Below are 57,671 nucleotides of genomic sequence, written 5' to 3'. Positions count from 1 at the left end.
CCGTGCCGGTCTCTTGGCTTCGGACCATATAATTTGTAAGGGTTGACCTGTATTATTGTGGCCGGTGCAACCAATAACTGAATTTTTTAAAAAACAATGAGCTATGGCAACTACAGAAGTATTTGATGAACACGTATCGCAATACGAACAATGGTACGAGGACCATCCCGAAGTGTACCAATCCGAAATATTGGCATTGCAGGAGCAGTTTTTGGAGCTGCCCCAGAACATAAGGGGCATTGAGGTAGGTCTGGGCACAGGAAGGTTCTCCGAACCTTTGGGTATCAAGGAAGGAATTGAGCCTTCGGTGGAAATGGCAAAAAAAGCGTTTGACAGGGGCGTTGAGGTTATGAAGGGAAAAGCAGAGCACCTGCCCTATGCCGCCATGCAGTTTGATTTTGTGCTCTTCGTTACCATTTGTTACTTCAAAAACCTTAAGAAAGCCCTTTCCGAAGCGTATAGGGTGTTAAAGTCCGATGGAGCTATAATTATAGGTTTTTTGGATAGAGATCAAAGTGTTGCAAAAGCGTACATGAACAAAAGAGATCGAAGCAATTTTTACAAAACGGCCACTTTCCATTCGGTTGACCAAGTGGAACAATTGCTCAAAAATGTAGGCTTTAGGAACTTGAAGTATAACCAAACCCTTTTTGGAGATCTTGAGGACATAGAGGAAATACAAATACCCAAAAACGGCTACGGAACGGGGTCTTTTGTCACCGTTAAAGCGGTTAAGCCATGAATGGGTCGGTAAAATATAAGACAGAAATTGAGATAAAGATCTTGGCACCTTCGCTAGAAGTACTTTTAAGGGATAATCTTGGAATCATGAACGATATCTTGAAAAAGGGAGGATGTGACAAAGCGGGTCATTTTGACTGTCAAATGTGTACGGAGATTTCCACCGATAATGCCACCGACCTCTTGATCGATTTCCTCTCAGATACTCTTTCCCTTACCTATATGCAAAAAATCCTTTTCTGTAATGTTTATTTTGCCGAGCTTTCGGAGAATAGCATCTCGGCCGAGTTATATGGCAAATGGTTGGGTGGTTTTGATGAAAGGATAAGAGGGGTTTCTTATCTCGGCACCCATGTAAAAAGGAATGAAGAAAATGTTTGGGAAAGCCATGTTACTTTTGATATGTAGATGAGTGGCCAAATGTATCATTTAATTGAATGTCACATTTCCAAAAATTAACTCGTATGCCTCAACAATTCTGAGGCCTCTTCTTCTGAGACCTGTTCAAATTCCGAATAGAACTGCCCAACGGCATGAAAGTTATGGGGAGTGGTCAGGCAGATTACCTCATCAATGTATTTATAATCCTGAAGGTTTTGGATGGCACCCAGAGGGGCTACAGGAACGGCCACTATGGTTTTTTGTGGATGCTGGTTTTGGACCAACTGGGCTGTTATTTTTATGGTATTGCCGGTGGCGATACCATCATCCACAATAATAATGGTCTTGCCCTTCAAAGATATGGGCTCTCTGTTCCGGTGGTACGTTTCAAATCTACTTTGTAGTTTTTTACGGATTCGTTCCGTTTCTTCAGTGATGTAACTTTTGGCCACTCCATGGTCATTGGTGAGAACCACATTTTCCAAGCTTACCGCCCCAATGGCGTATTCCTTGTTGTAGGGGTGTCCAATTTTTTTGGAAAGGGCTACATCCAGCGAGGCATTTAGGGCTTTGGCAATGATGACACCCAAGGGAAGCCCACCTTTGGGTATGGCAAGTACCACTACATTCTGATTTTTGTATTTTTCAAGCCTTTCTGCCAATTGCAGAGCGGCATCTTCCCTGTCTCTAAACATGATTTTCTCTTTGCTTGAAATTTATAGATTCTTACAACATTGGAATTTTAAGCATTACCCCCATAAATGGGGAGCAAAAAATGTCTTACACCGCGTCTTGCCCAATTTAAACTGAAAGTTAGGGCAAAGACCTGCCCACATCAATGACATTGGTCACTCACGGTAGTTATTCTGGGGTGATTAAGGTCATTTTCAAAGTGCATCCCAGCCATTATTTTTATTGAATCATCATCCTAAAAAGTGAACAAAGTGTACATACATTGTAGTTAACAGTTGCCCAAAAACCATGAAAGAGTTGAATTCCCTATTGAACAGTATTACCATGTTGACCCATACCATGGAATCGCAATACCCTGAACTGTACCACTTTTTGGACGAAGACCCCGTTACCCCTCCTGTGTTGACCCATCCCAATGTTGGTAAAGAGGCCTTGGAGGACTATCTACAAAGTTTACAAGAACTGTTGGAGCATCATGTAAAAACCCATAATTATGGTATCCGTCCAACACAAAAAAAAGAACATCAAAAAAGGAAAACATGAAAGTGAAATGGTACAAAATAGTGGTTTGGATATTGATCGGTGCCTTGGTTCTTTTCTTTTTACTTGCAGTTTGGTACAAGAATATGTATGCGATGGACGCTGCGGAACCATACGCGATGTATTCATAAACTTTTGACAAGAAACTGCTTATTGCAACACAGAGTAGTACTTTCAAGGATTCTCTGGTTCGCAAAAAACAGATAATGTGCGGTAAGGTTTTGGAAATGACCTAAGTCATGGTTTGGTCGCTTCTTATATTCTAATTTTGGTGGACATTTCCAAATAGATGTAATATGAAAAAGGTATTGCTTCCAACTGATTTTTCCCAAAATGCAAAAAATGCCATTAGCTATGCTTTAAAGCTATATAAGGATACACCATGTACCTTTTACTTATTGCACGCTTATGGCATTCCCGTGTACAGTATTGAAAATTGGACGATGGATTCCCACGAAACAAACCCGATAGCCCATTACCAAAAGGAAACAATGGATCAACTAAATGCATTGAAACAAGAACTGGAAGCTGACCATGCAAACCCCAAGCACCAATTTGTATTGCAAGGAGCCTTCAATCAACTCGTGGATGAAATAGGGGAAGTGGTAAAAAAAGAAGGAATAAACTTGATTGTGATGGGAACAAAGGGGGTCACGGGAGCCAAGGAATTGCTGTTTGGCAGTAATACCGTCCATGCTATTAAAAAAGCAAAATGCCCACTTATAGCAGTCCCTGGGGAATTTAAATACGAGAGCCCGAAGCAAATCCTATTTCCTGTGGATTTTGAGGTTGATTATGATAAAAAAATAATTGAGGAACTTCTTTATTTGGCAAGTGAAAATAAGGGGAACATCAATATCCTGCATATTTCAACCGGTAATAGTATGACAGAATTCCAGATGAAGAACAAGAAAAAGCTCGAACAACTTTTAAAACCACATACCTATATATTTCATGAAACACCTGTCAATGGGGTTATAGAGGGTATCAATGACTTTCAAAAAAAGAACAAAATCAACCTTTTGGCCATGATCATGAACAAGCATACTTTTTTGGAAAGCTTGTTCATCCGGCCGGTTATCAGAAAAATAGGTATGCATCTCAATATCCCTTTTATGGTTTTGCCCCATCTCGAAGGAAAGTAACCACAAGGCATGTTTTTCCATCATAATTGAGTGGGAATATTTCAACATACCATGAAACGAACAACCAATGCACAGCAGTTGCTCCAGGCAAGGTACTTGCTCAGGAACCCTTCGGGAAAAATTATTGAAACGCCCCATGGGCTTTTTAAGAGAGTAGCCAAACATGTTGCAAGTGTAGAGGAGAAGAATAAAGCCGACTGGGAGGGTACATTTTACGATTTGATGGTCAATCTCCACTTTTTGCCCAATTCACCGACCTTGATGAACGCAGGATTGCCCAAAGGACAGTTGAGTGCATGTTTTGTGCTTCCGGTAGAGGATAGCTTGGACGGTATTTTTAGCACCCTGAAGAGCACTGCCCTGATTCATCAAAATGGAGGGGGTACAGGGTATAATTTTTCAAAGCTTCGGCCCCACGGAGACAGAATTGTATCTTCCGGAGGGACCTCTTCGGGTCCCATTGCCTTTATCAAAATATACAACACGGCCACGGAGCATGTAAAACAAGGCGGTAAAAGGAGAGGAGCCAATATGGGAATCCTAAATGTGGACCATCCGGATATTGAAGCATTCATTTTGGCAAAATCCGAAGGCAATACACTTCAAAACTTCAATCTTTCCGTGGGTATCACCGATAATTTTATGAAAGCGGTAAGCGCTAATGCGGATTGGAACCTGATCAACCCAAGAACGGGAGAAGTAACAAAAGCCATCAGGGCGAAATCCTTATGGGGACTGATTGTTTCCCAAGCATGGAAAACTGGGGATCCTGGGCTTATTTTTTTGGATACGATCAATAAACATAACCCAATCCCCGACCAAGGTATTATCCAAAGCACCAATCCCTGTGGGGAAGTGCCCCTTCTTGAATATGAAAGCTGTAATCTGGGTTCTTTGAACCTTTCCAAGATGCTCAAATCAGAAAAGGGTAAAAGAAGGGTTGATTGGGATATGCTCAAAAAGACCATTGAGGGCTCCATGAGGTTTCTGGACAACGTAATTTCAGTAAACCACTATTTACTGCCCGAGATTGAGACCCAGACCACAAATACCCGGAAGGTGGGACTGGGCGTGATGGGCTGGGCGGAAATGTTGGCCCGATTGGAAATTCCCTATGCCTCTGAGGAAGCTGTCAAACTGGGAGAAAAAATCATGTGTTTCATTCAATCAAAAAGTTATGCTGTATCCGAATCCCTTGCAGGGGAACGAGGAGTATTTCCCAAATGGTCAAATAGCGTTTTCCATCCAAACAGACCCATGAGAAATGGAACCTGTAACAGTATTGCTCCTACGGGAAGCATCTCGATCATCGCAGATACTTCATATTCCATAGAGCCCTTGTACGCCATTGCATATCGTCGTGTTGGGATTATGGGGAACAAAACCCAAACAGAAATCAATTCCGTTTTTGTAGAAAGTATGGAGGCACTTGGGCTATGGACGGAAAAGTTGAAAGCAGAGGTATTGGAAACGGGAAGTGTTCAGCACTCGAAAATGGTTCCAAAAGAGCTCAAAAAGTTGTTCGAGACCAGTTTGGAGATACCCTGGCAATATCATTTGCGCCACCAACGTGCCTTTCAAAAATATACGGACAATGCCGTGTCAAAGACCATAAACCTGTTCAAAGAAACCACAGAGGAAACTGTTTCGGAGATATATTGGACCGCTTGGGAATATGGTTTGAAGGGAATCACCATATACAGGGATGGCAGCAAAGCGGACCAAGTTTTGCAAGCCTGTAGGCTGAACAGGAGTCCCAATTGCTGAAGAAGCTGTAGGTGATTTATTTGTTCCTTCTCCCAACACTTCTATTGCTTCGTCCCCTGTCCGCATTATTCTGATCGTGATACCGCCTAATATCATCCTCGTAGTAATTCCTGATGCGTTCATACCTAGATCGGTTCAAGTCTTGTGTTCGGTACCGGGGCGGCAATACTTTTCTCCTTAACCATACCCCACCATCCAAATAAATGTAAGTTCTGGCAGATAAATCGTAATAAATGCTCAATTCCGGGAAATAAACATATCGTACCGTCTCCACCCTATTTGGGTAAAACCAGGGTGGGGGAGGGTCTGCCAAATTGTGCGAAACCAACACTGGACTACAGCCCTGCACTGCCATAAACAATAGGACAATTGCTGTGTATGACCAAATTCTCTTCATGATATTTTCATTTAATAAGACAAAGTAATGTAAAGGATAGTCCCAGAAAAATGACCCAGATCATTCCATGAAAGCATGGGATAGGATAGTTTTGGGATAGAACATTAAGTGGTTAATTATCATGGAAAAAGTAATCATAGACAACAGTGACCTGCATTTTGAACACAAACAGTGGGATTCCGAACTTGCCTTTTGGAAAGATGAGTTGAAATCGTTCAACCTTCGTTTGGATGAATTGGTAAACCGATGGACCAAAAAGGAGGTGCTCCAAAAATTGGAACACTACCAAAACGAGTTCATGCTCCACAATGGCGTCATCGAAAAGCTTCAGGAAGAAATACAAATCCATGAAACAAGCATAGCGGCCCAAGAAAATACAGGCAGGCCCGCACTGGATACCATTCTGGTCAAAAATCATTCTGATTTCCGAAAGAAAATGGAAGAACAGCGACAGATCTATGCAGATTTGAAGAAGGAATTCTTTAGATTCTTGTCACAGTACATGTAAAAAGTAACGGCTTGTCATGGCCGCAGTTCCATGTATGGACAAAATTTGGGTTGTATTTGCTGATGGATGGAAGTTCCAATGCTTCATAAAAGTAGTTGACCTTCAACCTAGATGACAGATTTTATGATAACCGTCATTTCAGCACCCGTTTTGCCAAGCTATTTTTGAGTATGGAAGACTTGGCAATTCCCATGAAAATTATGGAAAGGACCAAACTTTTTTTTAAAGAGGTGGGTAGCCTTTCACATTTTGCAGGCCGTTTTTTTAAACAGGCCCTGAACCCTCCATTCGAATTCAAGGAATTGTTGAGGCAATGTTACCAAGTGGGGAACAGGTCCCTGCTCTTGGTGATGGCCACAGGTTTTATCATCGGTCTGGTACTTACCTTACAATCTAGGCCTACACTCATAGAATTTGGGGCTGTTTCCTGGATGCCCAACATGGTAGGGATTTCCATAGTCCGTGAAATTGGCCCCGTGATCACCGCCCTGATCTGCTCGGGCCGGATTGCTTCAGGTTTTGGTGCAGAACTCGGTTCCATGCGGGTCACGGAGCAGATAGATGCCATGGAGGTTTCGGGCACCAATCCTTTCAAATATTTGGTGGTAACCCGTATTTGGGCCGCTACGCTCATGCTTCCCTTGCTGGTCATTTTTGGGGATTTGGTAGCCCTTTATGGTTCCTCGCTTGTGGAAAACATGAAAGGGGATGTTTCCTTCAGATTGTATTTCAACACGGTTTTTGATGCACTCTCCTTCGGAGACCTGGTACCAGCGACCATCAAGTCCTTTTTCTTTGGATTTGTCATTGGGCTAACGGGTTGTTACAAAGGATATAACTCGGATAAGGGAACCGCAGGGGTGGGCATTGCGGCAAATTCGGCCGTGGTCATGGCATCCCTGCTGTTGTTCGTTGTAGATTTCATTGCTGTTTTTGTTTCTGATATTTTTTATGAGCTATGATGGAAAGACAAGAGCAAATTGAAACAAGGACCGATTTTGGAACCAATGGGAACCAAGTCATCAAGATCAAAGACCTCCACATCAGTTTTGGGGACAACCATGTGCTAAAAGGGTTCAATATGGTTTTGAAGAAGGGGGAAAACTTGGTGGTTATGGGAAAATCCGGTTCGGGCAAGTCCGTGCTGATCAAGTGCATGGTAGGGCTTATCACTCCAGATCAGGGCTATGTGGAAGTGCTGGGAAAGGACATCAGTACCCTGGACCAGCATGCTTTGGATGAACTCCGCTCCAATATCGGGTTCCTTTTTCAAGGGAGTGCCCTTTATGACTCCATGACGGTGCGGGAAAACTTGGAATTTCCCATGCGAAGGCACAGGAATAAATTTGGTGCAGAACAAGATACGCTTCCGTATGTTATGGAAGCCTTGGAAAATGTGGGTTTGGCCCACACCTTGGATTTGATGCCCGCTGAATTATCGGGAGGAATGAAAAGACGGGTTGCTTTGGCCCGAGCGATTATTTTAAGGCCAAAATTGATCATGTACGATGAGCCCACCAGTGGATTGGACCCCATAACAGCAAAGGAAATCATCGAGTTGATGCGGAACATCCAAAAAAAATATGGCACCTCGGCTTTGATCATTACCCACGATGTGGATTGTGCAAGGGTCGTTTCGGAACGGATGGTCTTGCTGGTGGATGGAACAAATTATGCCGAAGGCACCTACCGGGAACTGTCGGCATCGTCGGACCCTATGGTAAACGCATTTTTTAAAAAGTGATATGGCTTCAAAAACTTCTTCTGAAAATATAAGGCTCGGCATCTTTGTGGTGGCCGGAACTTTACTGCTGCTCATCGCGGCCTATCTTATTGGAAACCGACAGAACATGTTTGTGAAAACCTTCACCCTCAGTGCTGTTTTCAAAAATGTGAACGGATTACAAAATGGCAACAATGTGCGCTTTTCGGGCATTAACATTGGTACGGTAAACCGAATGGAAATGGTGAACGATACCACCATTTATGTTTACATGACCATTGAGGATGAAATGCGCGATCACATCAGAAAAAATGCTATTGCCACAATAGGCTCCGATGGTTTGGTGGGCAGCATGTTGGTGAACATTGTTCCAAGTGTGGGAAAGGCCGATTTGGTGCAAAATGGAGATGAACTCCAATCGTATAGCAGGATTTCATCCCAAGATATGCTCAGTACGCTCAACGTTACGAACGAAAATGCAGCTTTGCTGACATCGAATCTTTTGAAGGTGACCCAATCCTTGATGGAAGGAAAGGGGGTTTTGGGCCGTTTGCTCAATGATACGGTGATGGTAAAGGACTTGCAGGGGATTATAAAAAATCTTGAACGGAGCAGCCATCATGCCAATACCACACTCATGGAACTGGAGACCATTGTGGGAAAAATTGATATGGAAGAAAGTGTTGCCGGGGTAATACTGACAGATACCGTGGCAGCTGAAAATATCAGAAGCAGCATTGAAAATTTGGAGACCTCAAGCGCAGAAATTAGGCAAATGACCCGCGACCTGACCAATCTGGTACAAGGTATGGACACGGAGGAAGGGATGCTCCATTTGGTATCCCAAGATACGACTATGGCGAAGCTTCTTATGAAGACAATGCACAACATAGAAGAGGGAACGGATAAGTTCAACCAGAATATGGAGGCCCTAAAACACAACTTTTTAACGAGGAGGTATTTTCGGAAACTGGAAAAAGAAAAGGCCAAGGCCCAAAAAGATTGAAATATTGTTTAATAGTAGGCTTCCTGACCCCCGCTTGATGAAATCACACCATATCGTCAAAATCGGCGATACGCTTCAACCTATCCTTGTCCAATAGCGTGAGTTTTCTCCGCTTGTCGGTACCTACCAGACCAATTTCCCTGAACTTGGTGAGGGTCCGAATGGCTGTTTCCTTGGCCACCCCGATCATGGAGGCAAAATCTTCCCGAAGCATATCAACGCCCTTGTGATGGTCATCTTTCAAGATTCCTTTTTCGTGAAGTTCCAACAATGCTTTTGCCGCGCGTCTATCCACGGAGGAATAGGCAATATCCAGCAATCTTTCCTGTAAATGGGCCATGTTGTTGGAAATGATCTCAAGAAATTTATTGGCGACTTCCTTGTCCTGATAGACCAAGTGGATGAAATCCTCTTTCGGAATACCTAGAACCGTGGCATGTTCCATGACAATGGCCGTTTCGAGATAGGTGCCCCCATTACCCAAAAGAGAGAGCTGCCCCACGAAGTCCCCGGGACCATAAAGTCCAGTGATCATTTCTTTGCCTTCCTCGGTACCCCTGTAAGTTTTGATATTTCCTTCCTCTATAAAATAGAGGAAATGTGCGGCATTCCCTTCTCTGTAAATTACCTCCCTGTCACGGAAAGATTGGGATTCCCTATCTTGTGAGGTGAGCTCTTTGCCCAGATATTCCGATGCTTCCTTAAAAAAATGGTTGATTCCAACAGGTGTTTTGGAGAAATGTTGGTGAATAAAACTACTTTTTTTCAACCGCATTGCTATGGCATCCAAGAGTTCTTGGGTTTCAAAGGGTTTATAGATGTAATCATCCGCCCCTAAGTTCATTCCCATTCTCATATCCTCTTTTCTGTCCTTGGCGGTCAAAAAGATAAAGGGAATCTTGGAAGTCCTCGGATCTTTGCCCAAGACTTCCAGTACGGTATATCCATTGGCCTCGGGCATCATAATGTCGCTTATGATGAGGTCAGGAAGATGTTCCAACGCTATTTGGATGCCAGATCTGCCATTGGCAGCACCCAAAACGTCATAATTGGCCATTTCAAGGATTTCCATAGTGTTCTCTCGGAACTCCTCATGATCTTCGATTACCAGTATTTTTTTCATTTGTGTAGTGTTTTTTGGGAAACTCCAGTTTAAAGGTGCTTCCATGGTTTTCCTTGCTTTCAAATCCTATCTTTCCGCCCATGAGTTCCACATACATTTTAACAATGTGCAGACCCAGGCCGGTCCCGGCAATGTTTACACTGTTCTTGGCCCTGAAGAACCGCTGAAAAAGATGTTTTTGGTCATCTTCCGGAATTCCTATCCCATGATCGATCACCCAAAGCTTAACATAGTGCTCATTGTCCTCAATTTTTAAAAGGATGGGTTGGTCTTCATCGGAGTATTTGATGGCATTGTTGAGCAGGTTGGAGAGCACAAGGTGCATAAGCTTGGGATCTAAAAAGGTTTCCAATTCAGCTTTTTCACATTCCAGAATGATGGATTGCTCTTTTTTCTTTCCTATTTTCAATTTTTCAATCAAAGACCTTGAAAAATGGAGCAGGTCAAAATATTCGGGCGAGGCCTTGGTCTCTCCCTCGTCCAATTTGGTCACCGAAAGAAAATCGTTGAGTATGTTGACCAATTGACGAACATTCGACTTTATCTTTTCCAAGTGGACCAAACGTCTCTCGCCCTTGTCGGGGTTGTTCAGCTTTTCGATGAGTGAAGCAGAGGATAGGATTACACTCAGCGGTGCCCTGAACTCATGCGAGGCTGTGCTGATAAACTGGGTCTTTAGCTCGCTCAGTTCCCTTTCCTTGATGAGGTTTTGGAGCATTTTTCCCTCATTTCGTTTTCGGTCGGATATGTTGAACAGGACAAGAAGCGCAAGGGACGCCTTTCCATTTTCTATGAACAAGGGCGTGGTATTCACAATATAGTTCCTTTTTTGGTACTCTATCTCAAAACTTAAGTGTTTCCCTCTTAATGTTTGTTTAATGCAGGTCAACAAGAGTGACTTGCTCTTGACCGAAAAACCATCGAGGTTGTTTATGGACAGTTCTTGGTTTGAACGGATTTGTTTTTGAAGGAATTTTAGTTCGGCTCCTTCCACAAAGCTTATCTGCATTTGTTCATTCACCAAAATGATGGCACCCCTTGGAAACTTCTGTGCAATGGCCAAAAGCATGGCTTCTTGTATTTCAGCCCTTTTTCTAGCATTTTGGGCATCTGCTATCTGAACGTTCAGCTCAAAGTTTGTTGCTCTCAACTCCTTAAGGATTTGTTCCAAGTCTTTATTACGCAGCTCCACCTGTTTTTCCAAACCTTTGGATCGTGCTTCCAAACGTTCTTGGTTCATTTGGAGCCTTTTTCTGATCTTGTCCTGTTCAATGGCCAAACCTACAAGTCCCGCCATCTCATCCACTAAATCTTCCTTCTGAGGGGAACTCAGGAATCCATCCGGATAAAAAATGGTCAAAACGCCCAGAACATTGTCGTCTACATCCAATATGGGGGTGGAACTGATGGATTTGATGCCTGTTTCGACAAGTAAAGCCTGATGTTTGGACCACGAAGGCTCCTCCAAGATATCGGTAATACTTTCTTTCTTTTTGTACCGAATGGCCCGAACGCACGGACAGGAGTCGGAAGCCTTCAAAATTTGATCCAAGGCCTTGGCGATGGCAGGGTGTATTTTGTTACCAGAAACCCTTTTGATGACCTGTTCGCTGTCATCATATAAACAAATGGCGACAGTGCCGATTCGCATTTGTTGTTCCAGCACGTCTTGAATCCGGTCAAAAATATCTGGCAACGGCTTTTTTTTGATGATCATTTCCAGGACATCGTTCTTCGCCTTTCTCAGTAATTCAAGGTTTTTTCGTTCCGTTATGTCATTTTGGATCACTATAAAATGAGTGGTTTCACTATGGAGATCCCGAATCGGGGTAATGGACAGCTCGTTCCAGAACAGGGTACCATCTTTCTTGTAATTATGGGTTTCCACATGGCATGAGGACTGGGTTGATAGTGCTTCGCGGATGATTTGAATTTCTTGCTGTTGGCATTCGTCACTCTGTAGGAAATTGTAATTTTTACCGATGACCTCCTCGCTGGTATAGCCCGTAATTTTTTCAAAAGCCTTGTTGACATAAATGATGGGAAACTGTTTAGGTTTGGCATTTGCTATGACGATACCGTTCCGTACCTCATCCAAGGCCCTCTCCTTGATAACATTGATGTTGCCACCCATGATTTGGGCAGTAATATCTTGCATATATCCTTCCAGAAATACCGTGCCTTCTTTTTTTTCAACTGCAACTCCAGTTTCGCTGATCCAGTGAATCTTTCCTTCCTTATCGATTATTCGATATTTTAACTGGAACTTTTCGTTTTTTGCCAAGGCTATTTGTACAGTGTTCCAGACATCATCCTTGTCCATGGGATGAATCAGGGATGCCCATCTAATGCCACCCGTCCTACAAAACTCTTCTGGCCAATATCCTGTAATCCATCTACACTCATTACTGATGAACTGCATAGTTCTATCAGAATCGTTCTCACAGCGAAATACGATGCCCGGAAGGTTTTCCACCAACGTCCTCAGTTTTCGGTCACCCTCAAACATAGGATACGATCGTTTTTCTTCTTTGGAATTTCGCCGTTTCATTTAAATGGGTGGTTTTTTAGGTCATAACAGTGAATTATAGCAAATGGATTCCTTGATTTCCCTTCAGTTTTTAAAAACATGGATCATTTTTATGGACTGATGGGTGTTTAAAACTTTCAAGAATCAATAAAAAGGATATTACCAAATATAGTATACGCTTTCCTGTGTTGCTATGATAATAATCATGTTCAAAAGCGTTCATTTATTGATATAAATATTTGGAAACCAGTTTGTTTTAGGTATTCAAATGAATGGCTTTAAGGTTGTTGGGCCACAAGCCAAGATGCATTGTTTTGGAAACTGGAAGAAGCGACATGAACCTATTTGAAAAGGCATGACCAAGGGGTAGGGCAAAGGCATTGTTTTGCATGGTATGGATAGGAGCAAATACAAAACCCCCATTACAGAAATTTAGGAATGAAAGGTCGGGATAACTGCAATGGGGATTGGTAACAAGGTGTATCTATGAGACTTGGATCACCTTGGGCTTCTGTTTTTTGGCTTCCTCTTTTTTGGACAGCTTAAAACGGAGTATACCATCATTGTATTTTGCATTTACAGTATCGTCCACGATGGTATCTGGCAATTGGACGGAACGTTCAAAGGAATTGTGGCTGAACTCCCTTCGGGTATAATTTGCCTTTTTCTCTTCCTCTGAAGTCGATTTTTCTGCGGAAATGTTCAAACATCCGTTCTCAATGGTTACTTTGAAATCCTTCTTGTCAAAACCCGGTGCTGCAAGTTCAATTTCATAATCATTGTCGGTCTCTTTGATGTTCATGGCCGGAATCATGCTTTTTCCGTTCCAAAATCTATCTTTTAAGAGGTCGGAATCCCATACTTCGTCTTCAAAGAAATCATCAAGATCGAAAAAATTGGATTTGATCAGGTTTCCAAAGGGTCTGCTTCTAAATTTAACTAATGACATGACACATTTTTTTTAGGTTATATAAAATATTTTACAACTAAGTGGAACTAAATTAGATACAACCTCCCTCTGGTGGAATGATGTGCGTCACCCAAGAAGGAGAAAGGTAATGGTTTGATAGTTTTTATTGCACGATGATTTCGCCGTCTTCCAACTGAACGATACGGTCGGTGCGTTTGGCAAAATCCTCATCATGGGTCACCACCAAGAGCGATAGTCCTTGTTCTTCCTTGAGTTTTTTGAAGATGTTGAACACGTTTTCAGAGTTTTGGCTGTCCAAATTTCCAGTGGGTTCATCTCCCATCAAAATGGTGGGATCGTTGATCAATGCCCGTGCGATGGCCACGCGTTGTTTTTCCCCTCCAGAAATCCGAGAAGCACGCTGGTGCGCCAAATGGCCTATATGGAGCATTTCAAGTTTTTGCTGGGCATTGCGTTCAATCTCGGCAAGAGGTTTTTCGCCGAGTTTTTTGGCAGGCAACATCACATTTTCCAAAACACTGAATTCGGACAGCAAATAGTGGAACTGGAACACAAAACCGATATTCTTGTTGCGGATGCGGGACAGTTCCCTTTGGGATTTGCCCGTTACTAGGTCATTATTGAGGTGCAATTGCCCTGTATAATCCGTGTCCATGGTGGAAAGAATATACAACAAGGTGGATTTTCCAGATCCTGACTTTCCCATGATGGAGGCGAACTCACCTTTTTTTATCCCAAAGGAGATGTTCTTGAGCACGTGAAATTCCTTAGGCTTGTGAAAATATTTGTTGATATCCTTGGTTTCCAATACAAATTCCATAAACGCGGGTTCAGGTTCCTCTGATGATTTTTACAGGATCGATATTTTTGGCCCTGTTGGAGGGCAAATAGCCCGCAACAAAGGTTGACAAAAGGGCAAAAATGATCCCAATGACATAATAGGTCGGATCGTAATTTACAGGATAAGTGGTGATGGTGGGCAGCGCCTCCGTCTCAAAAGGGGTCTGGTCGATAAGTTTTGAGAGAACAAACCCGATCAACAGTCCCAAAATGCCACCTGCGATACCAATGATCATGGCCTGCCCCATAAAGATAAGCTGCACGTCCGTTCCAGAAAAGCCGGTCGCCTTGAGTATGGCAATGTCCTTCATTTTTTCATAAATGAGCATGTTCAAGATGTTGTAAATGCCAAATCCGGCCACAATGAGCAGGGTAATTGAAACCGCATAGGTGATCAGGTTCCTGATGTTCGATCCCGTTTCAAACTGTGCGTTGGCCTCGTTGATTCCCATGGCCTTGACATTGAACTGTTTTTCCAATTGTTCTGCCATGGATTGGGCCTCTATAATGTCCAGCAGTTTGATGTTGATATCCGTTACATAATTCTCTGCTTCCCCCAAAATGCGCTGCACGGTCTTCAGATTGGTGAAACTCTGGATATTGTCCACTTCTGCAATGCCACTTTGGTAAATGCCCACGATTTTCAAGGGAAATATATTTCCGGACACCGTACTTATCTGCACCCTGTCACCAAGGGATAAAGACATTTTTTCGGCAAGCCCGGATCCCAATAGAATACCATTCTCATTATTTTTCAAGGCTTCGGGGGAGCCTTCCACAATATTGTCCCGTAGGTTGGACAACCGGACTTCTTCCATGATATCTACCCCGATCAGATTGCCACCCAGCTCCATGGAACCGGATATATAAAAGATCTGTGCCCTAAGCTGTGGAGTTGCCCCATCCACGTTTGGCTGTTTTTTCAGATAATTAAGAATGGGAAGGGCATTGTGGATCTTTTTTTGGCTCAATTTGGGTTTTATGGAGTGCACCACGTTAAATGTATTCTTGAAATCGTCATAAAGGGCGATGGGTTGTTCAGGGGAGGGACGGATCTCGTTATAGATGTGAATGTGGGGAGTTTGGTTCAGTACCAGATCATCCAACATGGTGTTCAGTCCTGTCATAAAACTTACTAGGGTGATGTAGGAGCCTATCCCGAAGGTGACTCCCAGGGTGGCAGTCACGGTGGATTTCATCTTGGTGAGAAGATGGGTCTTGGCTATGCCCAATATCACGTTCCAATTGATCATGGTTCAGGTTTGTATATGACCGTGTTTTCGTTGATTCCGTCCAGAATCTCCACTAGAACCATGTTTTCAAGTCCGATGGTTACAGATGTTTCGCCCTCATCAGTAAGCACTTTGGACCCATTGATCAGATATGTTTTTGGAATGACAAGGGCTTCTTTCTTTTCGGCAATGACAATATTTCCCTCTCCGGAAAGGCCGGGATACAAGGTTTCCGGAGGGTCATTGAACAAGGCTTCTACCTTGAAAGTTTGTGAACGTTCATCTTTTCTGGGATAGATTTTGTCCAAGGTACCTTCAAAAACGGTTTCACCATAGGAGTCTAGCGTGATGAATACCTTCTGCCCGATGTGGAGTTTCACGATATCCACCTCGTCCACCAACAACTCCACAACAAACATATCGCTTTTGCCTATGGTTGCCACAGGTTCCACGGTATTCACAATTTCCCCCGGATTTTTGTAGAGCGCATACACCGTTCCGTTTATTTTGCTCTTGATGGTGAAATCGTTGGTGGTCGTGAGTGAGGTTTTATAATTGTTCTCGGCCTGTCTAAGTTGGGTTTCCAGTTCGTTTTTGGCCTGATCGAATTTCTTTTTTAGGAGTTCCAGCCGGTTTTGGGATAGTTCATAGGCCAGTTTTTTGTTGTCAAACTCCACTTTGGAGCCAATGTTTTGGTTCCAGAGTTTTTTTTGACGGTTATAGTTTATGGAATCGTTTTTGAGCTGGAGTTTTGCCGCTTGGATTTCATCCTCGATACTGCTCAGTACTGCCGCAGTGCCACTGTAATTTTTTTTGGCCAATTCGAGGGCCAATCGGGCATTTTTCTGGTTCAGTTCCGGGGAGGTGTTGGTGATTTGTAGTATCAGGTCTCCCTTGGCCACTTTATCCCCTTCTTCCACCCAGATTTTGTCCAGAATGCCCATGGCCACAGAATACGCCTGATACATACTGTCGGGCTGCACGGTTGCGGAAGCATAAACGGATTCGGTCATCGGGAGCTTTTCTGGATATATTTGCTCCTTTTTTTGGGCACAAGAGCATAGGAGGAAAGAGAAGATGGTAAACAGCAAAAAGTATTTCATTGCAATAGGCATGGGATATTGTTCAAATTACCAATAAAATACCGATTTGAAATATGAGCAAGATCAGTAAACATATCATAATTCAACTCGATACTGATTCAAATGATTGCGAAAGAGCCATCATTCCCTAATAGTGAATCCTTCGAAATAGAATACAGATGTGCTTGCTGTCCATCAAAAAGAACATTATAAAAAAATGCTTTTGGGTGCTACCTGATTTTGGTGGGCATTGTTAAAGAGGGAGAGGTGTAGGATACTCAAAAACTGGGAATTGTTCCTGTGTATTTAGTACTTTTTTAAATAATTTATGGTTTCAATAATCGATTAAAATTCTTTTTTTCCAAATTCACTGTCGATGAACCTTGATTTGTTTATCCAATGTTTTGTCCAAAAAACCATCTTTAATTATAACAACATACCCTTCGGGTACGGTATTTATCTGCCAATGGTGCACTTCACCTTTTTTGATGATAAAGGCAATGGGAGGTTTGATTTCATACGAATCTTGATCCATATGGTGAAAACCTGATCCCTTGCTAAAATAAACCAGTTCCAGATACTTATTGTGCCGGTGTGGTCTGGTATAGCGTTTGTTCATATCAAAGGGCTCGATTTTTATATCCAGTGCATGTGAAATCTTGTTGTTCACTTTAATTGCTGTACCCATAGGTCACTAAAATTATGGCATATTCGCTGAGCGAACGGTTCTAAATCCCAAATGTTCCATACCCGAATCCGGACTAGTGGCCATGCGCGCCGAAATTCTATAGCTAGCACAGTAAGAAGCACTACAGAGGAACGAACCTCCTTTGATGACGCGTTCTTTGGCATAAGGGTTATTTGAATTGAACGCAGTTGCTGCCCCTGTTGGGTTCTGTGCGACCTCTCCGCTCGAAGCCAGCTTTTGATAGTAGTTGGTGTTGTACCAATCGCTGGTCCATTCCCAAACGTTGCCGGCCATATCGTAAAGACCAAAATCGTTTTTGGGATAGCTCATGATCGGCGCTCTGCGTTCAAAACCGTCTTCCATCGTATTTTCCACAGGAAATTCGCCTTCCCAAGAATTGGCATGAGAACTGAGTTGATCGATGTCGTTGCCCCAAAAAAACTTGCTGTCCGTTTTTCCGGCACGGGCCGCAAACTCCCATTCAGCTTCCGTGGGCAATCTACGCCCTGCCCATTTACAATAGGCCTGTGCATCCTCGTAGGCTATGTGAACCACGGGATGGTCTTCTTTGCCATCGATATTGCTGTCGGGACCATTGGGATGCTTCCAACTGGCACCGATCTTCCATTCCCACCATTGGGAGTAATCATACAGGTTGGGGACACTGGATTTTGTTTTTTTAAAAACCAAAGAACCCGGTTGTAGAATGGAATCATGGGGTTTTTGGGTGCCTTCGGGCAACTGCTTTTTCATTTCTTCCCAATCAATCTCACGTTCGGCCATGGTAACATAGCCAGTTTCCTCAACAAATTTGGCAAACTGGGCATTGGTTACCTCATGAATATCCATAAAAAAACCATCTATTGCAACTGGGTGCCTGGGCTTCTCGTGTGCCATGGCCATCTTATCCGATTCTACAGCACCTTGGTAAAATGTCCCTCCAGGTATCCACACCATGCCTCCGGGAGCTTCACCGGGAGCTTTGCTTGGCTTTACATGCTCTGTTGTTTTAGAAGTGGCAACACTTTCTTTTGATTGGTCCGTTTTGGATTTACAGCTTGTAAGCAGGGCAAATAATATAAAGTAAAAAGAAAAGGTATGCTGAGGTGTCATTTTGTTTAGTTGATGTTTCATTGGATTCCTAAAATAGTCTGAAATTGAATTATACAAAAAAATAATATATGGTGATCAGGATATACAAAAGCCTAAGAGTTTTTTTTAAACCAGCTTTATTGATTGTAAAAAAGACTAAACATTTATTTGAATTTGAAGACTGTTTCAGTGGGTCTATATCCAATATGAAGTGAATTTACCTGTATGGTTTGCTCCTTTTTAAGGTGAATTGTTCCATCAGTGCAAAATGCCCAAAATGGGTTAGGCTACATTCATTTGGAGCATGCCTAAGTGAAGCTTCTTGCTCTTTAAATAAAATATCATGGCAACAGTCATTTAGGATAGGAATTTTTATTCTAACTTCCTTTCAATCAAGTAGCACTCCTTGATGTTAACTTGTAGATTAGGGTGTGGCTGGATTGATTGTATCCATTGGTAATTGCCAATTTATAATTTAATCTTCTATACTTTTCAATACCCCCTCTAAAATCTCATCTTTCTCATCCAACAAGTGGTCTTTGATTAGAATATCGGGGATAATACCTGTGCCTTTGTCCACCCCATTTATGCGTTCAATTTTACCTTTAGAAACATCAACAGTGACTCCTGTTTTTGGTAGCGGATAATTGTAAATGGAGGCATAAAGATTAGGATATTCTCCTGTTTCTTCTCCAACAATGGTTCCCCAGCCGTAATCCTGGATTTGAGCGGCGGTGACGGTAGATTGTGAATAGGATTGCCGATTCACCATCACATATACCTTACCCGTAAAGCGCTTTTCTTTAGGTTGAGGTTTTTGATATCCAAAATCATAATTATATATTTCACCATCTTTATGTTCTAAAATCGATTGCCAATAGGCTTGGGTGGTGTCTCTCGTCCTTCTTGTGTTTTCTTTGAGTTGTTTGCTGGTTTTTAATTGAAACCGTGATGCCCATTTAAAAGGTTTATCGGCGATATAAGACACTAAATAATCACCAAAGGCGTCATCGCCACCGGAATGGTTTCTTAAATCTATAATCAGGTTTTTGGAGTTGTTATGCTTTATTTCAACAAAAACGGAGTCTATGAAGTGTTTGTATTGTTCTAAATCGCCTCCAAAATCACCTGGCCTTATGTAGGCAGAAGCTTTTTCAAGAAACTGTAAATTTCTGTTATGTTTTAAAATATCACCTCTTTTCATTTCAAAATCTTCAATGGCCCTTACGGACTTTAGATGATATTTTCGGCGTTTGCCATTTGCTAAAATTTCAACGTCAAAGCTATTCTTCTTTCCGAAAACCAGCCAGTAAAACCTGGGAAGCGTCATGTTTTCCAATTGAGCATGTTTAAAGTACAAACGTTCGGCAGAAATTTGAGGATAAATATCTTCAAACACCTTTTTAATTGGTCGTCCGTTAATATTTAATAATTCAGCTCCAACTGCAATATCAGTATGTTCAGACCAGTTTTTTCTTACCATTGCTTTGCCATTTTCAATGGCCACTTCTAGCGGGAACAATGTTCCACCATTTTGGGCATAGGCGATATATTCAGGGATTGGAAAAGGGATTCGGGTATGCCCGTTGTTTACCTGAGAAACGATTCGTTGAAATAGTTTTTTCGCTTCCAGACTGCTAAAACTGTCTTTTTGAATGCTTTGTTTTACCTCGATATAGTTCCTTTCAAAAGTCTCTTTTGTGATGAAAGCGTATAAATTGATATGGGTTTCTTCCAAAGACATTTTTAAATAAGCTAAGTCTGATAAAATATCTGCTTTTGAATATTGCTGTGCTATCGTAGATTGACTTATAATCAAAACACACCAAAACAAGATTTTTCTATAACATTTCAGTTTCAAAAAACATCTATTCATTTTCATTAATTTTCGGCAAACATATTGATTAAAAAGCGTCTTGTAGACCGACTGCGTCTATCCGGACGTTTTTTTGAGGGTTTTAAGGTATTGACTAGGTGTGATTTGTGTAAACTTCTTAAAAACATGGTTAAATGTGGACTTGGAATTAAACCCGCATTCATAGGCGTGACCTAAAAGCGACAATTGATTTCGTTCAGGAGATTTCAATCGGTGTTTAAACGCTTCAACCCGATATGAATTGATTAAATCATAAAAATTTTGATGGCAGTTCTGATTAATTTTTGTGGAAAGTTCTTTTGGTTTTATGTTTAACAATTTAGCCAACATGGAAAGATTCAGTTCTGGATTGAGGTAAGGTTTTTTTGTGTTCATCAAGATTTTCAACTCGGCAAGAAACTCGTCATCCTTTTTAAGATGTGTATCAATTGATGTCTTTTTATCAGGTTTCAAAAGCACCACTTCCCTTTCTTTTTGAATATACCCTCTAAACCCTAGCCAACACGTTATGGTAGAGAGTAGTACAAAATTTGGCAGGAAGTAATATCCTCTGTATGCTCTGTCAAAAATAAACCGGTCTATCTCAGTTAAAATTTGCCAGAAAATAAAGTACCCAGCAAAAACAATAATTGGCGTTTGTAACCATTTATGCGAAAGGTGTTCAATTTTGGAGTAGTACTCTTTAAGCCGGTCTTTGTATTTAATCAGCATCATTAATGACACAACACTATACGTTAAAATTGAAATTACGCCTAACCATTGCTCTGCTAAATAGATATAAGAATAAGTGGGCATTTCCTCTAGATACAAACCGTTAGAACCTATCCTGTAGATGGCCGTCCTGTAAAAGATGAACTCCAAGGCTAATGGAATATAATGGATGAAATGTTTTGTTTGGAATTTGAATTTTGGTTGGGTAATGCATTTGGTGTAGAAATACAAACACGGCCCAATTCCATAAAGCATTTCCATCTGAATATACCTGAAGATATAAAGCAGGTTGTAGTCTTTCAACACATTTACCATTACTATGTTCAAAGGAACCAACGCATAAAAAAACACCAATAAGGCTAAAAAGATGTTGGCCAAGCGTCTTGGTTTTTTTACTAGAATCAGTCCACTTAAGAATATGGCCTGTAGGTTTAAAACACAAATAATAGTAAATAAAATTGGATTGGATTCAATCATTTTTTTAATTCCCTTATTTAAGATATCAAAAGGACATAAGCTTCGAGCTTTAGTATTTATGAGTATAGTTTACCTGATGTATAATTTCAGCAATAGGCGCTCTGTTTAGCTTGCAATTCTCAAAAGGTTTTTCTTTAGGGATATTAACATTAGTATGCTTTATTTCCATCAATGAAAACTTTAAACAATTTAGTTGTGTTGGAAAAAATGAATTCCAATATAGGGGGTGCTTTAAAGATAGAAAAACCTGTCAGAAAAGATTAATCTTAGGAAGAAACGATTCGTGCTAGTGGGTAGTTAGTGGGACAAAACCAGTTTTTTTAAAATATAATTTATTGATAATCAATAATTTAAAAATCAACTTCAACTTGAGTGCGACCCCAGTAATATTCAAAATAAAAGCCTAAACATCAAGTGCTTAGGCTTAAAAAAGGGTTTAAAATTGTGACCGCGGCAGGATTCAAACCTCATTCCGCAAGCCCTATATTTAAAGGATTTTAAGACCTTACAAAAACTGTTGACCGAATTACTGTCTTTTAATTTGGTCGTAATTCTTGATGATTCAACTTTCGATATAAAGATAATAATTTTAAATGTTTGAAATTAATTCAAATAAGAATTAGTCCATTTTGAAATAATTAGAATCCCGATAAGTCATTGGTCCGTGTTGAAGCCCAAGTCCTGGACTTTCCTTGCGCCTAATCCTCCTTTATCGGTCGGTGGCCACTTACGGTCACCGAGGGTATTCCCGAGTTAAAGACGACCGTCATTTGAACAACGATCATCTTAAAGGAAAAGCTCTATGTAAATGGTCGACGCTAAACTAAGGGAATAGCAAGAGGGTGATGCGCAAATTGCGCCATCACGGTTGTTTTAGGGTCTTCAATAAGTTGAAAACCAGTTAATTAAAATGATTTTGGAATACTTTGCAAAATCAGGGCCTACAGTAGACTTTTCCGAAATCTACAGTAAACCCTTCGGGAAGCCCTATAAACACGGGGAATTTTTGACGAAAAAAATGACGCAATTTGACGAAAAAACAAAATTGGGCCTATGGAAAAGCAATCTAAAGCTCAAATTAATGGAATGGAGATTGGAACGATATAAAATTGAGGTCAACAGACCATTGGATTACCTCAAATGATGAGAAGAGTATATCGGATTAATGGATAAAATTGCCTCGCTCAGTAAGGTTAGTTTGGCAAGATTTGGGGCTTGCAGCACTCCACTGCGTTTAGTTCGCTCTTTAATTCGTTTCCTGATTCAAGACCAGGTTTTTTAGGCACCGTTTTATTGAACTTTTATGATAATACGAGTCTACTGACTCTAAAGAGTTTACTTTTTCCGTACACTTATATAGTTTACCTTATATACCCTTTATTACCCCTAAGATGAAGTTCAGATATGCAAGAGTGAGCACAAAATCACAGAAACACGATTTGCAGGTGGATGCCTTTCTCAAGGAAGGAATCAAACCCAAGAACATCTATGCCGATATTTCATCGGGGGCAAAAGCAGAACGGAAGGGACTTGATGAACTTTTATCCATACTAAGGGAAGGTGACACACTAGTGGTTTGGAAACTTGACCGAATAGCCAGAAGCCTTTCACACCTGACCAAACTTATCGAGAACTTCGAACAAAAGGGAATCCACTTCAAGAGCATTCAGGAGAACTTCATTGATACTACATCACCACACGGAAGGTTTATATTCAACCTTTTTGCCTCAGTTGCCCAATTGGAACGAGATATTATCATTGAACGTACACGGGCGGGATTGGAAAGCTCTAGAAGGCGTGGTTTGAAAATTGGTCGAAAACCTGGTTTGAGCGATCAGGCTTTGCACAAAGCAATGTTGGCGGAGCGGTATTACAGGGATAACAAACTGAGCATTGAAGAAATAATGAAGCTCATTGATGTTGGATCTAAAAAGACCCTCTATAAATATCTTGCATACCAAGGAAGAAGAAAATGCCTTGAGTGCGGCAGACTTTTCTGGGACAAGAAACAAGTTTTGGAAAGGGCTAATTGCAAAAAGCACAAAAGGAAAACTAAAACCGTTTGACTACTTTCCTTTTCACCGGAAAGCAAATTCTTAATCATTGGAAATTTCCTACATTTAAACGATGTTCGGATTATTTAGAAGGAAGACATACCAAATAGATTTTTCAGAAGATAACAAAAATGAATTTACAACTTTGTTAACTGAGATTCATGAAATACTTCGTGATTCAGCTTATTCTTACAAGGCTAATTGGATAATACAGATTCTATCAACCGTTTATAAGGAGGATAAGGAAGGTTTTATAAATAAAGTAATTTCGGCAGAGCTACTTGGCGGAGCTGGGTCAGTAGTAGATGTTTGTTTAGAGGATGATACAAAACGGAGACGTTTGGAAACTTTAATGAATGACTTTTTGGAATTGACAATAAAATCAGGATTGAGGCATAAGGCAGTTAAATCAAGAATGACAAGAAGATTAAATGACTAGGTTCAAATAAACTATGACATAGTAAATGGTGATATTTGAATTTATATTGTATCAAATAGCCCTAATATTTGTAATCCGATATTACTACAGAAAATATAAAGGAAAGAAGGATTGGGCTTCTGTTTATCAGGAAGGAATGTTCGTTATAGGATTCGGACTAATCAACTTTTTTCTGATTTTTTGCTTAATAGAAAAGTGTTCCATTACAATGGTGATTAGGAATCTTATGGTTCATAGGTTCTCAGAGTTTAATTTACAGACCCCAAACACCTCATTTTTATCAAAAAAAAACAACAATTTGTTTGCCAACTTTTGATTCGATTTATATCAATGTTATCTGTTTTTGGTATGGCCCATTTTTCTATTCTAGAAATCCTCAGATTTTAATTTTATCTAGTTCATAATAAGAGATACCAAAATCTTGGGAGAATTAAGCATATCCCACTAGTCCTCTTGTTATAGAAGGATAGATGGACGTGCCTTAAGTAGAATACCCATTGCTGCAGGATTCATATTGAAAGTACATTTTCGATTATCTATTATCCATTTAGATATTCTTTTATATGAAATCACCCACTATCTACGTACCCCTACGTAAATTTTGTACATGGGTGCGTATTTTAATTGATTTTATACGGGTATAACTTGCGGCGCGAAAGCATAAAGACATTTTTACATGCCCAAATCATCTTTTCAATCAATCTCGATTGCACTAGTCTTATTGGTTTTATGTTCTAGGAGCCTGTTCGGACAAACCGTAAATCGACCCCATACCTCTATAGGAGACTTGACCAATAGCGAATGGACTCCTTTGCCCTACGAGGGAGGTGGACATCCACGTACCCGGGCCACCATGGACGGTTATTTGCCAACATTGGAAGACGGGGCGGTAGCTGTGGAGTTCATCCTTAAAGGGGGTGACGGCGGACGTGCCACTTGGCAAGGTTTGGTAGCCCAGAAAATAGGACAGGGCGGGGAAGGGGGCACCGTACGGTTTACCTTGCCCATTACCAGTGAAAATGCAGGGGACCGGCTCCAATTTTATATAGGATCTCGTGGAGAATCCGACGCTCATGATGTTGCTGCCAGTGGTGGGGGTGGAGGGGCTACGGCAATAACTCCATATGGACAACCTACTAATCCCATAGCGGTTGCAGCAGGTGGTGGTGGGGGAGCAGCAATCGAAGCTCTGGTTTCCCATGGATATGGTGGCGGCATAGCAAGAAATGGAAAAAATAGTTGTAATTCGCATGGATTAAGAGTGGATGATGCTATTTCGTATGGAAGTGGCGGGGTAGCTCATAGAGGCTTAATTAATGGTGTAGAGACTACTTTTCATCCATTTTCAGGGGGCGGGGGCAGTTTATATAGCCCACCTGAATCAGCAGTGTTATTTGAATTGGAAGTTATGGGAAGTTCACCCAATGGAGGTGGTGCCGGAGGTTATCATCCACCAACTATTGTATATGAGGGAGATTGTTCGGGAGGGTTATTTAACCCTAATTGTACAAAAATAGTGGTTAATGATATCAATCGTGGAGGTACGGGCTGGGCCGGTGGCGGGGCTGGCGGAATATTTTATGGCCATCCGATTGGACCTTCACCCAAATGCTCAAATCAATATATTGGGAAAGGGGCCTCTGGCGGCGGTGGCGCTGGTTATTATGGCGGCGGCGGCGGTGATTTGGAACGTGGCGGCGGTGGCGGACAATCGTATGGCAACCTTAGTATGGTACAAGATTTAGTGGAGACAGAAGGAGGAACGACTATTGCTCCAGTTACTGGTTATATACAATACAGGGTCATTTATGATGAACAGCCCCCTGTGGCAGTATGTAGTGATATTACAGTGTCCCTTGATCTGGAAAATCCCTTATTGGCCGATGGTACTGTTACCATAACGGCTGCCGATATTGATGCAGGGTCTTATGATGATGTTTATATGGCATCCATGTCCCTATCACAAACCACCTTTACCTGTGATGACGTTGGTACCGTCCCGGTTACCTTAACTGTTCTTGATGGAAAGGGCAATGGGGCTACTTGTACGGCCAATGTAACCGTAGTGGACAATACCCCTCCCTTTATGCTTGCGATGACCAATTTTATTGAAATGGGGCAGAGTACTTCTGTGGAACTAACACCACAAGGCCCTTTTGATATCTCGGATAATTGTGACAGCTATACCGCTGTGGCCAGTACCCGTACGGCAACCTGTGCCGATATTGGGACCAATATTTTGGTGCCTATTGAAGTGACCGACCAATATGGGAATACGGCTACCTATAATTACGTGTACCAGATTAACAAGAATACGCCACCTATAGTAAATACAAAATCGGCGACCATTTATCTGGGTGCCAATGGGCGCGCAACCCTAACACCTGAAGATATAGACGATAACAGTATAGATGCCAATGGCTGTTACACCACCTTTACCAGAACATTGAGCAAAACCAATTTTACCTGTGCCGATGCGGGAACGCATACGGTTACCTTAACGGTAAATGACGGTTATAATTCGGCTTCGGCCACAGCCACGGTTACAGTGGTAGATCCCTATGATCGCAGTTCAGGTATTGTTTATGTGGATGAGAACGCGACGGGATCAAACAATGGAACCTCTTGGAACGATGCATATACCGATTTACAGGATGCACTTGTCCAGTCTGCGAATTGTGGGTTAACGGAAATATGGGTGGCCCAGGGCACCTACAAACCGGGAACATCCGAATATGATTCTTTTGTCATTCCCGAAGGGGTGACCCTTTTGGGAGGCTTTATCGGAAATGAAACTTCATCGGACCAACGGAATTGGAACGCAGCGCCGACCCTGTTAAGTGGGGATATCAATGGGAATGATATGGCAGATGCAGGGGACAGCCATACCATTGTGACAGTGACAACTCCTAATGTGACTTTGGATGGACTTATCATTGCGTATTCCTATGCGGATGATCCTACGGACAATAGTCAAGTGGCCATTGGCCGAACCGGGGGAGGGCTTTATATAAACCAAAATGCCAGCTTTCTTTTAAAGAATAGCATACTGCACGATAATATTGCCTTTAGTGATGGCATCAATGGTGTGGGAGGCGCGGTAATTAGTTTTACCGGTGATACAAAATTAATAAGTTGCTTGCTGTATGATAATGTTGCCTCCACTGTTGGAGGTGCTGTTTCATGTGAATCCGGTGAAGTTGAAATTATAAATTCCACCCTGAGCGATAATACGGCTGCCACTGGGGGTGGTATCCATTTAAGTGATGGGACTCTGTTGGTGGCGAACTCCATTCTTTCCAATAATGCCGGTACCAATGGCCATATCAATCTGGATGGTGGATATGCACGCCTGTATAGTTCATTGGCATATAATGGGACTGTTTCTGGAGATGTGATGCAAAGTCGCAATCTGGCGGTGAATCCGGAGTTTGAAGATGTGGCGGGACATGACTATAGCGTGAAGGCTACCAGTCCTGCCATAAATGCTGGGAACAATAATTTTGTGGTATCGTTAGGGGCGCCGGATGCTGCAGTCGATTTGGCCGGTAACGGGCGTATTTACGACTATGCCAATGGTGGTACTGTTGATATGGGCGCCTATGAGTTACAAGACAGGGCACCCGTGGCCATTTGCCAGGATATTATAGTAGCGCTAGATGCAAACAGTAGGGTGATTATAGGCCCTGAAGAAATAGATAACGGCTCTTATGATGAGGATAATGGAATAACACTTACCCTCGATGTTACAGAATTTGATTGTTCAGACCTAGGAACGAATGAAGTGATACTAACCGTAACGGCCAATAATGGGGTAAGTGTCCAATGTACGGCAACTGTTACCGTGGAGGATACCTTGGCTCCAGTTCCTGATTTGGCAAATCTATCAGATGTAAATGCAGAATGCGAGGTAAGCAGTCTAACGGCCCCAACGGCCACGGATAATTGTAGCGGTTTGCTAACAGCAACCCATGATGCAACTTTGCCGATTACGGCCCAAGGTACTACTGTGGTAACGTGGACCTACGAAGATACAGCCGGTAACACCAGTACCCAAACACAGCATGTGATCATTGCAGATACGGAGGCACCGGTTCCCGACCAGGCGAATTTACCTGATATTGCCGATGAATGTGAGGTTGGTAGTCTAACGGCCCCAACGGCCACAGACAATTGTAGCGGTTTGCTAACAGCAACCCATGATGCAACTTTGCCGATTACGGCCCAAGGTACTACGGTGGTAACGTGGACCTACGAAGACAAAGCCGGGAACACCAGTACCCAAACACAGCACGTGATCATTGCAGATACGGAGGCACCGGTTCCCGACCAGGCGAATTTACCAGATATTGCCGATGAATGTGAGGTAAGCAGTCTAACGGCCCCGACAGCCACGGACAATTGCAGTAGTGCGGTAACAGTTTCGCACGACGCTGTTTTGCCCATCACACAGCAAGGAACCACAGTGGTAACGTGGACCTACGAAGATGCATCCGGGAACACCAGTACCCAAACACAGAACGTAATCGTTGATGATGCCGATGCACCTGTTCCCGACCAAGCAAGTTTACCGGATATTACTTCTGAATGTGAAGTGAGCAATCTAACGGCCCCAACGGCAACGGACAATTGTAGTGGTTTGCTAATGGCAACCCATGATGCTACTTTGCCGATAACAACCCAAGATAATACGGTGGTCATATGGACCTACGAAGATGCAGCCGGTAACACCAGTACCCAAACACAGAACGTAATCATTGATGATGCCGATGCACCGGTTCCCGATCAGGCGAATTTACCGGATATTGCCGATGAATGTGAGGTAAGCAGTCTAACGGCCCCAACGGCCACGGACAATTGCAGTAGTGCGGTAACAGTTTCGCACGACGCTGTTTTGCCCATCACACAGCAAGGAACCACAGTGATAACGTGGACCTACGAAGATGAAGCTGGGAACACCAGTACCCAAACACAGCACGTGATCGTTGAGGATACCATGGCTCCTGAGTTGATTTCAGCATTGGATACGGATCTTACGGTGTATTGCAATGAAGTACCTGAAATCCCAAACCTGGTTTTTGAGGATAACTGTGATATGGAGGTTCAAATTGAATATGGTCAAAATGAGACCATTTCAGGAGAAGGGTATCAAATTGAACGTTTCTGGATAGCTTCCGATGCCAAAGGAAATGAAGAACGTGTTGAGCAAAATATCACAGTATTGCCAATGCAGATAAACACTGATGATAACATTGCCGTATGCATTACTGAAACCTATTTGGACCTCTACGAAAAAATCGAAGGGGAAGCAGGAAATGGAATCTGGGAATCCCAAAGCAGTTCGGTCAATATAAACGGCTCTGTAATCGACCCATCGACCATGGAGATTGGGACGTATACTTTTACCTATACCGAACAAGCAGGAATGTGCGTCAACCAGGTGGTTGTTGAGGTAAGGGTAGAAGATGTCTGTGGAACGGATGGAACATCAAAAATGGGGGTCTCAAAGGTACTTACCCCGAATGATGACGGGCACAACGATTACTTCATTGTGGAAGGCCTCGATACAGATGGAAATAAAATTTCACTGATGGTATTTGATCGTTGGGGACAGCAGGTTTACCAATCGGATGATTATCAAAACGATTGGAATGGTAGACGAGGCAATAACCAAGGTAAACTGTCTTCAGGAACCTATTTCTATGTGATACAGGTGTTGAATTCCAATACGAAACCCATTAAGGGAAGTATCTACATTGGCACCAAATAAAAGATTAAGATGAAGAAGTTTATATTATTGATGGTCGTTGTGGTCGTGTGCCATCACCAAGCCATAGCCCAACAGGTACCACAGTTCACACAATACTTGTACAACCCCGTTAGTATCAACCCTGCATTTGCAGGAAGTACAAAAGGCTTCTCGGCCATTTTGATGCACCGTTCACAATGGAGTGGTTTCGAGGGGGCACCATCCACACAAATGTTTTCGGCACATACCCCTTTGCGCAATGAAAAGGTAGGGCTGGGGCTTTCGCTTGTGAGCGATGGTTTGGGCGAAGAAAAATTTGATTACCTCTATGGCGATTTCTCTTATACGCTACAAGTAGGTAGGACTACTCGCCTAGCTTTTGGTATAAAAGCAGGCTTTACCCACTATGCGTTGAACCCTAACCTATTGAATAGACCCGATGTGCAAACGGATCCCTACTTCAACTCCTATGCAGCGAGCTGGTCGCCCAATGTGGGGGTGGGTGGCTTTTTGTATGGAAAAAGGTGGTATGTGGCGGCATCGGTACCGCAGATGTTTAATACAGATTATATAGGTTCAGGGGATGAAATATTTTATAGTGCCACGGACAGCCCCAATTTATATTTTACGGGCGGGTATGATTTTCAACTTGCCCAATCCATTGTATTGAACCCCACAACCATGCTTATAGTTGCCGATCAAGCTTCGGTTTCCGTAGATGCAGGGGTCAATGTTAAGTTTTACGATCAATTTATGCTGGGGGTCAATTACCGGTTTAATAGTTATGATGCCGTTGGTGGCTTGGGAAGCTTTATGATAGGTAAAAGGTTGATGCTGGGATATGCCTACGAAATCCCAGTATCAGGAATCCGTCCATATACTGGAGGTACACATGAGTTCTTTTTGAGGTACGACTTTATTCCAAATATAAATTAAAACTATATGCAGTATCCATTGGGTTCCAATGTTGATGGGAGTAAAGGGAATTGCAACGATGTTGGTACAGGGTAGGTTGAACATTTTAGGTTGGGCAAGGCAATATATTTGTACGCCGACCCATCAAAGTTTAGGTAATAATGGTATTTTTATGTTTGTGTATAAATGCCCCAAACCCATACTGATTTTATTTTTTTGTTTGGTTTCCGGAATATCTCGTTCCCAAAACTTGGGAGACCATGACAAAGTAGTGCACACTTTGGATTCAATTTCAAACTTTGTAGAGAGAGCGAACTATTTGCTTGAACTTATTGAACAAGAAAGCATGGACAATGATGCGGTGGCCAAACTTGCTCTTCAGTACAGGGATTCGTCATTGGCTAAAAAACGATGGGAGGAAGCTTTGATGTTCACAAATGCCTTGGGGACATATTACATTTATCAATCCATCAACCATAAAAAAGCATATGGTATATTGGATGACTATCAACCCTACGTTAATTTCAATGTTGATGAAAATCAGATAGCGCTTTTTTACATTAACTATGCTGAGGCTTCGACTTATATGCAATATTATAAGAAATCCTTGGAAATATTGGATGAGGGAATCCAGTTCATGGAAAAGCAAAAGGATTCATCGTTATATGAATTCGGTTATGCGTATTTGAAAGCAGGTGAAAATAGTGATAAGGTCAACGAAATTTCCGAAAGTGTTGCCTATTTTGAAAAGGCCAAGAAGATATTTGCCCATCAAAAGGATACATTGATGTACTTGTGGGCGCAGAATGGTTTGGCACAACTCTATGGTAAAAATGGGCTTTATAATCGGGCACAGGAGGCCCGTGGCGAAGTATTTGAAAAGGGAACAGCCATAAAAGAGTATCAGGTGGTTGCCATTGCACGTTTGGCTGCCTGTAATGAGGCCAACCGTAAAAATGACTTTGCCGAAGAGCTTCAACAAATTCGAATGGCCCTTAAAGAAAGGAACCATGAATCCGATGTACAGGGCATAGTGGATATTTTGACCCTTTCTTATGCCGTTTCCACTTATGCCAGGAACGGGATACGGGATACTTCGGACTTATATAAACGGGAACTTGTTTCCAAGATAGGCCCTCATATCAACAATCCTTTTTTAGAAACGTACTATCATTTGGCCATGAGTTGGAATGCATTGGCCAACAACCAACTTACACAAGCAGAAAGGTATGCCCAAAAAGCCCATAAAGGGGTTAAGGGAACTTTGGAAGCCCAAAACATTATGCGTTCAGAGTTGTTATTGGCAAATATTTATGAGAAAATGAACAATTTGCAAAAATCCCTCCAACACTTTAAAAATTATGCCAGAATGAAAGATTCTGTCAATAATGTGACCTCTAGGAGAAGGTTTGCCTTTATTCAAGCCGAACTTGAAACAGAAAAGAAGGATATGGAGATTGCACAACAAAGACAGGATATTAAAATACTGGATGCCCAAAACAAAGAAAAAACATATTGGTTGGTCTTTGGTGGTGTCATACTTGTTGGGGGGTCTGGTTTTCTATGGCTATATCGGAATCGTAGGTTTGCAGAGAAAGAGCAGGAGCTTACCGAGAAATATTCTCAGGACTTGTTATGGCAACAAGAAAAGGAAAGGGAACATATAGCGAGGGAATTGCACGATAGCATAGGGCAACAACTGACCATAATGTCCAAAAAAGCGAGGGATACTGATCAAAAAGAATTGCTGCAACTCTCCCAGAATACCTTGGAAGAAGTCAGAATGGTTGGAAAGGGCCTTCTTCCCCCTACATTGGTCAGTTTGGGAATTACAGGGGCAATCCAGCAGCTTATCTATACTTTTGATGAAGAGTACAGTATTATTTTTACCTTGGAAATGGATTCGATTGAGGGCTGTTTTACCAAGGATAAAAATGTAAACCTCTATCGTTTTATACAAGAAGCATTGACCAATATGGTGAAACATTCGCAGGCCACAGAGGTGTTGGTCGAGGTGTTAAAGGAGACGAATTGCGTAAAGTTATTGATTGAGGACAATGGAATAGGTTTTGACTATGAAGAAAAGCATAAGGGGCAAGGTTTGGGCCTTAAAACAATGGAGAAAAGAATTCGTATGATGGGGGGGACCATTCAAATCCAGACCATGAATAAACGAGGAACCAGCATTATTGCCAATATCCCAATATCAGATGCATAATACCCATACCATATTGGTGGCCGACGATCATCCCTTGTTGTTAAAAGGGTTGGTAGATGAACTTGAATCCAAAGGATATAATGTGATTGCTCAGTCAACCAATGGCTTAGAGGCTTTGGAACAACTATTGGACCTAAGACCCGATATTGCTATTTTGGATATTCAAATGCCGATGCTTTCTGGAATAGAAGTGATAACAAAGGCAACGGATGCAGGCTGTACTACCCGTTTTATCCTACTTACTTCCCATAAGGAGGAAGGGCTTGTTTATAGGGCCAAACAACTGGGAATCAGTGGTTATTTGCTCAAAGAAGAACCTTTTTTGGAAATGGAAAGGTGTATCCTAAAGGTGAGTGCAGGGGAAACGTACTTTAGCAAGACCTTTGAACAAATGGTGGAAACAACCATTAATCCACAGCTAAAAAAACTAAAACTACTGTCTTCTTCAGAACGCACTATTCTTCGAATGGTGGCGCAGTCAAAAACGTCCAAGGAAATTGCCGAGGAGTTGTTGATTTCCTTGCGAACAGTCCAGAAGCATAGAAGCAATATCATCCAAAAATTGGAATTGGGTGGCGGAGACCAATGGACTTCCTGGATTTCCAAGTATAAGGATTTAATATTGTCACTATAATCATAAGCCAGAAATACGTACCCCTACGTAAAAATCGTACTGGGGTACGTATTTTTATTGAAGGTATGGTAAGTTATCTTGTGTTTGAAAACATTGATTTTACTATATGTTCAGCCCCCGACCTCCATTCTCTTTTATTGAGCCTTGTTTGTACATTTTATGCTCGTTGGGTCCAAACCATATCGAGCATTTGCTTTTGTCCAAGAAAAAAGATGGTTTTCAATGTGTCTTAAATGATGATGTGTCTGGGCAGGGAGTTCAGCCCATAATGGGTTTAATTGCATGTACAGGACTATTTTCCAAAATGGATTCTGAAATGGATAAACACGTGGTGAACATAAATTATTTAAAAATTTTTAACCCTATTTCAACTTATGGTCGTCTTAGTAGTGTTATGAGAGGAAACAAACATAATGGTATACTAAAGTTACCTAGCATCGTAAATATTTACATAATTGTTAAGTCGTTTAGTTAGTTTGAAATAGGGCAGTCTTGGATTGCCCTATTTTTTGTGGCATAAACGGCGGAGTTTAATAGTGTACAGTATAAATAACCCCTTAAAACTGAAAGCCAATAAAACATACCGCCTAACTACCAAAGAATACAAGATTCTTTTTGATACCCACCACGTTTCACTTTGTTTGTTTTGCAATCGTTATTTGAACGATATCGAGATGGCAAGGGATGTCGTACAGGAAATTTTTATAAAAGTTTGGAACAAAAAAACGGTTTTTAAAAGCCAGAATACTGTTAAATCCTATTTGTATACAGCAGTAAAGAATAGAGCGTTGGATGTGCTGAAAAGCAAAAGGTATAAATCGAAATGCGACTTATCTGTCGAGGCCATTCAAAGTATGGAAACCGATTCTTTTTTTTCAACTGAGCTCGTATTGCAAGAAACGGCACGCTTGGTGGACCATGCTGTGGATACCTTGCCATTGAGATGTAAGAAAATCATAAAACTAAGTTTATTGGGCTATAAAAATGGTGAAATCGCCAATGAATTGGAGATAACCTTGAACACTGTAAAGGCCCAGAAAAAAATAGCCTATCGTAAGCTCCGTTTCCAACTTCGGGAACACATCGCCTTAGTGGCCCACATCTTTTTGCCATAAAAAAGAAAAATGTTTAACCCCATTTGCATGTAACATCGTCTTTAAACTAAAGAAAGCAACAATTACTACCATATGTTAAGGGATTTCGGCAAACTAATCGAACTGGCTAAAAAACTGGCTAGAACAATCCTACTTCGAGAAAGGATTGATGAGGTGGATACCTCAGAGGAGCTGAATCAAGACGAGCGGGATTATATCATGCAAAAATTGGCAGAACCCAGTCATTGGCTTGAGAGAAGTCGTTTGAAAAAGGAGGTGGATGAAACGCACGCAAGGGAATGGGAAAGGTTAAGAGCAAATACAGTTGCGGATTCAAAGCTTAGATATTTAAAAATAATGGTCAAAGTTGCCGCTGTTTTTATCGGTGTTGCTGTCTGTACCTACTTTTTTTTAAGTGGAAATTTTACGGAGGAGAGGACTGGTGCATTGCCCGAACAAGAATCGATTACTCTGGAACTTGAAAATGGTGCTGTTGAAAAACTGTCAAAATCCGATAATCGACTGTTTAAGAACAGCAAAGGAAACGTCGTGGGGATGCAAAAATTCGATAAACTTGATTATACCCAAGCAGAAGAACGGTCCAGCAGTTCCGATAGTGATAAGAAGTCAATAGAGTATCATAGGCTCACCGTTCCTTATGGTAAAACATTTCAACTTGTCTTGTCCGATGGGACCAAAGTGCATCTTAATGCGGGAACGTCCTTGAAATATCCTGTGCGGTTTATCGAAGATAAAAGCAGGGAGGTTTTTATGGAGGGTGAGGCTTTTTTTGATGTCCAAAAAAATAAGGAACAACCATTTATAGTTAATTCGGGTAGCCTAGGCGTCCAAGTACTGGGGACCCAATTTGTGATTTCTTCCTACCCTGAGGATGCATTTATAAATACGGTTTTGCTTGAGGGCTCCGTTGGGTTGTACAAAAACCAAGGTTCTCAGAAAAAAGACAAGGAAAGGTATACCATGTTGGAACCCGGGTTCATGGGGGCATGGAGCAAAGAGGAGGAAAATATCGCTGTCACAGAAGTGGATACGGATATCTATACCGCATGGACTAAGGGAAGGATGGTGTTCAGCCACATGAAATTTGAGGACATCATCAAGAAATTGGCGCGATGCTACAATGTGTCAATCACAAACAACAACGTAGAGCTTGGAGAAGAAACCTTCACGGCGACCTTTGATATCAAAATTGAATCAATGGAAGATATACTGGAGTCGTTCAAAAGAAATTACGGCTTTGAGTATGATATTGAAAACGACAAAATCAATATTTATTAACCAAAAAAATCTGCCAATGAAATGAACTTTTGAATATAAATAACCATCACTCTAGAAGAAAAAAATCGGAAAATGCTGACACATTCCCCGATTGGATAAAAGAGTGATTTAAACCAAATGTTAAATCATCTTAATACAGAACAAAGATATGAAAATCCTTTCGATGTTAAGGGGCATGCTCCCCTTATACTTGAAGTTAGACCTTAAAATGAAACTGACAGTCTATCTTTTTATCATTTCCCTTTTTCAGGTTCAGGCAAGTTCTTATGCCCAGAACACCAAAATCACTTTGAATTTAGAGAATGTTAGTGTTGAAAAAGTGTTGAGAGAAATTGAGTCCAATACGCAATTCAAATTTTTGTACAACGATAACGAAATTGAATATGCCAAGAAGGTCTCTATCAATGTAAAAAACAAACGCATTTCCAAAATTTTGGAAGAACTCTTCTCGAAAACCCCCATAACCTATGAGGTTTTCAAAAAACAAATAATACTTAAGCGTTCCTTGCCTAGGGTGGATGAAGACAGACCAAAAAAAAATACGGAAACCAATAATTACCAACAAATGGTTTCGGGATCTGTCAAGGACATTGACGGGAACCCATTGCCAGGGGTCAATGTTTTGGTGGATGGAACCACCAATGGAACACAGACCGATTTCGATGGCAATTATTCGATAGAAGCGGATGAAGGTGACATACTTGTGTTTTCCTATATGGGAATGATCACTCAGCGTATTGAAGTGACCACCGATGTAGTTGAAGTGACCATGAAAGAAAATACAAGTGAACTAGATGAGGTGATCGTTGTAGGTTACGGGGTGCAGAAAAAGGAAAACCTGACGGGAGCCGTTGGGGAGACTTCTAGCGTGGTCCTTGAAAACAGGGCCGTCCAAAATGCCGGTCAAGCTTTACAGGGTACCGTTGCCAACTTGAATGTAACGACCAACCCTGGTTCACCGGGAAGAATTGGTCAAGGCTCTGCCTTTCAAATCCGGGGACTTGGTGATATAAATGGCGGAGCGGCACCACTGGTACTCATTGATGGTGTACAGGGCGATTTAAACCTTTTAAACCCGATCGATATTGAGAGTATATCGGTGTTGAAAGATGCAGCATCGGCTGCAATCTATGGGGCCCGAGCAACTTTTGGGGTCATTTTGGTAACCACAAAAAAAGGTTCCAGAAAGCAAACCACGGTAAGTATTAACAGTTCGGTGTCGAATAACGCTCAAACTGTTTTTCCAAAAACAGTAAATTCCCTGCTTTATGCAGAAACAGTGAATGCAGCTGCGGCCAACTCGGGAATGAACCCGATTTTTGGTCCAGACCAGATGGATAGAATACGACAATACCTTTCCGATCCAGGGAGTATTCCAACCACGGTTCCCGAGCCCGGAGATCCTTCGCGTTGGAGTTATGGACTGGGTAACGCAAATGTGGATTATTTTGATGCGTACTACAGTGATTCCATGGTAAGCCAAAAACACGACTTTGCGGTAAGTGGAGGAGGAGACAATACAGATTATCGTATCTCTTTGGGCTACCTGGACCAAGATGGAATTTATGAGATAGGACAGGATAACTACAAACGGTACAATCTTTTGGCCAATATTAATACGGATTTGAACGAGAAACTCAAGTTTAGCTTTCAAACCCTGTACAATAGAGGTTTTACCAATGAACCTTATGACTATTCGGCACAGACAGGTGACCTTTTTCATATTACCTATACGAGGCAGCCACACTGGCCACTGTACGATCCTAATGGATATCCTTTGTGGACCTCGGAAATCCAATATTTTGAAGGATCAAGGCGTAAGATTAGGGAGGATGAATTAAAATTGATGGGAACCGTGGTGTTTGAGCCCATAAAAGATTGGAAAACCACTGCACGGTACTCGTACTCCAAATTAATGACGGAAGTCAACGCCCATCAGGCTGTTTTACAGGCACATGATACGGATGGGAATCCATACGATATTCAGTCCGTCAATTCTGTGAGCAAAACAAATGCATCAAGGGATTATGAAAGTTTAGAGTTGTTCTCTTCTTACGATAAAACCATTGGCGGACACTATTTTAACGTGCTACTCGGAGGCCAGAGAGAAGATTATACCCGCAATGCAATATCGGGTTATGTTCCCAATTTGGTCACCGACGCCATACCGTCCTTGAATACGGGAACAGGTATTAGGCAAACATCCGATTCAATTGATGAGTGGGTCAATATTGGTTTTTTTGGCCGGGTAAACTACAATTACAAAGGCAAATATTTGTTTGAGGCGAATGCTAGGTATGATGGAACGTCAAAATTTCCTGTGGGAAATCAATGGGGATTTTTTCCGTCGGTATCCGCAGGTTGGAACATTGCCAAGGAAAACTTTTTTAACGTCAAAGAGATAAACTCCCTCAAACTAAGAGCCTCCTATGGAGAACTCGGGAATCAGCAAATTTCAAATTACCTCTTTTATGCACAAGTCCCCATTCGTACCAATCTGGGGTATATAATTGATGGTGAGCGGCCCAATTATATTTCTGCGCCAGGGTTGGTCAGTAATAATTTAACCTGGGCAACAGCTAACACCTTGGATTTTGGTTTGGATGTAGCCATGCTGAAGAATCGTTTGAGTCTGAGTTTTGATTGGTTTGAAAGAAAGACTTTGGATATGGTCGGTCCAGCAGAAGCTTTGCCCTCTGTTTTAGGAGTGGGTGTCCCGGTAACCAATAATGCCGATATGGTAACCAAGGGATTTGAGTTGACCTTGGGCTGGAACGATGTGATCGATGAGGAGTTCAATTACTCACTACAATTCAATTTATCGGATAACTTTTCCAAGATTACCAAATACAACAGTACAACCAACAATATTTGGGGCTTTTATCCAGGCAAGGAGATTGGAGAAATATGGGGGTACACCACCGCGGGAATTATCCAAAGTGATGAACAATTGAACAATATGGCCGACCAGACGACTTACATCTATGGCGGAAACTGGAACCTCGGAGATATTGAATATACCGATTTGAATGGAGATGGTGTAATCTCCCAAGGGGAAAATACCATCGAAGACCCAGGAGATTTAAGAAGGATAGGAAATACAACACCGCGTTATGCCTTTGGATTCACTACCAGATTCGATTGGAAAGGATTTGATTTCAATATGTTTTGGCAGGGTATTGCAAAAAGAGAAGTTTCGTTGGGTGACATTCCGTTTTATGGACTTACGGGAAGTTGGACACAGCAAGTGTTCGAAACAACACTGGACTATTGGACACCCGAAAATACGGATGCCTATTTTGCGAGACCGTATGCAACGGGCGAAATCAGGAAAAACCAGCAACAGCAAACAAGGTTTTTGCAAGATGCTTCCTATATGCGGTTGAAAAACCTTCAGTTGGGCTACTCCCTACCGAGTACTGTTTTGGATCCTTTAGGCTTTAGTAGGCTTAGAGTTTATGTTAGTGGAGAAAACCTACTGACCTTTTCGCCCATTGATGAGAACTTTGACCCGGAAAGACTTCACGGATATTATGGTCCGGGTAAATCATACCCATTGTTTAGAACGATTACCATGGGTGTAAACATTGAATTTTAAAATTGGATAAGATCATGAAAAAATATACACTAGTCACAATGATGGCCGTACTACTTGTTGCGATACTATCATGCGAAGATGAATTGACCACTATTCCAAAGGACACTATTACCGATCAAGGTATTACATTCTCGGCCAATGAGATGGAAATGTACGCCAACCAGTTTTACACATCTTTGCCGGGAACCATGGCTGCATGGGCGTGGGAATCCGATGCTGCATCTGATAATAATGTTCCAGCTTCATTTACATCATATCCATTGGCATTTGGAACCCAGACTATTCCCGCTTCAGGTGGAGGTTGGAATTGGGGCAACATCCGCAATGTCAATTTTTTCTTGGACAATATTTCTGTCTCCGAAGCGCCACAATCCGCTCAAGACAAGTATATGGGGGAAATACTATTTTTTAAGGCCTTCTTTTATTTTGATTTAATGAAAAGGTTTGGCGATTTACCTTGGTTGTCAACTACATTGGATGTGGACTCTCCGGAACTGTTCGAAGGACGTTTGTCCAGATCGGTGGTTGCCGATTCCATACTTTCCGTATTAGATCGTTCCATTGAAAAGCTGCCTACTAAAACACAAACCCAAGAAGGACGTATCCACAGGGATGTTGCTCTTCTTTTTAAAGCCAGGGTGGCTCTTTACGAAGGTACTTGGGAGAAGTACCACGCAGGAACTCCCTTTGAAGGTGATGGTAGGGATGTTAACAGGTTTTTTGTTCAAGCCAGGGATGCCGCTGAAGAAGTCATGGAAGGCGGATATACGCTTTACAATGATTTTTCGCATCCCGAAATCCCGGATGGCTTCAGTTATTGGAGATTGTTTTCAACACCTAGCTCCGAGATTTCAGGTATATCCGAAGTGTTGTTGGCAAGAGAGTACAGTGCCGATTTGGATTTGATCTATTGGGGTCAGCAAATCAGAACCTCAGGAGGGCCAAATGGACAAGGGATTTCAAAATCGCTTGTGGATTCCTATCTCTGTAGCGATGGATTGCCCATTGGGGTAAGTCCACAATATATGGGAGACGAAACCTTGGAAGAAGTTACCACCAATAGAGATCCTCGTATGAAAATGACCATATCCACACCTGGAATGCCAATTAAAATATCCAATGGTGTGGTGGATACATACGAACTTCCTTTTTTAACCTTGAATCCATGGCCCAATACCACGGGATATCAAATTTATAAGTGGCTCAGTCCATTTATAGCCACAGAAGATGCCTCAGGTAACAATACCTCCAATGCCGTTCCCTTGTTTAGGTATGCAGAAGCATTGTTAATAGCCGCCGAGGCACATGAGGAACTGGGAACTTGTACCCAAGCCGTATTGGATAGGACCATCAATTTATTGAGAGACAGGGCAGGAGTCCCCCATCTTAATGCAGTGGTCGGTTTTACCGATCCTAATTGGAATTTTCCCGAGCTTTCTCCCCTAATGAACGAGATTAGAAGGGAAAGAAGAGTGGAACTGGCTTTTGAAGGGTTTAGAAGAGATGATTTGTATCGTTGGGCGGCCACGGATTTAATCCGTGCACCTAGACTTGGATCTAAATTGGAACAATGGAGAGACCGACCTTTTGAGCCTGCCTATGATGTGGATGAGGTATCCCCACGGATAGAAAATGTGGATGGCTACATTTCTCCTCTGTTACAGACCTTCGGCGAAGGGGAAGTTGGCTTTGATCCTTCAAAAAATTACTTGGCGCCGCTGCCTGTAGATCAACTTACCTTAAACCCAAACCTGGAGCAAAACCCGGGGTACTAGCCTTGGCACTTATTATAAAGTGGTTTAGTTGCGGCCTTCCTATTTATTTTGGAAGGTCGCACACTAAATCAAAGGCCATTTTCTGGGAAAAACTGTCTTTTGGTTGCTCCCAAGCATGCACATTGTTCACACCATGCAATTTTCCATTAGTCTCCTCTAACTACAAGTTCATAATATGAAATCAGTTCCAAAAATACTCATGTTCTTAGGGCCTTTGGCCATTATTATACTATTTGCCCTGAATGCGGCAACTCAAAAAATACATGTCTACTGCGATGAAGGGAATGACCTTTATGGAGTAATCCAGAACTTGGAACATTTGGAAGTGGTCCACTACGATAATTTGGATCAATTTATACGTGGTATTGGCAAGGGAGAACCATCACTTATTTTAGCCGACAATTATCCAAATAAACGTCTAGAGGTTCCAAATAATTTTTTCGATCTATTGAAAGAAAAGGATAGTCGATTTTATATCGAGTTCGTGGATAAACTTCCGGGGATGGAGACCCAACCAAAGAATAAAGTATCAAAGTATGAACGCGCAGTGGTCAACTCCTCTTTTTTTGGAGGAATTCCTGATAGTTTGGACATTTTGGCCGTCAATGGCCTAACCTATGTCCCGACCCAAGTTTCCAATGCCCATTTGGTAGCGGCCCGGGTCGCTGGTCTGGATAGTGCTATTTATGGAATTCCCAAAGAGAATAATCCTTTATTGTTCGAATTGAACGATTATGATGGATTGGTATCGACAACGGGGCTGAGTAACTTCATTAAAGGAAGGTATGCACCACAAGTTGAATGGCAGGGGATATGGAAAGGCATTCTTCAATTTTTATTGGCTGATGGCACTGTAATTGAAAAGTTGGACTGGAACCCCAAAATACAGACCACCTACGCCCGAAACGAACAATTACCGCTCGATTACCAGAAAAAAAGCATTGAAAAGGGCATTGATTGGTTCATAAATGCTAAAATGCTCGTGCCGTCAAATTACAATGACATTATTGGTAATGCCCCTAACAAGGAAATAAAGACCAAGTTCATCCATTGGAATGATACCATTCCCAATGGAGATGGTAGCAACGGGGTGTTCGAATGTATTTTCTCTAGAATTGATGAAAAAGGAAACCAACCTATTGGAGTAGTCCTAAGGGGCGATTGTACTGGGGAAGTGGCAGGTGCATTTGCCACAGCAGGCAAAGTACTTGGTAAGGAGGAAAACTACCAAATAGCCAATAACCTTTTAAAGTTTTATTTAAATGAATCATCTGCACTAAAAGGGGAGTATGGCAATCCAAACCATGGAGCCTATGGACTTGTACCTTGGGGCATTTCCAGCTACCCATGGTACAAAGCCAATTATGGCGACGATAATGCACGTTTGTTTCTAGGATCAATTATCACTGCGGCAATTACGGGAAATACCGAACAGGATGATACATTGATGCGTATGCTACTCGCATTGCACCGAACCACAGGTGTAAATGGTTTCCGAGGAGACAGGATAGATTTGCCCCAATTACAGGAAAATGGTTGGCAACACTATTATAATGGCAAAGTGGTCAATCTATCTCCGCATATGGAAGCCTATCTCTGGGCCTGTTTTCTCTGGGCCTATGACAAAACGGGGGATCCTATTTTCTTGGAGCGTACTAAAAAAGCAATAAAAACCACCATGGAAGGCTATCCTGATACATGGAAATGGATGAACGGATTGGCACAAGAAAAGGCTAGAATACTTTTACCGCTAGCTTGGTTGGTACGCGTTGAAGATACGGATGAAAATAGAAAAATGCTTTACACGGCAGTGGACGGGTTACTGGACCTCCAGGATAAAAGCGGTGCCATAAGAGAGGAGTTGGGAAGCATTGAAAAAGGAGTTTTTCCACCTTCTAAAAGTAATGCCGACTATGGATTGCACGAGGCTTCTTTGATTGCAAAGAACGGAGACCCCGTTAGTGATCTGCTCTATACCACCAATTTTGCATTGGTGGGTCTGCATGAGGCTTGGTATACACTCAAGGATCCTCGTATCAAAAAATCTGTAGATCAACTATCCGAGTTTCTTTGTCGTATACAGGTAAAATCACCGGAACACCCAGAACTTCATGGGGGTTGGATGAGGGCCTTCGATTTTGAAAGGTTCGAACATTGGGGCTCCAATGCCGATGCCGGCTGGGGTGCATGGGCCATAGAAAGTGGATGGACACAAGGTTGGATTACGACCATACTGTCCCTCCGTGAACTGGATACATCTATCTGGGATTTGACCAAAAATTCTGAAATGAACAGCCATTACGATGTATTGAAGCAAGAAATGTTACCAATCGAACAGCAATAGTATAAAGCAAACAAAAGAAGAATGACCTTGGAAAGCGAAAAAGACATAGCAGAGAATTTGCATCAACTAAAAGAGGTCTATCGTGAAGCACTCTTTGATGACCTTGTTCCGTGGTGGGAAACCTATTCCATTGATCAAAACCATGGAGGATATTATACCCGTTTGGCAAAGGATGGCAAGACCTATTCCGAAGATAAGGATATGTGGATGACGGGCAGACAAATATGGATGTTCAGTCATTTGTACAATAGGTTTGAAAAAAGGGAAGAATGGAAAAACATTGCTAAACATGGATTGGACTTTATGATAGCCAATGCATTTGGCGAAAATGGGAAAATGCATTTCAGATTGAATAGTTTCGGCCAACCCCTGTCTTCTGTACTGAGTTTGTATACCGAGGTTTTTGGAACGATTGCATTGGCCGAATATGCTGCCTTGAGCGAGGATAACAACCTAAAGAATCGTGCATTCAAGATGTATGATTTTTTGTTGTCAAGATTGGGACAGCCATCGGATACACCCATGTTGGGCTATCCACTCAACAGGCAATTTCACTTGCATTCCCATGATATGTGTCGAATTACCGTGGCTAAGGTATTCAAGGATATTTGGTCCTTAAAAAATTTTGATGACGACATTACTTTATCCATCGAATCCATATTGAATAGACATTGGAAGTCGGATGAAGGTTATTTATTGGAAAATGTGGGAATGGACGGTTCTAAAATGTTGGATATTCCAGAAGGTCGGCTCTTCCATCCGGGGCATGCCATTGAGAGTGCATGGATGATTATGGAAATTGGCATCGAACGGAATGAAAAAAACTGGATCAATGAAGCTGTAACGATTATTTTGGCATCATTGGAACATGGTTGGGACAAAGAGTATGGGGGTATTCGTTACCTGACCAATATCGATTGGACCCCAACTCATGAACTGGAAGCGGACTTGAAGCTATGGTGGCCACATGGAGAGGCATTGTATGCTTTGTTACTGGCATGGCTTCATACGGGTAGGGAAGACATCAAAGCATGGTACCAAAAAGTACATCAATATACCTTTGCCCATTTCCCAGATAGGGAGCATGGCGAGTGGTATGGCTATTTAAATCGCGATGGAAGTCCAGTTTGGTCAACAAAAGCCAACGGATGGAAAGGCTTTTTCCATATACCGAGGATACTCTTCAGGTGTCACCAATTATTGGAATTTACCATTAAATCAGCTGAAGAAAATGACTGATTTCAATAGTAAAGTAAAGGAAGCGCCAACAGGCAGTCCATTTTTAGTGGCACAGGTCTGCGTGGTGGCCTCCTTGGGAGGTGTTTTGTTTGGCTTTGACACTGCTGTAATTTCAGGGACCATAAGTATGGTCGAGGCCCAGTTTGAGTTGGATAAAATGGAAGTGGGGTGGTTTGGAAGCTCTGCGTTGATTGGAGCGATTATCGGCTCCATGATCGCTGGTTCACTTGGAGACAGGTATGGGCGTAAGTCCATACTAATTGTTTCCGCGGTACTTTTCTTTCTTTCTGCACTGGGGTCTGCTTTGCCATCTTCATTCAGTTTGTTGATAGCTGCAAGGCTCGTTGGCGGTTTCGGAATTGGGATTGCTTCGGTCTTGGCACCATTGTATATTTCCGAGTTTTCTCCAGCTAATATACGTGGGCGTTTAGTGGCCTTGTACCAAATGTCAATAGTAATCGGCATATTATTGGCCTACTTCTCCAATTGGGGAGTGTTGAACTATGCCCAGGCCAATACAGATGGTTTTGGAGGTTCTGGAATCTTCTACAGGATCATGGTATCGGAAGTCTGGAGGGCCATGTTCGGAACTGAAATGGTGCCCGCTCTCTTGTTTTTCCTATTATTATGGACAATTCCTGAAAGTCCGAGATGGTTGGTCAAGGAAGGAAATACCAATGTAGCCTTGAGAATTTTGGAGAGGATAAATGGAAAACCAAAGGCAAATACCGAATTGAAAAACATTCTGGCAGCCTTGTCCAAAAAAGGCGGCTCATTGAAAGAACTGGCCAAGCCCGGTTTCAAAAAAGCCTTGATCGCAGGATTGGGACTTTCGATATTTGGTCAGTTTAGCGGCGTGAACATTATTGTTTATTATGGCCCCGACATACTTAGGGATGCAGGCCTGAACTTCGACGGAGCTTTGAAGTTTCAAGTGGCCATTGGACTTATCAACCTCGTTTTTACGGCCTTGGCCCTTTGGAAAATAGATAGTTGGGGACGTAGGCCATTGTTGATATGGGGAATGTTATCAGTATGTATATCCTTGATTGTAATCGGAGTGTTCTTTTCGATACCATCTATTTCCAGTATTTGGATTGTGGTTATGTTATGCATCTATATGGCAAGCTTAGCATTTTCTATCAACGCGGTAATATGGGTTTTGTTGGGGGAACTTTACCCTACTCGAATTAGGGGGCGCGCCATGTCCATAGTAACTTTCGCTAATTGGGGCGCCAATTTTGTAACTGCGTTTTTGTTCCCTTGGTTTGTTTCGGTCATTGGAATGAATTCCGGATTCTTTGTTTTTGCAGGATTTTGTTTTACAGCAACAGTTTTCTTCCATAAAATGATACCCGAAACCAAAGCAAAAACCCTTGAAGAAATTGAAGAACATTGGAGAGGGGAAGGATTAGAGACAGCCGAGACTACCAATAAAGTAAGGCAATAATGTGTACACGTCAAAATCATATCTTGCATATGGTATGCCAATTGCATTAAAGTGGGGTAGCGTAAAAGGTTTTTTATGACTAATATTGTTCAAGTATTGGAAAACTAGAAATCAACTTTAAATTATATACATTGTGCTGTTATGGCCAAGAGCTTTATAGCGTATAATTTTCTTAGTCAATGTAAGCATACTTCCGTATGGTACGTTTATTTTTTTTGGATACTTTTTATTGGGGTTGATTCCTCATATTCCCAAACATACTCTTCACTTTCAGAAAGCGATAAACACCATCTCCGCACAACTTCTCATATCTTAATAGACCTCAATAAAACTAGCTTAGATTCGTTGATGTTTCGGAATTTGACCGATAATGTAACATGGGCAGTGATTCCTTCACAAAATAAAGTGGAAAACACCAATTTTCTTGACCAATATGCCCATTACGGCAATCAATTAGTAGTGTTGGGACAAGAGGGCTCGATTTCAAAAATTCCTGAAAACCTCTCCGTGATCTGGGTAGCTGATTCGGATATGTACACATTGGAACTTGGCTCGCAAGAGACCATTGATCTGGTTAAAAAATCAAGCGACAAGGAACTTTTAAGCATACAAGTTGACCATGGAAATACTCCCACGTTTTCAAAATTAATTGAGGTTTGGCAAGATTTAGGGAAAATGCCGAATTTCATCAAAGCCGAAGCGTCTTTTGAACATCTATACAGTTTGGTGCGTCAATTAAACTCCAAGCCAAAAATATTCGGGGTTGTTCAAACGGAAAAAGGATTGTTGGATGGGGTCAGCTTCAAAGATTATGGAGAAGTCCAGATAGAAGGGTATTTTAGTTATCCCGTACTGGACATTTTATCGCCCCCCATATTGGTACCCTATAAGCCAGGTTTCCATTTTTCCCCGGACATTATCTACACTAGTCCGGAAAACCTGAACAACAGGAAGGAATTTGTTGGTTTCCCATTGGATGCTGAATATGGACTTTCCCACCATTTTGAATTTAAGGATGAGGTTGCCGATATATTGGCGAAAAATTCGAAGGGATTAATCTCAAATGATGTAAGAGTAAGGAAGGATTCGTTATATGGACAGGTCAGTTACTTTGAAGATGGAGCCTATGTTGATGTGGGAATATCCAGTAAATCATCATTAAAGGGGAATTTTACTATTAATGCGTGGATAAAACCGACTAAGCTGGGTCAAAACAATAGTATTCTTGGAAAGGGAGACAACTTTGTGTTCAAAATTCACAATGGCTTTTTAACGTTCACAATGGCAGGTATCAAGGATTATGTGTCAACTTCTTCACCTATTCCGTTAAATGAATGGTCCCATGTGGCACTGGTTCATTCCAAAATAGAGAATACACTTTTTTTCTATATCAATGGGGAACGCACAGATAGTGTAGAGCTGATTTCTGAATATGAAATATCAAATTACAACATACTTATTGCCAGTAATCTGTGGGAAGAATTTTTTGAAGGCTACATACGGGAGATAAAAATATGGGGGCGAGAATTGAATGATTCGGAAATCAAGGCTCATTATGATCAAACAAAAGTCTTGAAAAGGAATACACATATTTGGATGTATGCTTTGGGATTATCCCTCTTGTTTGGCGGAGGATATGCAGTATTCAAGTATTGGATGACGAAGGTAACAAAAAGCACACCAAGCGAAATAAAGCCTAAGGACCCGAAAGTAGATGGGAAGCATTCCACTCAAATATTATGTTTTGGTCCTTTGCAGATTATTGATATGTATGGTTTGGATGTTGCAAAAAAACTTTCCCCGCTCCAGAAAAAAATGTTCATGATTATTTTTTTGCATAGCCAAGGAGATAAAAAAGGGGTGGACACCAAGCGTCTTACCGAATTGTTATGGCCGGGTAAAAGTGTGGCAAGCGCTAAAAATACAAGAGGGACAACAATTCAAAATTTGAGGCAGTTGTTGGGCACATGCCCAAACCTTGAGGTAGTTTTCAAGGACAAACATTGGATATTGCAAATGGGCGAGAACTGTTATTCGGATTATTCCATGGCACTGCAATATCTGGAATTCTTGACGAGCAAAGATTGTTCGGATGGACAACTTGAAATCGAACTCCGAAAATTGATTCCCATTGTTAAGAAAGGAAGATTGTTTGCCAATACAAGTGCTCCTTGGCTGGACCCATTTATTGAAAGGTTCAGCAACCGGATTGTGGAACAATTTATCCAGATCAGTAAAAATCCGATGATTGGGACTCATTTGGATACTATGCTCGATTTGGCAGAGGTCATTTGTCTATATGATGACCTTAATGAGCATGCATTAAAGATAAAACTCAATGTACTCATCGAACAAGGAAAGCTTAGTTTGGCACATCAAGCTTGCCATAATTTTAAAAAGCAATATGAAAATCTCTACGGGGAGGCCTACGAAGTTTCTTTTGAGGAAATGATTTCTTCCCAACAATAGCTTATCCCTGTCTTATGGAGATAAAACCCTGAAAAAAACAACATTTTTTTATTCATTACCCCATTTAGTACCCCTTTTTTTATGCCCATGCTTTTTTATTTGCAGCATCATCATTCAATCAGATAGTTGGAAATAATCAATTCAAAGCATACCAAATGAAAAAAGAAATAAACAGTAGAAGGGGGTTCGTAAAAAAGTCCTTGATAGCGGGTGCCGGGATAAGTATCATCCCACGTCATGTATTGGGAGGCCCCAACTTTATTCCTCCCAGTGACCAGCTTACCAAAGCGGTGATAGGTGTTGGTGGTATGGGGCAGGGTCACTTAACCTATGAAGGAACCAAATTATTGGCCATTTGTGATGCAGATGGAAAACACTTGGCCGCTACACTTAAAAAAGTTGGCCCCGATGTAAAGGGATACCGTGATTTTAGGGAAGTCCTGGAGAGACCGGATATTGATATTGTTCACATTGCGACTCCTCCGCACTGGCACGGACTCATGTCCATTATGGCCGCAGAAGCAGGCAAGGATGTCTGGTGCGAAAAACCAATGACCAGAACAATAGGCGAGGGTAAGCGTGTTGTTGAAGCCATGAAGGTCCATGGTAAAATGTTTAGGCTGAATACTTGGTTTCGTTTCAAGGATAACTTTTACGGAATGGGAACACCCGTAAAAAAACTAAAAAAAGTGGTCGATAGCGGTGCATTGGGATGGCCATTAAAAGTAACCATAAGCGGGGTTACCGGCTTTAATTGGAAGTTTTATTGGGTAGGAAAGGAGAATTTGGCCCCACAGTCCGTTCCCGAGCATTTGGACTACAATATGTGGTTGGGTCCAGCTCCCGAAAAGCCGTACAATCCACATCGAGTCCATTCTACCTTTAGAGGATATTGGGATTATGATGGCGGCGGATTGGGCGACATGGGCCAGCATTATATTGACCCTGTTCAATACTTTTTGGGTAAGGATCATACCAGCCCTGTAAAAGTTGAGGTGGATGCCCCGCAACAGCATTATGATGCCATTGGAACTTGGAGAAGAATAACGTATACCTATGCAGACGGTTGTCAAATTATATTGGACGGCGAAAACCGCGATAAGAGTGCAGCCTATATAGAAGGACCTGATGGCAAAATATTCAATGGGTTCAAATCAACCATTCCCAATATTGATGGTTTGATCAATACCCTTCCCGATCCCGAGGAACAAATAACTTCATTCTCAGAGTCCGTTAAAACCCGTCAAAAATTTGCACTGAACGAAGAGAACGGGCACCGTTCCGCAACTATTCTCAATATGGGCGTAGTGGCACTTCGGTTAGGTAGAAACCTCGATTTTGATCCGGTCAAACAAGAATTTGTAAACGACCCGGAAGCCAATAGGTTATTGGACCAACCCATGCGAACCTCATGGGCCAATTAATCATTCACTTAATTTTTAAATAGAACAATAAAAGTACATACCAGTGGAACATGTGTTGCGTTTCGAAATCAAATCGATGTACGAAGTGTCCATTGGTCAAAAAATCAGGAAAAATGAAAACAATAAAATATATTGTATCAACGCTCTTTTTGCTCTTTGCTTTACAGGTTTCTATAGGGCAAATCAATCGGACCCTGGAAACCAAAGTAGTGGATATATTGGCGCAGTTTCCGACTAAGGATTTAGAGCATTCGGACAAGGTAATGGAAGAAATGTTGGTACTGGGGACCGAAGGGATCCAAAAGTTCAACGAACGAATTGTTCCTTTGGGAACAGGGAACGATACCCAAGCAAGGTATGCAGTTCACAGTTTGGCGGTATATGCGGGCAAGCACCGGGAGAGTATGGTTGAAAACACACTGCTGGATGCTTTGGAGGAAGCGCAAAATACCGAGGTAAAAACATTTTTTATAGACCGTTTGGCGTTTTGTGGAACCGACACAAGTGTTAAAATACTGGGCAAATACCTAACGGATAAAGAACTATATGAACCCGCATTGGCTACTTTAACCGTTTTAGGCACTCAGAGGTCGGCAGAAGCGATTCATTCCGCAGTCAAATCAGTTGGTGGAATAAGGAAAGCGGCATTTATTGAGTCATTGGGGCGTTTACGCTATGCCCCTGCATCAAAAACCTTGGTAGAAGTGGTATCCAACCCCATGTCTGATGCTTTTTTAAAGCAGAAAGCGCTGATGGCATTGGCAGAAATAGCTCAACCCGACTCGTACGACATTCTTTCCAAAGCAGTTGAGAGCGAAGCGTATCAATTGGGTGAAACTAGGGCCATTATAGCATATATCCATTATGGCAATAGACTTATCGAACAAGGAAATTTCTCCTTGGGAGAGCGTATGGCCAGGTCGCTATTGAAAAATTGTACAGAGGATAACCAATTAAATTTTAGAGCAGCAGGTATTGACTTTCTAATGGCCTCAATGGGTAACAATGCGACAAAAACGCTTTTAAAGGAAGCAAAGCATCCCAATGATGCCTATAGGGGGAGCGTGTTAAAGGCAGCGGGCCAGAACATGAGACCTACAGAAGTATCAAAATGGGTTAAACAATACAAGAAAATAGAGGATATTGGAAAATTACAGCTTCTGGAAATACTGCGAGAGCGTCAAGAGCCCAAGGTGCTGGATAAGTGCATCACAAAGGCCATCGAATCTGACAATGAAAGCTTAAAGTTGGCAGGGATACGAGCTTTGGATTTTCAAGAAAAGAGCAAGGCATTGCCACTGCTTTTTAAAACCTTACAAGGGGATAATACCAATGCAACTTTTGCAACCATTGAAAATACGTTGCTGAAAATTGTAGATGTTGACGATGCACCTTTGATTGCAGAAGAATTATTCCGTGTTGAAAATCAAAAAGCCAAGGGCGTATTGGTAAATGTACTGGCTGAACGAAATGCCACAAATCAATTTGATGCGATTGCTAGGCTGTTGGATAAAGCAAACCCTGATTTACAAAAGAACATTTATAAGGCAATGCCATCCATTTCCACGGAAAGTAATCTATCGGAGTTGATGGAAATGCTCTCTAAGGTGGATGATGAAGCAAATATTAATTACGTGCAGCAGGCCATTATCAAAGTTCTTAACAATACTGAAAAGGATAGTTCTTTGGATGTTTATAGCGTATTTGCAGATTTTGAAGATAAATCCAAATTGATTCCAATACTTCCTGCGATAGGAGGTCAAAAAGCATTGACTCTGATATCGGAACAAATGCAATCAGGAGGCATTAAGGAAAAAATGGCGGCAATACAGGCACTTTCGGCATGGAAAGGTAATAAGAGCCTATCTTATTTGTTCAAGGCCATAATCAATTCAAATGGAGACATCAGGGAATTGGCTTTTGGTAAATATTTGCAAAAAGTTGCTACTTCAGATCAAGCTGACGATCAAAGATTATTGTTGATACGAAAATTAATGCCGCACAGCAAAACCTTAGCAGAAAAGAAGCAAGTGATCCGGGCAGCCCAGTCTGCAAAGACATTCCTGTCCCTGGTTTTTGTTTCGGATTATTTGGATGATGCAGAACTAAGTGCTGTGGCATCCAATGCAGTAATCAATATTGCCTTGCCAACACCTGGTGCCAACAATGGACTAAGTGGCGAGGTAGTCCGAGAAGCCGTATCCAAGAGTATGGCAAACTTGACCGGTCCGGATAGTCAATATTTAAGAATTGATGTAAAAGAGTTTTTGGATAAAATGCCAAAGGAAAAGGGATTTGTATCCATATTCAACGGTAAGGACCTTACCGGGTGGGAAGGTTTAGTGGAAAACCCGATTAAAAGGCGAAAGATGTCTAAAAGTGCCTTGAAAAAGGCTCAGGAAAAGGCTAATGCCCAAATGTTGAAGGATTGGTTTGTAAAAGATGGGGTCATCGGTTTTAAGGGAGAGGGCTACAATAATATTTGTACCATTAAAGATTATGGGGATTTTGAAATGCTGGTCGATTGGAAAATCACGCATGGTGGAGACAGCGGCATTTACTTGAGAGGAACACCCCAAGTTCAGATTTGGGATACGGCACGTACCGATGTGGGGGCAGAAGTGGGCAGTGGAGGATTGTACAACAACCAAGAAAACACAAGTAAGCCTTTAGTAGTGGCCGACAACCCCATAAATGAGTGGAATACATTCAGGATCAAGATGGTCGGAGAGCGTGTAACTGTTCATTTGAACGGAAAATTGGTTACCGATAATGTTGTTTTGGAAAATTTTTGGGATAGGGATAGAGCGATTTTCACAAAAGAAGCGATAGAGCTTCAGGCCCATGGAGAAGATCTGGGGTTCAGAAATGTTTATGTTCGTGAAATACAGTCTGGCAACGAGCTTTTAAGCTCTGAAGAGCAAAAAGAAGGCTTTCAATCTCTTTTTAACGGCAAGGACCTTGACCATTGGATTGGGAACAAAACAGATTATTCGGTTGAAAACAATGAATTGGTGGTTCAACCGGAGCAAGGGGGGCACGGAAATTTATATACCGCCAACGAGTATTCTGATTTCATTTTTCGATTTGAATTTAAATTGACTCCAGGAGCTAACAATGGTCTAGGTATTCATGCACCATTGGAAGGTGACGCAGCTTACGTTGGGAAAGAATTACAGATTCTGGATAACACGGCACCTATCTATGCCAATTTAAAGCCTTATCAGTATCATGGTTCGGTATATGGAATTGCGGCTGCGAAAAGAGGCTTTTTAAAACCTGTTGGAGAATGGAATTCTCAAGAAGTTATGGTAAAGGGGAATCAAATCAAAATCACACTCAATGATCATGTCATTCTTGATGCAGATATTAAAAAAGCCTCTGAAAATGGTACTGCTGATGGTCAGAGTCATCCAGGACTTAAGCGGGATAGTGGTCATATTGGGTTTTTGGGGCACGGCTCTACACTCCGGTTTCGAAATATCAGAATCAAGGATTTAAAATAAAAAATGGCTTCCCTAAAGTTTGATGGCATGATAAAACAAATCGCCTTGATCGGAATTTGCTTGGTTTTAAGTGGAACGAACCCGTTACGGGCCCAAAGCAATTCAATAAAAAGGCCTGTTACCGTAATGTCCTTTAATATCCATGCGGGCTATGGAACCGATGGTACTTTTAATCTATTAAAAATCGGAAATCAAATCAGGGAAGCCCAACCCGATATTGTTTGTTTACAGGAAGTGGATCGCAGGACACGGAGGTCACAGGGCAAAGATGTAACTCTGGAACTGGCCAATATCACAGGTTTTCACTCCTTCTTTGGAAAAGCTATTCCCCATGATGGAGGAGACTATGGTTTGGCTATTTTGTCCAAATACCCCATACTCGAAGCAAAGGTACATTCCTTGCCCAGTGATGGCATTGCGGAATCTAGGATAGCTTTGGAGGTAATGGTACAAATCAAGGGTATAAACAAAATAAGGGTTGTGAACGTGCACCTTGATCATTCCAACAAGGAATTGAACCAGTCCCAAATAAGGTATCTGGACAGCAAATTCAGGGATGAGTTCCCAACCATATTGGCTGGTGATTTCAATCAAACAATGAATGACAAGGGAATGCAACACTTAAGCAAGGTCTGGAACCTTTCGATGACTGATGATGCATTTACTTATCCATCAAACAATCCAAATATTCAAATTGATTATCTCATGGCCTATCCTCGGAATAAATGGAAGGTGGAAAATGCCCAAGCCTTAAAGGATTCGAGAGCTTCAGATCATTTGCCGATTATAGCAACATTTTCCTTGTTATGAGCAAAAAGATAAAAAACATTATAAACCGAACAGGTTGACCTTTTTGAGTTAGTTGATGAAGATGGGCAGGGTCTGCTCCCTGTCTTTTTTCTTATGAAAAAGAACAATAATCAACTCCAAAGCAACCTAGCCAAAAAATGAATATGATAACATTACGACCATTGGACTATGCCATAATCCTGACATTCTTTGCTATTACCCTCGGCATTGGCCTCTATGTATCCAAAAGCTCTGGCAAGAGCAGTTCGGAGTTTTTTCTTTCAGGTAGAACGATGCCGTGGTGGCTTTTGGGTATATCTATGGTCGCCACTACCTTTTCCACAGATACTCCTAATCTGGTCACCGATATTGTGCGGACCAACGGAGTGGCCGGCAATTGGGTCTGGTGGGCCTTTTTGTTGACGGGTCTTCTAACGGTATTTATATATGCAAGGTTGTGGCGGAAATCCAATGTCAATACCGATCTTGAGTTTTATGAGCTGAGGTACGGTGGGGCGGCAGCTAGATTTTTAAGGGGATTTAGGGCCATTTACCTTGGGGTGATCTTTAATGTGATAACTATGTCGGCGGTGACTCTGGCCGCTATAAAGATTGGCGGAATCATGCTCGGTATCGAGCCGTGGCAAACGGTCCTTATTGCAGGGCTGGTAACGGTCATTTTCAGTGCAATTGGGGGGTTCAAGGGAGTTGTGTACACGGACTTCATCCTCTTTTTCGTTGCAATGGGAGGGACCATAGGAGCAGCCTATTATCTGGTGAACATCCCTGAAGTTGGGGGCTTGGGAAACCTCCTGTCCAATCCGGATGTCAAGGATAAATTGAGAATGATACCTGAACTGGACGATACCGAAGCATTGATTACGCTGATTATTATTCCTTTGGCCGTACAATGGTGGAGTTCATGGTACCCAGGATCCGAACCCGGGGGTGGAGGATATATCGCCCAAAGAATGCTTTCCGCAAAAAATGGGAAGCATGCCATAGCGGCCACGTTCTTTTTCAATATCATGCACTATGCCGTCAGGCCTTGGCCCTGGATATTGGTGGCGTTGGCCTCTATCGTTGTGTTTCCGGACCTTCAGAGCCTACAACAGGCCTTTCCAATCATATCTGATAATAAACTTGGGCACGATCTTGCCTATTCGGCCATGCTAACCAGATTACCAACAGGACTTTTAGGGCTGGTGCTCACTTCCTTGGTTGCGGCCTATATGTCCACCATATCCACGCAGCTCAATTGGGGTTCCTCGTATATTGTATATGATTTTTATAAGGAAAGGATTAATCCAAAGGCATCGGAAAAACGATTGGTGGCGGTTGGAAGGATATCCACGGTGGTATTGATGGTGCTCAGCGCTACATTGGCCCTTTTGCTCCAAAATGCACTTCAGCTTTTTGAGATACTGCTCGTTTTTGGTGCGGGCACAGGGTTGATATTTATACTGAGGTGGTTTTGGTGGAGAATCAACGCCTGGAGCGAAATCACGGCAATGTTTGTCTCTGGGATACTTTCACTAGTGTTGAAGCTGACCCCTTTGGACGATTATTTGTTCGCTGGCGATGGCGGGCTGTTACCAAGTTGGTCGGAGTATCCCCTAGTGGTCTTTACCACCACATTGATATGGTTGGCAGCAACCTACCTTACCCGACCCGAGCAAGACGAGGTACTTTTGGGATTCTGTGAAAAAATCCGCCCAGGCGGTCCGGGATGGCGTAAAATAGCCCGCAAGGGCAAATCAGAAAGGGGTGTGTTGGAAAATGCTGAGAACTGGAGCGTTCCCAGTGGGATATTGGCGATGCTTTTAGGAACGGTACTGATTTATGCCTGCCTTTTTGCAGTGGGCTATTGGATATATGGCGAGTGGATGTTGGCAAGTGCTATGACCGTCCTAGCGGCAGTCTCGGCCGTATGCTTATTGCTTACGTGGAAGAAAATAGAAAAGATAATAGAATAGACCTTAAATTGATTTTATAAAAATGGAAATAGCTATGCAATCTATACGGCATAAACCAGCCGGAAGGTTTGAAGCCACGAGATATGAAAAGGTACACAATGTCATCTTCCAAGATTCCAAACAGGGATTATTACAGGTTGCCAAGGAAACCACAAAAAGATGCCAGTCTCTCAGTCTGGTAAGCTATGCAGCCATGGAGACTTTTGTGAGATATGACTTTTTTAAAGAATAGGATGCTAAGATGGTATTGATTGCAGACAGTGGATCCACCAAATGTGATTGGCATGTGTACAATACGTCTGGGGTCAGGTTATTTCAAAGAAGGACAACGGGTATCAATCCCATGATTCACTCGGATGATGACATAGAGGCAGTATTACAAGGGCTAAAAGAGCATCTTGAAGATGGGATTTCCCGAGTGGAGTTCTACTGTGCCGGGGGTAAAGATTACAGTTCACAACAAAGGTTGAGCCGAATATTTCAAAAATATTTCAACCACGCCCAAGTGCAAATAGCGGATGATCTGGGAATGGCCGTGAAGTGCACTAAGGGGAAACCGGGAGTGGTGTGCATTTTGGGTACGGGCTCGAACAGTTGTTTTTTTGATGGAACAGAGATTCACAAACGATTGCCCGATCTGGGATATCAGGTTATGGACCTGGGCAGTGGCAATTATTTTGGAAGGAAGTTGTTGCGCAGTTATGCTTATGGATATATGCCAAGTGATTTGATGAAAGAATTTGGGGACAGGTACGACCTTAAAGGTAAGGTTATACTACAAGAACTCTACCATGGTGAGAATCCGAGCTCCTATCTAGCCAACTTTGCCAAATTCATGATCGAGAACCATGGACATCCCTTCTTCTGGTCGATTATCGATGATGGGTTGGAAAAGGTCTTTGAGTATGTATTGGGACCTTATCAATATGAAATGAAGCGACACCCCTTGTACTTTATTGGTTCTATTGCTTTTCATTTACAAGACTTTTTAAGGGAGAAAGCAAAGGTGAAGGGATATGAAACAATTCATTTTATGGATAAACCGATTAAGTATCTATAAGTAGCATTACAGATTTATTAGGAATGTTACTTATAGATAGTTTATAAGTTTAACTAATTATTTTTACAATTGAAATGTAGCTCCCGGTACATTAGGGGTGCAGTTTGGTTTAATGCAGATGATTATTCCAAGCCCATACGCGCTGAACCCTTGCTC

At 41.9% G+C, this 57,671-nt stretch carries 43 protein-coding genes; 31 read left to right on the top strand and 12 right to left on the bottom strand.

The genetic code is table 11. The features are described 5' to 3' along the window. Positions 1-103 precede the first annotated feature (103 nt). A complete protein-coding gene (locus tag AC13CS_RS06100; RefSeq protein ID WP_482888677.1) occupies positions 104-742 on the top strand; it encodes a class I SAM-dependent methyltransferase in 639 nt (212 codons plus the stop codon). Next, on the top strand, positions 739-1,149 hold the full coding sequence (locus tag AC13CS_RS06095) for an archease (protein WP_482888676.1): 411 nt from the start codon (positions 739-741) through the stop codon (positions 1,147-1,149). The genes AC13CS_RS06100 and AC13CS_RS06095 overlap by 4 nt, the downstream gene beginning before the upstream one ends. Positions 1,150-1,196: 47 nt before the next feature. Here AC13CS_RS06095 and AC13CS_RS06090 read toward each other — a convergent pair whose 3' ends face one another. Further along, positions 1,197-1,817, bottom strand: a complete 621-nt coding sequence (locus AC13CS_RS06090) for a phosphoribosyltransferase (protein ID WP_482888675.1) — start codon at positions 1,815-1,817, stop codon at positions 1,197-1,199. A gap of 286 nt (positions 1,818-2,103) precedes the next feature. Here AC13CS_RS06090 and AC13CS_RS06085 point away from each other — a divergent pair, with 286 nt between their 5' ends. The 4 genes from AC13CS_RS06085 to AC13CS_RS06070 all read left to right on the top strand — a co-directional run bounded on the left by AC13CS_RS06085 (position 2,104) and on the right by AC13CS_RS06070 (position 5,267). Beyond that, positions 2,104-2,358 carry a hypothetical protein gene (locus tag AC13CS_RS06085; RefSeq protein WP_482888674.1) on the top strand — a complete coding sequence of 85 codons (255 nt, stop codon included), beginning with the start codon at positions 2,104-2,106 and terminating at the stop codon, positions 2,356-2,358. After that, positions 2,355-2,486: a hypothetical protein gene (locus AC13CS_RS06080; protein WP_326278018.1), complete on the top strand. Its 132-nt coding sequence runs from the start codon at positions 2,355-2,357 to the stop codon at positions 2,484-2,486. The genes AC13CS_RS06085 and AC13CS_RS06080 overlap by 4 nt, the downstream gene beginning before the upstream one ends. Positions 2,487-2,651: 165 nt before the next feature. Then, complete coding sequence (locus AC13CS_RS06075; protein ID WP_293168535.1) at positions 2,652-3,500, top strand: universal stress protein; 849 nt, start codon at positions 2,652-2,654, stop codon at positions 3,498-3,500. A gap of 51 nt (positions 3,501-3,551) precedes the next feature. Continuing rightward, on the top strand, positions 3,552-5,267 hold the full coding sequence (locus AC13CS_RS06070) for an adenosylcobalamin-dependent ribonucleoside-diphosphate reductase (RefSeq protein WP_482888673.1): 1,716 nt from the start codon (positions 3,552-3,554) through the stop codon (positions 5,265-5,267). Positions 5,268-5,283: 16 nt separating this feature from the next. Here the strand turns inward: AC13CS_RS06070 and AC13CS_RS06065 are convergent, their stop codons facing one another. Next, entirely contained in the window at positions 5,284-5,664 is a 381-nt protein-coding gene (locus AC13CS_RS06065; RefSeq protein ID WP_482888672.1) for a hypothetical protein, read from the bottom strand. A 121-nt stretch (positions 5,665-5,785) separates the two neighbouring features. Here AC13CS_RS06065 and AC13CS_RS06060 point away from each other — a divergent pair, with 121 nt between their 5' ends. The 4 genes from AC13CS_RS06060 to AC13CS_RS06045 all read left to right on the top strand — a co-directional run bounded on the left by AC13CS_RS06060 (position 5,786) and on the right by AC13CS_RS06045 (position 8,901). Beyond that, the gene (locus AC13CS_RS06060) at positions 5,786-6,172 is read left to right on the top strand and encodes a hypothetical protein (protein WP_482888671.1); all 387 of its coding nucleotides are present in this window, start codon (positions 5,786-5,788) and stop codon (positions 6,170-6,172) included. 170 nt (positions 6,173-6,342) lie between these two features. Then, on the top strand, positions 6,343-7,134 hold the full coding sequence (locus AC13CS_RS06055; RefSeq protein ID WP_482888670.1) for an MlaE family ABC transporter permease: 792 nt from the start codon (positions 6,343-6,345) through the stop codon (positions 7,132-7,134). Then, positions 7,134-7,916 carry an ABC transporter ATP-binding protein gene (locus AC13CS_RS06050; protein ID WP_482888688.1) on the top strand — a complete coding sequence of 261 codons (783 nt, stop codon included), beginning with the start codon at positions 7,134-7,136 and terminating at the stop codon, positions 7,914-7,916. Before AC13CS_RS06055 ends, AC13CS_RS06050 begins: the two co-directional genes overlap by 1 nt. Before the next feature lies 1 nt (position 7,917). Beyond that, positions 7,918-8,901 carry an MlaD family protein gene (locus tag AC13CS_RS06045; protein ID WP_482888669.1) on the top strand — a complete coding sequence of 328 codons (984 nt, stop codon included), beginning with the start codon at positions 7,918-7,920 and terminating at the stop codon, positions 8,899-8,901. Positions 8,902-8,944: 43 nt separating this feature from the next. Here AC13CS_RS06045 and AC13CS_RS06040 read toward each other — a convergent pair whose 3' ends face one another. The 10 genes from AC13CS_RS06040 to AC13CS_RS05995 all read right to left on the bottom strand — a co-directional run bounded on the left by AC13CS_RS06040 (position 8,945) and on the right by AC13CS_RS05995 (position 21,090). Beyond that, positions 8,945-10,024, bottom strand: coding sequence for a response regulator (locus AC13CS_RS06040; protein WP_482888668.1), 1,080 nt, complete (start codon positions 10,022-10,024; stop codon positions 8,945-8,947). Next, the gene (locus AC13CS_RS06035) at positions 9,993-12,575 is read right to left on the bottom strand and encodes a PAS domain S-box protein (RefSeq protein ID WP_482888667.1); all 2,583 of its coding nucleotides are present in this window, start codon (positions 12,573-12,575) and stop codon (positions 9,993-9,995) included. The genes AC13CS_RS06040 and AC13CS_RS06035 overlap by 32 nt, the downstream gene beginning before the upstream one ends. Positions 12,576-13,038: 463 nt before the next feature. Continuing rightward, complete coding sequence (locus AC13CS_RS06030; protein ID WP_293168523.1) at positions 13,039-13,503, bottom strand: Hsp20/alpha crystallin family protein; 465 nt, start codon at positions 13,501-13,503, stop codon at positions 13,039-13,041. Positions 13,504-13,627: 124 nt separating this feature from the next. Beyond that, a complete protein-coding gene (locus AC13CS_RS06025) occupies positions 13,628-14,305 on the bottom strand; it encodes an ABC transporter ATP-binding protein (RefSeq protein WP_293168521.1) in 678 nt (225 codons plus the stop codon). Positions 14,306-14,315: 10 nt separating this feature from the next. After that, positions 14,316-15,578, bottom strand: a complete 1,263-nt coding sequence (locus AC13CS_RS06020; protein ID WP_293168519.1) for an FtsX-like permease family protein — start codon at positions 15,576-15,578, stop codon at positions 14,316-14,318. Next, on the bottom strand, positions 15,575-16,660 hold the full coding sequence (locus tag AC13CS_RS06015) for an efflux RND transporter periplasmic adaptor subunit (RefSeq protein WP_482888666.1): 1,086 nt from the start codon (positions 16,658-16,660) through the stop codon (positions 15,575-15,577). Before AC13CS_RS06015 ends, AC13CS_RS06020 begins: the two co-directional genes overlap by 4 nt. A gap of 346 nt (positions 16,661-17,006) precedes the next feature. Continuing rightward, the gene (locus AC13CS_RS06010) at positions 17,007-17,327 is read right to left on the bottom strand and encodes an AraC family ligand binding domain-containing protein (RefSeq protein WP_482888665.1); all 321 of its coding nucleotides are present in this window, start codon (positions 17,325-17,327) and stop codon (positions 17,007-17,009) included. A gap of 12 nt (positions 17,328-17,339) precedes the next feature. Then, positions 17,340-18,461: a formylglycine-generating enzyme family protein gene (locus tag AC13CS_RS06005; RefSeq protein WP_482888664.1), complete on the bottom strand. Its 1,122-nt coding sequence runs from the start codon at positions 18,459-18,461 to the stop codon at positions 17,340-17,342. Between the two features lie 433 nt (positions 18,462-18,894). After that, a complete protein-coding gene (locus AC13CS_RS06000) occupies positions 18,895-20,163 on the bottom strand; it encodes a S41 family peptidase (RefSeq protein WP_482888663.1) in 1,269 nt (422 codons plus the stop codon). 189 nt (positions 20,164-20,352) lie between these two features. Beyond that, positions 20,353-21,090, bottom strand: coding sequence for a helix-turn-helix domain-containing protein (locus AC13CS_RS05995; protein ID WP_482888662.1), 738 nt, complete (start codon positions 21,088-21,090; stop codon positions 20,353-20,355). A 1,303-nt stretch (positions 21,091-22,393) separates the two neighbouring features. Here AC13CS_RS05995 and AC13CS_RS05990 point away from each other — a divergent pair. From AC13CS_RS05990 to AC13CS_RS05890, 21 genes are all read left to right on the top strand, one after another. Beyond that, positions 22,394-22,627, top strand: coding sequence for a hypothetical protein (locus AC13CS_RS05990; RefSeq protein WP_293168507.1), 234 nt, complete (start codon positions 22,394-22,396; stop codon positions 22,625-22,627). A gap of 247 nt (positions 22,628-22,874) precedes the next feature. Next, a complete protein-coding gene (locus AC13CS_RS05985) occupies positions 22,875-23,549 on the top strand; it encodes a recombinase family protein (protein WP_482888661.1) in 675 nt (224 codons plus the stop codon). Positions 23,550-23,610: 61 nt separating this feature from the next. Next, positions 23,611-23,976, top strand: coding sequence for a hypothetical protein (locus AC13CS_RS05980; RefSeq protein WP_482888660.1), 366 nt, complete (start codon positions 23,611-23,613; stop codon positions 23,974-23,976). A 676-nt stretch (positions 23,977-24,652) separates the two neighbouring features. Continuing rightward, positions 24,653-29,746 (top strand): HYR-like domain-containing protein, encoded by a 5,094-nt coding sequence (locus AC13CS_RS05975; RefSeq protein WP_482888659.1) that lies wholly within the window; start codon positions 24,653-24,655, stop codon positions 29,744-29,746. Positions 29,747-29,755: 9 nt separating this feature from the next. Beyond that, positions 29,756-30,661 (top strand): PorP/SprF family type IX secretion system membrane protein, encoded by a 906-nt coding sequence (locus tag AC13CS_RS05970; RefSeq protein ID WP_482888658.1) that lies wholly within the window; start codon positions 29,756-29,758, stop codon positions 30,659-30,661. Between the two features lie 34 nt (positions 30,662-30,695). Further along, complete coding sequence (locus AC13CS_RS05965; protein WP_482888657.1) at positions 30,696-32,858, top strand: tetratricopeptide repeat-containing sensor histidine kinase; 2,163 nt, start codon at positions 30,696-30,698, stop codon at positions 32,856-32,858. Further along, positions 32,851-33,492: a response regulator transcription factor gene (locus tag AC13CS_RS05960; protein WP_163626256.1), complete on the top strand. Its 642-nt coding sequence runs from the start codon at positions 32,851-32,853 to the stop codon at positions 33,490-33,492. The genes AC13CS_RS05965 and AC13CS_RS05960 overlap by 8 nt, the downstream gene beginning before the upstream one ends. Before the next feature lie 536 nt (positions 33,493-34,028). Next, on the top strand, positions 34,029-34,607 hold the full coding sequence (locus AC13CS_RS05955) for an RNA polymerase sigma-70 factor (RefSeq protein WP_482888656.1): 579 nt from the start codon (positions 34,029-34,031) through the stop codon (positions 34,605-34,607). A gap of 72 nt (positions 34,608-34,679) precedes the next feature. Continuing rightward, positions 34,680-35,885, top strand: a complete 1,206-nt coding sequence (locus tag AC13CS_RS05950) for a FecR family protein (protein ID WP_482888655.1) — start codon at positions 34,680-34,682, stop codon at positions 35,883-35,885. A 208-nt stretch (positions 35,886-36,093) separates the two neighbouring features. Continuing rightward, positions 36,094-39,483, top strand: a complete 3,390-nt coding sequence (locus AC13CS_RS05945; RefSeq protein ID WP_482888653.1) for a TonB-dependent receptor — start codon at positions 36,094-36,096, stop codon at positions 39,481-39,483. Positions 39,484-39,497: 14 nt separating this feature from the next. Continuing rightward, positions 39,498-41,258 (top strand): RagB/SusD family nutrient uptake outer membrane protein, encoded by a 1,761-nt coding sequence (locus AC13CS_RS05940; RefSeq protein ID WP_482888651.1) that lies wholly within the window; start codon positions 39,498-39,500, stop codon positions 41,256-41,258. Positions 41,259-41,433: 175 nt separating this feature from the next. Continuing rightward, the gene (locus tag AC13CS_RS05935) at positions 41,434-43,602 is read left to right on the top strand and encodes a hypothetical protein (RefSeq protein WP_482888650.1); all 2,169 of its coding nucleotides are present in this window, start codon (positions 41,434-41,436) and stop codon (positions 43,600-43,602) included. 21 nt (positions 43,603-43,623) lie between these two features. Further along, positions 43,624-44,841: an AGE family epimerase/isomerase gene (locus tag AC13CS_RS05930; protein ID WP_482888649.1), complete on the top strand. Its 1,218-nt coding sequence runs from the start codon at positions 43,624-43,626 to the stop codon at positions 44,839-44,841. After that, entirely contained in the window at positions 44,834-46,291 is a 1,458-nt protein-coding gene (locus AC13CS_RS05925) for a sugar porter family MFS transporter (protein ID WP_293168481.1), read from the top strand. Before AC13CS_RS05930 ends, AC13CS_RS05925 begins: the two co-directional genes overlap by 8 nt. Before the next feature lie 348 nt (positions 46,292-46,639). Further along, on the top strand, positions 46,640-48,760 hold the full coding sequence (locus AC13CS_RS05920) for a LamG domain-containing protein (RefSeq protein ID WP_482888648.1): 2,121 nt from the start codon (positions 46,640-46,642) through the stop codon (positions 48,758-48,760). A 155-nt stretch (positions 48,761-48,915) separates the two neighbouring features. After that, on the top strand, positions 48,916-50,184 hold the full coding sequence (locus AC13CS_RS05915) for a Gfo/Idh/MocA family oxidoreductase (RefSeq protein WP_482888647.1): 1,269 nt from the start codon (positions 48,916-48,918) through the stop codon (positions 50,182-50,184). Between the two features lie 113 nt (positions 50,185-50,297). Further along, positions 50,298-53,690 (top strand): 3-keto-alpha-glucoside-1,2-lyase-like domain-containing protein, encoded by a 3,393-nt coding sequence (locus AC13CS_RS05910; RefSeq protein ID WP_482888646.1) that lies wholly within the window; start codon positions 50,298-50,300, stop codon positions 53,688-53,690. Positions 53,691-53,693: 3 nt separating this feature from the next. After that, a complete protein-coding gene (locus AC13CS_RS05905) occupies positions 53,694-54,500 on the top strand; it encodes an endonuclease/exonuclease/phosphatase family protein (protein WP_482888645.1) in 807 nt (268 codons plus the stop codon). A 143-nt stretch (positions 54,501-54,643) separates the two neighbouring features. After that, positions 54,644-56,455, top strand: coding sequence for a sodium:solute symporter family protein (locus AC13CS_RS05900; RefSeq protein ID WP_482888644.1), 1,812 nt, complete (start codon positions 54,644-54,646; stop codon positions 56,453-56,455). Between the two features lie 34 nt (positions 56,456-56,489). Further along, entirely contained in the window at positions 56,490-56,687 is a 198-nt protein-coding gene (locus tag AC13CS_RS05895; RefSeq protein ID WP_482888643.1) for a hypothetical protein, read from the top strand. Positions 56,688-56,696: 9 nt separating this feature from the next. Next, entirely contained in the window at positions 56,697-57,515 is an 819-nt protein-coding gene (locus AC13CS_RS05890) for an N-acetylglucosamine kinase (RefSeq protein ID WP_482888642.1), read from the top strand. Positions 57,516-57,671: the final 156 nt, after the last annotated feature.

This window comes from Flagellimonas sp. B-3 (genome assembly GCF_056857835.1).
The sequence above is the reverse complement of the archived record's forward strand: the minus strand, read 5'-3'. Positions and strand labels throughout refer to the sequence as shown.

Bases quoted from the DNA above. Each gene is read 5' to 3' on its own strand.
- AC13CS_RS06100 (WP_482888677.1), top strand. From the start codon at position 104: ATGGCAACTACAGAAGTATTTGATGAACACGTATCGCAATACGAACAA.
- AC13CS_RS06095 (WP_482888676.1), top strand. From the start codon at position 739: ATGAATGGGTCGGTAAAATATAAGACAGAAATTGAGATAAAGATCTTG.
- AC13CS_RS06090 (WP_482888675.1), bottom strand. From the start codon at position 1,817: ATGTTTAGAGACAGGGAAGATGCCGCTCTGCAATTGGCAGAAAGGCTT.
- AC13CS_RS06085 (WP_482888674.1), top strand. From the start codon at position 2,104: ATGAAAGAGTTGAATTCCCTATTGAACAGTATTACCATGTTGACCCAT.
- AC13CS_RS06080 (WP_326278018.1), top strand. From the start codon at position 2,355: ATGAAAGTGAAATGGTACAAAATAGTGGTTTGGATATTGATCGGTGCC.
- AC13CS_RS06075 (WP_293168535.1), top strand. From the start codon at position 2,652: ATGAAAAAGGTATTGCTTCCAACTGATTTTTCCCAAAATGCAAAAAAT.
- AC13CS_RS06070 (WP_482888673.1), top strand. From the start codon at position 3,552: ATGAAACGAACAACCAATGCACAGCAGTTGCTCCAGGCAAGGTACTTG.
- AC13CS_RS06065 (WP_482888672.1), bottom strand. From the start codon at position 5,664: ATGAAGAGAATTTGGTCATACACAGCAATTGTCCTATTGTTTATGGCA.
- AC13CS_RS06060 (WP_482888671.1), top strand. From the start codon at position 5,786: ATGGAAAAAGTAATCATAGACAACAGTGACCTGCATTTTGAACACAAA.
- AC13CS_RS06055 (WP_482888670.1), top strand. From the start codon at position 6,343: ATGGAAGACTTGGCAATTCCCATGAAAATTATGGAAAGGACCAAACTT.
- AC13CS_RS06050 (WP_482888688.1), top strand. From the start codon at position 7,134: ATGGAAAGACAAGAGCAAATTGAAACAAGGACCGATTTTGGAACCAAT.
- AC13CS_RS06045 (WP_482888669.1), top strand. From the start codon at position 7,918: ATGGCTTCAAAAACTTCTTCTGAAAATATAAGGCTCGGCATCTTTGTG.
- AC13CS_RS06040 (WP_482888668.1), bottom strand. From the start codon at position 10,024: ATGAAAAAAATACTGGTAATCGAAGATCATGAGGAGTTCCGAGAGAAC.
- AC13CS_RS06035 (WP_482888667.1), bottom strand. From the start codon at position 12,575: ATGAAACGGCGAAATTCCAAAGAAGAAAAACGATCGTATCCTATGTTT.
- AC13CS_RS06030 (WP_293168523.1), bottom strand. From the start codon at position 13,503: ATGTCATTAGTTAAATTTAGAAGCAGACCCTTTGGAAACCTGATCAAA.
- AC13CS_RS06025 (WP_293168521.1), bottom strand. From the start codon at position 14,305: ATGGAATTTGTATTGGAAACCAAGGATATCAACAAATATTTTCACAAG.
- AC13CS_RS06020 (WP_293168519.1), bottom strand. From the start codon at position 15,578: ATGATCAATTGGAACGTGATATTGGGCATAGCCAAGACCCATCTTCTC.
- AC13CS_RS06015 (WP_482888666.1), bottom strand. From the start codon at position 16,660: ATGAAATACTTTTTGCTGTTTACCATCTTCTCTTTCCTCCTATGCTCT.
- AC13CS_RS06010 (WP_482888665.1), bottom strand. From the start codon at position 17,327: ATGGGTACAGCAATTAAAGTGAACAACAAGATTTCACATGCACTGGAT.
- AC13CS_RS06005 (WP_482888664.1), bottom strand. From the start codon at position 18,461: ATGAAACATCAACTAAACAAAATGACACCTCAGCATACCTTTTCTTTT.
- AC13CS_RS06000 (WP_482888663.1), bottom strand. From the start codon at position 20,163: ATGTCTTTGGAAGAAACCCATATCAATTTATACGCTTTCATCACAAAA.
- AC13CS_RS05995 (WP_482888662.1), bottom strand. From the start codon at position 21,090: ATGCCCACTTATTCTTATATCTATTTAGCAGAGCAATGGTTAGGCGTA.
- AC13CS_RS05990 (WP_293168507.1), top strand. From the start codon at position 22,394: ATGATTTTGGAATACTTTGCAAAATCAGGGCCTACAGTAGACTTTTCC.
- AC13CS_RS05985 (WP_482888661.1), top strand. From the start codon at position 22,875: ATGAAGTTCAGATATGCAAGAGTGAGCACAAAATCACAGAAACACGAT.
- AC13CS_RS05980 (WP_482888660.1), top strand. From the start codon at position 23,611: ATGTTCGGATTATTTAGAAGGAAGACATACCAAATAGATTTTTCAGAA.
- AC13CS_RS05975 (WP_482888659.1), top strand. From the start codon at position 24,653: ATGCCCAAATCATCTTTTCAATCAATCTCGATTGCACTAGTCTTATTG.
- AC13CS_RS05970 (WP_482888658.1), top strand. From the start codon at position 29,756: ATGAAGAAGTTTATATTATTGATGGTCGTTGTGGTCGTGTGCCATCAC.
- AC13CS_RS05965 (WP_482888657.1), top strand. From the start codon at position 30,696: ATGGGAGTAAAGGGAATTGCAACGATGTTGGTACAGGGTAGGTTGAAC.
- AC13CS_RS05960 (WP_163626256.1), top strand. From the start codon at position 32,851: ATGCATAATACCCATACCATATTGGTGGCCGACGATCATCCCTTGTTG.
- AC13CS_RS05950 (WP_482888655.1), top strand. From the start codon at position 34,680: ATGTTAAGGGATTTCGGCAAACTAATCGAACTGGCTAAAAAACTGGCT.
- AC13CS_RS05945 (WP_482888653.1), top strand. From the start codon at position 36,094: ATGAAACTGACAGTCTATCTTTTTATCATTTCCCTTTTTCAGGTTCAG.
- AC13CS_RS05940 (WP_482888651.1), top strand. From the start codon at position 39,498: ATGAAAAAATATACACTAGTCACAATGATGGCCGTACTACTTGTTGCG.
- AC13CS_RS05935 (WP_482888650.1), top strand. From the start codon at position 41,434: ATGAAATCAGTTCCAAAAATACTCATGTTCTTAGGGCCTTTGGCCATT.
- AC13CS_RS05930 (WP_482888649.1), top strand. From the start codon at position 43,624: ATGACCTTGGAAAGCGAAAAAGACATAGCAGAGAATTTGCATCAACTA.
- AC13CS_RS05925 (WP_293168481.1), top strand. From the start codon at position 44,834: ATGACTGATTTCAATAGTAAAGTAAAGGAAGCGCCAACAGGCAGTCCA.
- AC13CS_RS05920 (WP_482888648.1), top strand. From the start codon at position 46,640: ATGTTTCGGAATTTGACCGATAATGTAACATGGGCAGTGATTCCTTCA.
- AC13CS_RS05915 (WP_482888647.1), top strand. From the start codon at position 48,916: ATGAAAAAAGAAATAAACAGTAGAAGGGGGTTCGTAAAAAAGTCCTTG.
- AC13CS_RS05910 (WP_482888646.1), top strand. From the start codon at position 50,298: ATGAAAACAATAAAATATATTGTATCAACGCTCTTTTTGCTCTTTGCT.
- AC13CS_RS05905 (WP_482888645.1), top strand. From the start codon at position 53,694: ATGGCTTCCCTAAAGTTTGATGGCATGATAAAACAAATCGCCTTGATC.
- AC13CS_RS05900 (WP_482888644.1), top strand. From the start codon at position 54,644: ATGATAACATTACGACCATTGGACTATGCCATAATCCTGACATTCTTT.
- AC13CS_RS05895 (WP_482888643.1), top strand. From the start codon at position 56,490: ATGCAATCTATACGGCATAAACCAGCCGGAAGGTTTGAAGCCACGAGA.
- AC13CS_RS05890 (WP_482888642.1), top strand. From the start codon at position 56,697: ATGGTATTGATTGCAGACAGTGGATCCACCAAATGTGATTGGCATGTG.